The 57,671-nt window shown below is 70.0% G+C and carries 51 protein-coding genes and 1 tRNA gene (2 of these 52 only partly in view); 18 read left to right on the forward strand and 34 right to left on the reverse strand.

The window, feature by feature from the left end:
• On the reverse strand, positions 1-539 hold the 5' portion of the coding sequence (locus MIAR_RS07685) for an acyltransferase (protein WP_285633717.1). Its footprint begins 73 nt before the window's first position; the window shows 539 of its 612 coding nt (coding positions 1-539); it begins with the start codon at positions 537-539; its stop codon lies off the left edge, out of view.
• Between the two features lie 182 nt (positions 540-721).
• On the opposite strand from MIAR_RS07685, the gene MIAR_RS07690 reads away from it, so the two are divergent.
• Positions 722-1,393, forward strand: a complete 672-nt coding sequence (locus MIAR_RS07690; protein ID WP_285635684.1) for a glycosyltransferase family 2 protein — start codon at positions 722-724, stop codon at positions 1,391-1,393.
• A 2-nt stretch (positions 1,394-1,395) separates the two neighbouring features.
• Positions 1,396-1,755, forward strand: a complete 360-nt coding sequence (locus tag MIAR_RS07695) for a DUF2304 domain-containing protein (protein WP_285633720.1) — start codon at positions 1,396-1,398, stop codon at positions 1,753-1,755.
• 12 nt (positions 1,756-1,767) lie between these two features.
• Here MIAR_RS07695 and MIAR_RS07700 read toward each other — a convergent pair whose 3' ends face one another.
• From MIAR_RS07700 to MIAR_RS07750, 11 genes are all read right to left on the reverse strand, one after another.
• Positions 1,768-3,660, reverse strand: coding sequence for a DUF6541 family protein (locus MIAR_RS07700; protein ID WP_285633723.1), 1,893 nt, complete (start codon positions 3,658-3,660; stop codon positions 1,768-1,770).
• A complete protein-coding gene (locus MIAR_RS07705; protein ID WP_285633726.1) occupies positions 3,657-4,391 on the reverse strand; it encodes an ABC transporter ATP-binding protein in 735 nt (244 codons plus the stop codon). The genes MIAR_RS07700 and MIAR_RS07705 overlap by 4 nt, the downstream gene beginning before the upstream one ends.
• Positions 4,388-5,320, reverse strand: a complete 933-nt coding sequence (locus tag MIAR_RS07710; protein ID WP_285633729.1) for an ABC transporter permease — start codon at positions 5,318-5,320, stop codon at positions 4,388-4,390. Before MIAR_RS07710 ends, MIAR_RS07705 begins: the two co-directional genes overlap by 4 nt.
• Before the next feature lie 127 nt (positions 5,321-5,447).
• Entirely contained in the window at positions 5,448-7,439 is a 1,992-nt protein-coding gene (locus MIAR_RS07715) for a cell wall-binding repeat-containing protein (protein ID WP_285633732.1), read from the reverse strand.
• 143 nt (positions 7,440-7,582) lie between these two features.
• Positions 7,583-8,656, reverse strand: coding sequence for a glycosyltransferase (locus MIAR_RS07720; protein WP_285633735.1), 1,074 nt, complete (start codon positions 8,654-8,656; stop codon positions 7,583-7,585).
• A gap of 58 nt (positions 8,657-8,714) precedes the next feature.
• Positions 8,715-10,169, reverse strand: a complete 1,455-nt coding sequence (locus MIAR_RS07725; RefSeq protein ID WP_285633737.1) for an LCP family protein — start codon at positions 10,167-10,169, stop codon at positions 8,715-8,717.
• On the reverse strand, positions 10,166-10,633 hold the full coding sequence (gene purE, locus MIAR_RS07730; RefSeq protein ID WP_285635687.1) for a 5-(carboxyamino)imidazole ribonucleotide mutase: 468 nt from the start codon (positions 10,631-10,633) through the stop codon (positions 10,166-10,168). Before purE ends, MIAR_RS07725 begins: the two co-directional genes overlap by 4 nt.
• Positions 10,634-10,749: 116 nt before the next feature.
• Entirely contained in the window at positions 10,750-11,874 is a 1,125-nt protein-coding gene (locus MIAR_RS07735; protein WP_285633740.1) for a 5-(carboxyamino)imidazole ribonucleotide synthase, read from the reverse strand.
• A gap of 74 nt (positions 11,875-11,948) precedes the next feature.
• Positions 11,949-12,494, reverse strand: coding sequence for a PH domain-containing protein (locus MIAR_RS07740; RefSeq protein ID WP_425561562.1), 546 nt, complete (start codon positions 12,492-12,494; stop codon positions 11,949-11,951).
• 57 nt (positions 12,495-12,551) lie between these two features.
• Positions 12,552-13,316 (reverse strand): biotin--[acetyl-CoA-carboxylase] ligase, encoded by a 765-nt coding sequence (locus MIAR_RS07745; RefSeq protein WP_285633743.1) that lies wholly within the window; start codon positions 13,314-13,316, stop codon positions 12,552-12,554.
• Positions 13,317-14,600 carry a CDP-glycerol glycerophosphotransferase family protein gene (locus MIAR_RS07750; RefSeq protein ID WP_285633746.1) on the reverse strand — a complete coding sequence of 428 codons (1,284 nt, stop codon included), beginning with the start codon at positions 14,598-14,600 and terminating at the stop codon, positions 13,317-13,319.
• 147 nt (positions 14,601-14,747) lie between these two features.
• Between MIAR_RS07750 and MIAR_RS07755 the strand changes: the two genes are divergently transcribed.
• Complete coding sequence (locus MIAR_RS07755) at positions 14,748-15,785, forward strand: glycosyltransferase family 2 protein (RefSeq protein ID WP_285635693.1); 1,038 nt, start codon at positions 14,748-14,750, stop codon at positions 15,783-15,785.
• A gap of 25 nt (positions 15,786-15,810) precedes the next feature.
• Here the strand turns inward: MIAR_RS07755 and MIAR_RS07760 are convergent, their stop codons facing one another.
• The 3 genes from MIAR_RS07760 to MIAR_RS07770 are packed head-to-tail and all read right to left on the reverse strand — an operon-like array spanning position 15,811 to position 20,128.
• On the reverse strand, positions 15,811-17,247 hold the full coding sequence (locus MIAR_RS07760; RefSeq protein WP_285633749.1) for a CDP-glycerol glycerophosphotransferase family protein: 1,437 nt from the start codon (positions 17,245-17,247) through the stop codon (positions 15,811-15,813).
• Positions 17,244-18,497 carry a CDP-glycerol glycerophosphotransferase family protein gene (locus MIAR_RS07765; RefSeq protein ID WP_285633752.1) on the reverse strand — a complete coding sequence of 418 codons (1,254 nt, stop codon included), beginning with the start codon at positions 18,495-18,497 and terminating at the stop codon, positions 17,244-17,246. The genes MIAR_RS07760 and MIAR_RS07765 overlap by 4 nt, the downstream gene beginning before the upstream one ends.
• 53 nt (positions 18,498-18,550) lie before the next feature.
• Positions 18,551-20,128: a S1C family serine protease gene (locus MIAR_RS07770; protein ID WP_285633755.1), complete on the reverse strand. Its 1,578-nt coding sequence runs from the start codon at positions 20,126-20,128 to the stop codon at positions 18,551-18,553.
• A gap of 97 nt (positions 20,129-20,225) precedes the next feature.
• On the opposite strand from MIAR_RS07770, the gene MIAR_RS07775 reads away from it, so the two are divergent.
• Positions 20,226-21,425: an aminotransferase class I/II-fold pyridoxal phosphate-dependent enzyme gene (locus tag MIAR_RS07775; RefSeq protein ID WP_285633758.1), complete on the forward strand. Its 1,200-nt coding sequence runs from the start codon at positions 20,226-20,228 to the stop codon at positions 21,423-21,425.
• Positions 21,426-21,463: 38 nt separating this feature from the next.
• On the opposite strand, the gene MIAR_RS07780 is transcribed toward MIAR_RS07775, so the two are convergent.
• The 7 genes from MIAR_RS07780 to MIAR_RS07810 form a co-directional block, all read right to left on the reverse strand.
• Complete coding sequence (locus MIAR_RS07780) at positions 21,464-22,567, reverse strand: serine hydrolase domain-containing protein (RefSeq protein WP_285633762.1); 1,104 nt, start codon at positions 22,565-22,567, stop codon at positions 21,464-21,466.
• Positions 22,564-23,376: a carbon-nitrogen hydrolase family protein gene (locus MIAR_RS07785; RefSeq protein ID WP_285633765.1), complete on the reverse strand. Its 813-nt coding sequence runs from the start codon at positions 23,374-23,376 to the stop codon at positions 22,564-22,566. The genes MIAR_RS07780 and MIAR_RS07785 overlap by 4 nt, the downstream gene beginning before the upstream one ends.
• Before the next feature lie 20 nt (positions 23,377-23,396).
• On the reverse strand, positions 23,397-24,827 hold the full coding sequence (locus tag MIAR_RS07790) for an amino acid permease (protein WP_285635696.1): 1,431 nt from the start codon (positions 24,825-24,827) through the stop codon (positions 23,397-23,399).
• Between the two features lie 284 nt (positions 24,828-25,111).
• A tRNA-Met gene (locus MIAR_RS07795) sits at positions 25,112-25,185 on the reverse strand.
• 96 nt (positions 25,186-25,281) lie between these two features.
• Positions 25,282-25,482 (reverse strand): DUF1918 domain-containing protein, encoded by a 201-nt coding sequence (locus MIAR_RS07800; RefSeq protein ID WP_285633768.1) that lies wholly within the window; start codon positions 25,480-25,482, stop codon positions 25,282-25,284.
• A gap of 167 nt (positions 25,483-25,649) precedes the next feature.
• Positions 25,650-28,562, reverse strand: a complete 2,913-nt coding sequence (locus tag MIAR_RS07805) for a UPF0182 family membrane protein (RefSeq protein WP_285633771.1) — start codon at positions 28,560-28,562, stop codon at positions 25,650-25,652.
• A 60-nt stretch (positions 28,563-28,622) separates the two neighbouring features.
• Entirely contained in the window at positions 28,623-29,717 is a 1,095-nt protein-coding gene (locus MIAR_RS07810) for a YlbL family protein (protein WP_285633773.1), read from the reverse strand.
• Between the two features lie 118 nt (positions 29,718-29,835).
• Between MIAR_RS07810 and MIAR_RS07815 the strand changes: the two genes are divergently transcribed.
• Complete coding sequence (locus MIAR_RS07815) at positions 29,836-31,299, forward strand: zinc-dependent metalloprotease (protein ID WP_285633776.1); 1,464 nt, start codon at positions 29,836-29,838, stop codon at positions 31,297-31,299.
• A gap of 821 nt (positions 31,300-32,120) precedes the next feature.
• On the opposite strand, the gene MIAR_RS07820 is transcribed toward MIAR_RS07815, so the two are convergent.
• Together MIAR_RS07820 and nudC are read right to left on the reverse strand one after the other, a co-directional pair.
• A complete protein-coding gene (locus MIAR_RS07820) occupies positions 32,121-33,842 on the reverse strand; it encodes an ATP-dependent helicase (RefSeq protein ID WP_285633779.1) in 1,722 nt (573 codons plus the stop codon).
• Positions 33,839-34,771 (reverse strand): NAD(+) diphosphatase, encoded by a 933-nt coding sequence (gene nudC, locus MIAR_RS07825; RefSeq protein ID WP_285633782.1) that lies wholly within the window; start codon positions 34,769-34,771, stop codon positions 33,839-33,841. The genes MIAR_RS07820 and nudC overlap by 4 nt, the downstream gene beginning before the upstream one ends.
• A 100-nt stretch (positions 34,772-34,871) precedes the next feature.
• Between nudC and MIAR_RS07830 the strand changes: the two genes are divergently transcribed.
• Complete coding sequence (locus MIAR_RS07830) at positions 34,872-36,239, forward strand: phosphotransferase (protein ID WP_285633785.1); 1,368 nt, start codon at positions 34,872-34,874, stop codon at positions 36,237-36,239.
• Here the strand turns inward: MIAR_RS07830 and MIAR_RS07835 are convergent.
• Positions 36,185-39,676 (reverse strand): ATP-dependent DNA helicase, encoded by a 3,492-nt coding sequence (locus MIAR_RS07835; protein WP_285633788.1) that lies wholly within the window; start codon positions 39,674-39,676, stop codon positions 36,185-36,187. The two genes, MIAR_RS07830 and MIAR_RS07835, sit on opposite strands and share 55 nt — an antisense overlap.
• Positions 39,673-42,942 (reverse strand): ATP-dependent helicase, encoded by a 3,270-nt coding sequence (locus MIAR_RS07840; protein ID WP_285633791.1) that lies wholly within the window; start codon positions 42,940-42,942, stop codon positions 39,673-39,675. Before MIAR_RS07840 ends, MIAR_RS07835 begins: the two co-directional genes overlap by 4 nt.
• Positions 42,943-43,082: 140 nt before the next feature.
• Here MIAR_RS07840 and MIAR_RS07845 point away from each other — a divergent pair, with 140 nt between their 5' ends.
• Together MIAR_RS07845 and MIAR_RS07850 are read left to right on the forward strand one after the other, a co-directional pair.
• A complete protein-coding gene (locus MIAR_RS07845) occupies positions 43,083-43,307 on the forward strand; it encodes a DUF3107 domain-containing protein (protein WP_285633794.1) in 225 nt (74 codons plus the stop codon).
• A gap of 1 nt (position 43,308) precedes the next feature.
• On the forward strand, positions 43,309-43,596 hold the full coding sequence (locus MIAR_RS07850) for a hypothetical protein (RefSeq protein WP_285633797.1): 288 nt from the start codon (positions 43,309-43,311) through the stop codon (positions 43,594-43,596).
• A gap of 17 nt (positions 43,597-43,613) precedes the next feature.
• On the opposite strand, the gene MIAR_RS07855 is transcribed toward MIAR_RS07850, so the two are convergent.
• Positions 43,614-44,324 carry a ferritin-like fold-containing protein gene (locus tag MIAR_RS07855; RefSeq protein ID WP_285633800.1) on the reverse strand — a complete coding sequence of 237 codons (711 nt, stop codon included), beginning with the start codon at positions 44,322-44,324 and terminating at the stop codon, positions 43,614-43,616.
• 185 nt (positions 44,325-44,509) lie between these two features.
• Between MIAR_RS07855 and MIAR_RS07860 the strand changes: the two genes are divergently transcribed.
• Positions 44,510-46,030, forward strand: a complete 1,521-nt coding sequence (locus tag MIAR_RS07860; protein ID WP_285633803.1) for a DEAD/DEAH box helicase — start codon at positions 44,510-44,512, stop codon at positions 46,028-46,030.
• 87 nt (positions 46,031-46,117) lie between these two features.
• On the opposite strand, the gene MIAR_RS07865 is transcribed toward MIAR_RS07860, so the two are convergent.
• The gene (locus MIAR_RS07865) at positions 46,118-46,993 is read right to left on the reverse strand and encodes a PHP domain-containing protein (protein WP_285633806.1); all 876 of its coding nucleotides are present in this window, start codon (positions 46,991-46,993) and stop codon (positions 46,118-46,120) included.
• 55 nt (positions 46,994-47,048) lie between these two features.
• On the opposite strand from MIAR_RS07865, the gene MIAR_RS07870 reads away from it, so the two are divergent.
• From MIAR_RS07870 to MIAR_RS07890, 5 genes are all read left to right on the forward strand, one after another.
• Positions 47,049-48,074, forward strand: coding sequence for an endonuclease/exonuclease/phosphatase family protein (locus MIAR_RS07870; RefSeq protein ID WP_285633809.1), 1,026 nt, complete (start codon positions 47,049-47,051; stop codon positions 48,072-48,074).
• 75 nt (positions 48,075-48,149) lie between these two features.
• Positions 48,150-49,568, forward strand: coding sequence for an aminopeptidase P family protein (locus tag MIAR_RS07875; protein WP_285633812.1), 1,419 nt, complete (start codon positions 48,150-48,152; stop codon positions 49,566-49,568).
• Between the two features lie 25 nt (positions 49,569-49,593).
• Positions 49,594-50,481, forward strand: a complete 888-nt coding sequence (locus MIAR_RS07880; RefSeq protein ID WP_285633815.1) for a phosphotransferase — start codon at positions 49,594-49,596, stop codon at positions 50,479-50,481.
• Entirely contained in the window at positions 50,478-50,609 is a 132-nt protein-coding gene (locus MIAR_RS07885) for a hypothetical protein (protein WP_285633818.1), read from the forward strand. Before MIAR_RS07880 ends, MIAR_RS07885 begins: the two co-directional genes overlap by 4 nt.
• Before the next feature lie 22 nt (positions 50,610-50,631).
• Complete coding sequence (locus MIAR_RS07890) at positions 50,632-50,802, forward strand: HAD hydrolase-like protein (RefSeq protein ID WP_285633821.1); 171 nt, start codon at positions 50,632-50,634, stop codon at positions 50,800-50,802.
• On the opposite strand, the gene MIAR_RS07895 is transcribed toward MIAR_RS07890, so the two are convergent.
• Positions 50,792-51,388 (reverse strand): HAD family hydrolase, encoded by a 597-nt coding sequence (locus MIAR_RS07895; protein WP_285633824.1) that lies wholly within the window; start codon positions 51,386-51,388, stop codon positions 50,792-50,794. The genes MIAR_RS07890 and MIAR_RS07895 overlap by 11 nt on opposite strands.
• 80 nt (positions 51,389-51,468) lie before the next feature.
• Here MIAR_RS07895 and MIAR_RS07900 point away from each other — a divergent pair, with 80 nt between their 5' ends.
• Positions 51,469-52,356 carry an alpha/beta fold hydrolase gene (locus tag MIAR_RS07900; protein WP_285633827.1) on the forward strand — a complete coding sequence of 296 codons (888 nt, stop codon included), beginning with the start codon at positions 51,469-51,471 and terminating at the stop codon, positions 52,354-52,356.
• Between the two features lie 70 nt (positions 52,357-52,426).
• Here MIAR_RS07900 and MIAR_RS07905 read toward each other — a convergent pair whose 3' ends face one another.
• Positions 52,427-52,888: an NUDIX domain-containing protein gene (locus tag MIAR_RS07905; protein WP_285633830.1), complete on the reverse strand. Its 462-nt coding sequence runs from the start codon at positions 52,886-52,888 to the stop codon at positions 52,427-52,429.
• Between the two features lie 230 nt (positions 52,889-53,118).
• Here MIAR_RS07905 and MIAR_RS07910 point away from each other — a divergent pair, with 230 nt between their 5' ends.
• Complete coding sequence (locus MIAR_RS07910) at positions 53,119-54,291, forward strand: Cmx/CmrA family chloramphenicol efflux MFS transporter (RefSeq protein WP_285633833.1); 1,173 nt, start codon at positions 53,119-53,121, stop codon at positions 54,289-54,291.
• A 38-nt stretch (positions 54,292-54,329) separates the two neighbouring features.
• Positions 54,330-54,989 (forward strand): YdcF family protein, encoded by a 660-nt coding sequence (locus MIAR_RS07915; RefSeq protein ID WP_285633836.1) that lies wholly within the window; start codon positions 54,330-54,332, stop codon positions 54,987-54,989.
• Here MIAR_RS07915 and MIAR_RS07920 read toward each other — a convergent pair.
• The 4 genes from MIAR_RS07920 to MIAR_RS07935 are packed head-to-tail and all read right to left on the reverse strand — an operon-like array spanning position 54,958 to position 57,140.
• Complete coding sequence (locus MIAR_RS07920; protein ID WP_285633839.1) at positions 54,958-55,347, reverse strand: VOC family protein; 390 nt, start codon at positions 55,345-55,347, stop codon at positions 54,958-54,960. The two genes, MIAR_RS07915 and MIAR_RS07920, sit on opposite strands and share 32 nt — an antisense overlap.
• A gap of 7 nt (positions 55,348-55,354) precedes the next feature.
• Positions 55,355-56,023, reverse strand: a complete 669-nt coding sequence (locus MIAR_RS07925) for an alpha/beta hydrolase family protein (protein ID WP_285633842.1) — start codon at positions 56,021-56,023, stop codon at positions 55,355-55,357.
• A complete protein-coding gene (locus MIAR_RS07930) occupies positions 56,020-56,427 on the reverse strand; it encodes a magnetosome magnetite crystal formation protein family (protein WP_285633845.1) in 408 nt (135 codons plus the stop codon). Before MIAR_RS07930 ends, MIAR_RS07925 begins: the two co-directional genes overlap by 4 nt.
• Positions 56,424-57,140 carry a YflT domain-containing protein gene (locus MIAR_RS07935; protein ID WP_285633848.1) on the reverse strand — a complete coding sequence of 239 codons (717 nt, stop codon included), beginning with the start codon at positions 57,138-57,140 and terminating at the stop codon, positions 56,424-56,426. The genes MIAR_RS07930 and MIAR_RS07935 overlap by 4 nt, the downstream gene beginning before the upstream one ends.
• A 77-nt stretch (positions 57,141-57,217) precedes the next feature.
• Between MIAR_RS07935 and MIAR_RS07940 the strand changes: the two genes are divergently transcribed.
• On the forward strand, positions 57,218-57,671 hold the 5' end (the start) of the coding sequence (locus MIAR_RS07940; RefSeq protein WP_285633851.1) for a magnesium transporter. Its footprint extends 809 nt past the window's final position; only the first 454 of its 1,263 coding nucleotides appear in the window; it begins with the start codon at positions 57,218-57,220; its stop codon lies off the right edge, out of view.

A 57,671-nucleotide genomic window follows, 5' to 3' on the forward strand; every position in this document is an offset into this window, starting at 1 on the left:
GTCTCGTCGTCTCCCGCCACCAGCGGCACGCCGGACTCCCCTACCCAGCCGATGCGGCGGGCGGGGACCCCCGCGACGAGCGCATAGGCGGGCACGTCCTTGACGACGACGGCGCCGGCGGCGACGGTGGCCCAGGCGCCGATCGTCACGGGGGCCACACAGGTTGCACGTGCGCCGATCGCCGCGCCCCTCTCGATCGTGACGCCGACCGGCTCCCAGTCATGAGCGCTCTTGATCGTCCCGTCGGCGTTGATCGCACGCGGGTAGGTGTCGTTGGTCAGCACGACGGCAGGGCCGATGAACACGCCGTCGGCGAGCTTGGCGGGCTCATACACCAGCGCGTAGTTCTGCACCTTGCAGTTATCGCCCATCTCGACACCTGTACCGATATATGCGCCACGCCCGACGATGCAGTTCTCACCCATCTGAACTCCCTCGCGCACCTGCGCGAGGTGCCAGATCGAGGAGCCGTCGCCGATGGAGGCATCGGGCGAGACGTCGGCGGAATCGACGATGCGCGGGGAAGCAGATGTTGCCACGTTCAGCTTTCTGCGCCGACTCGGATGCTGCCGGATCGCCCTCACAGCTTACCGTGCCCGTATCGGCCTCCATCTCAGACACGGAAGGCACTCGAGTCGCTGATCAATACGAGGCCTGCGAGAATGTGGGGGTGACCCCATCATCCACGTCCCCCGACGGCGCCGGTGTGCACGCGCCCGCGATGATCGACGAGAGTGCCTGGGTGGTGATCCCGCTCTACAACGAGGGCACTGTCATCGGCGGCGTCATCCGCGATCTGCTTCAGCACTTCTCGCATGTAGTGTGCGTGGACGACGGCTCATCCGACGACTCCGCCGCAGCGGCCCGCGCGGCGGGCGCGCTGCTGGTCCAGCACCCGATCAATCTCGGCCAAGGTGCCGCGCTGCAGACCGGCTTCGAGTTCGCCCTTGGCCAACCGAGATGCGAGTATGTCGTGACTTTCGATGCAGACGGGCAGCATCGAATCGAAGACGCACTCCAGATGCTCGAGGTCGCACGTCGCGATGACATCGCCATCGTCTTCGGCTCGCGCTTCCTCGACAAGCGCACGAACCCGGGGTTGATCAAGCGAATCGTGCTGAAGACAGCCGTCTGGGTGACGAACATGACCACCGGGATGCACCTGACGGACGCCCACAACGGGCTACGCGTGATCCGGCGGGACGCGCTGTCTCAGGTCGATCTCAAGCAGGACCGGATGGCGCACGCCACGGAGATCGTGATAGCACTCGGCAGCACAGGCCTGCCATGGCGTGAGCATCCGGTCGAGCTCCTGTACACGGACTACTCGAAGGGCAAGGGGCAGAGCGTGCTCAACTCCATCAACATCCTCGTCGACCTGGTGGTGAGGTGACCATGTGGATCCAGTTCCTGCTGATCGTCGCCGTGGTCGTCCTCGGTGGCGTGGTGATGCGACGCACCGGTGCGGACAGCCACCTGGCAATCCGCCGCCTGCTGATGATGCTGTTCGTGATCGCGGCCGTACTGTCGATCCTGTTCCCCCAGTGGCTCACGTGGGTGGCGACCCTGATCGGCGTCGGGCGTGGCACCGACCTTCTGCTGTACGCCCTCGTGGTGATGTTCCTGGCGTTCGTGTACACGCAGTTCCGCCGCAACGCCCAGCTGGAGCGTCGTCTCACGCTTCTGTCGCGGAGGATCGCGCTGATGGATGCTGAGGCTCACGCAACAGACGATGAGACCGAGATCAGGTCCTGACCTCTGTGGGATCTAGCTGCAGCCGGTCACCTCGAACAGCGCAGCATCCCCTACTCTCGCGACCTCGGTCAGGATCTTGGAATCCTTGAGGTCGTGCAGCCCATCGAACGTCGTGTAGTAGTTCTCGAACAGCTCCTTGTCGCCGAAGTCGACGGCATAGGTGACGCCGAGGCGCCGAACCGCTTCGCACACCTCGGCTGAGCCGGTGTTCATCGATCGGGCCAGGAGCATCGCATCCGGGCCATAGCGACCTGACACGTGCGGGAAGACGACATCATGACCTGTATAGGCATACAGCAACGATGCTCCGGTCAAGGGGTCACCGATGACTCTGCTGTCCGATTCAAGAATTCGGTCCGCCTTCTCGAACAGCGCTGCCTCATCGGGCGTGAGTCCCTGTGATGCGGAGTCGAATCGGAAGCTGGTGTTGCGCATGAACGAGATGTCGTTCCACACGGCGACCAGGTGGGTGGCGCCCAGCAGGACCGCCGTGGTCAGAACGGCTGCGGCCCGACGACGACGACCAGTCGCGCGCAGGTTCCGGAGCCATTCGAGCACCACCGCAGCGCCGAGTCCGGCGAGCGGGAGGCCCAGCACGCCGAGCAACGATGCGACGCGCGTCGCATCGTCGTACCAGATGCCGACGATCGCAGTGCGGATGGACAAGATCGGAAGCCATACGGCGGCGAGGTAGAACCCGGCGGCCACGGCGTGACTCCAGAGAATCCACCATCGCTTCGAACGCGCAGTTCGCCAGATCCCGATCGCAGCAAGCGGGCCGATCAGTAGACCCGCCGTACGCCCGACCGGGCTCAGGAAGGCCACCTCGCCAATTCCCTGTGCCATGGTCATGTTCGGCAGCCATTCGCCCGTGCTGACGTTCAGCGATCGCCACACGCCGATGAGCGCGACCAGCACGAATACCGCGGCTGACGTGAAGAGCACACGACCACGTGCGCCGTGACCTCGTGCGACTCGCCAGCCCTGCCAGGCAGCCCATGGCACCAGGAGCACGAGCGCCCCCAGCATCGCCGACGGGTGCCCCATGGCCGTCGCCCCCGCCGAGGCCACCGCGAGCAGCACGAGCCCGATGCGCTGCGGCCACGGAACACGGGGACGCGCCGCCAGGAGCGCGAAGCCGAGCATCAAGGGGACCTGCAGCATCCCGATCAGGTTCGGGTAGAGCACACCCCAGTTCAGGAACCCGAGGGGAAACACGCTGAACCCGAACGCGGCGAGAGGCGCCCAGACAACGGCTCGGCGCATTGATGGGAAGAGCACGCTTGTCAGCACTGCGATTGCGACGGGCCATACGACGGCCACCATGACGACGGTGACCACATTGGTCGCAGGGACCACCGCCCCCGAGAAGGGCACGACGAGCGCGACGAGCGCGTGCCACAGGGTGGGGTACAGCGCGGACGCATCGCCGGGCACCACCATGGTCATGTGGAACGGCGACGCGTCACCGTGCTGGAGGATGAACTCGACGGCGTCCAGGTGGAATATGCCGTCGAACAGCTGCGACGGATGCGAGGCGCTGCTCACGCCCAGGATGACGATGAGCGCCCAGCCGAGCGCTGCGGCGCCGACGCCAGCCCATGCCCATCGATCGTCGGCGCCGCGAAGCTGGAGCGCCTTCTCGCGCTTCATCGCCCAGAGCACCGCAGCGATCACCGTGATCGTCAGCGCCACGATCAGGACCGGAAGCAGCGACCAGCGCATGCCGAGCAGAGGAGCGACCACAGAGCCGGCGCCGATGCTGGCAAGCGAGCCGACGATCGCCGCCCCGAACACCAGCACCCCTCGAAGACGCAGCAACAGCGCCATCGGCATCCCGGGCAGAATCAGCAGCGCCAAGGTTGCGAGGAATGCGGGCGTCTGTGCCAGCCAGTCCGCGCTCACGCGTCCACCAGCGCGATCGCGCCTTCGAGCTCCCCGTCATAGATGACCTCGCCCTTGCTGATCACCACTCCCCTGGTGCAGAGCTCGCGAACCATTTCCATATCGTGGCTCACGACGATCAGGGTCTTGCCCTGCGCGATCAGCTCCTCGAACTTCCGGCGGCACTTCTCACGGAACGGCACGTCGGCGACAGAGAGAATCTCGTCCATCAGGAGCACGTCCAGGTGGACGTGGATCGCAACGGCGAAGGCCAGGCGAAGGAACATCCCGGACGAGTAGTGCTTGACCTCTTGATCGATGAACTCCTCGATCTCGCTGAACGCGACGATCTCGTCGTAGAGCGCTTCGATCTCATGCTTCTTCATTCCCAGGATCGCGGCGTTGAGAAACACGTTCTCGCGACCGGAGAGCTCGGGGTGGAACCCTGCGCCCACCTCGATCAATCCGGCGACGCGGCCACGGGTGAGCACCTCGCCCGCGTCAGGCTCCATGACGCCCGAGATGAGCTTGAGGAGCGTGGATTTTCCCGAGCCGTTCATCCCGAGGATCGCGACGGACTCCCCCTCGCCGATCACGAGGTCGACGCCCTTGAGGGCTTCGAACGTCGAGGTGAGTTTGCGGCGACGCACCCACGAGACGACGGTGTCCTTCAACGAGAACGCGTGATTGAGCGTGAATGTCTTCCGCACACCGTTGATGATGATGCTCGGCCGGATTGCTTTGGCGCTCATAGGTCCTGGGCGAACTTTCCCTCAAGGCGGCGGAAGACGAACTGGCCGATCAGCAGGGTGCCGATGGCGATCAGCGCGGTCCAGAGAGTGTTGATCGCAAGATCCGGCGGGATGGCGGTGAGAGCGTCGCCGGCATAGCCGGCCGAGTTCACGATCTCCTGACTGGCTGGACGCCAGAAGGCGTAATGGAACAGCTCGACTCCCTGTGTGATCGGATTCAGCAGGTAGAGCTCGACGATCCAGTGCGGCCAGCCGAGCTTCTCCACGATTGCGGTCTCGACCATCGTCCAGGCGTACAGCACCGGAGATGCCCAGGTCGCCAGCAGCAGCATGAGCTCGACGATGTTCTCCGCATCGCGGAACCGCACGTTCACTGCGCCGAAGAACAGCCCCAGACCGAGCGAGAACACCATCACGATCGCCATGCCTGCCAGCACCGCGAGGATGCTCAACACGGAGATGTGCGCGGCCCAGCCCATCAGCAGGCAAACGAACAGCAGCAAGGCCACCTGCGGCAGGAAGTGCACGAACGACACGAGCACGGCCGAGACCGCGAACAGTTGACGAGGTAGGAACACCTTGCGCACCAGAGGCGCGTTGCCGACGATCGAGGTCGTGGCGTTCTTGAAGCCTTCGGAGAACAGGTTGATGACGACGATGCCCGAGAACAGATACACCGCGTAGTTGGGAACCCGATCGAGATTCATGAAGATCCCGAGGACGATCCAGAAGACCAGGAATTGCGCGGCCGGACGGACATACGACCATGCCCACCCCAACACGGAGTTGCGGTACCGGGTCGTCACTCCGGTACGCACGAGCAGGCGCAGCAGATAGCGCCAGCGCACCACGTCGATCAGCCCATGGCTCCGGCCGGGGATATCGAATTCAGTGCGCGGCACAAGAGCGAATTGATCATTGGTTGTCAAGGAGGGCTCCAGCCGAAAGGTCGCTGATCATGTTACCGCGATGCCTCGGGCAATTGCCTGAGCCCGGAAGTACCGGTGCAGCGGTTTCGATCCCTCTAAGGGCGCCACATCCAGGGACATGAAGCGATCAACAGCGTTGCAGCGCCACGACCCGATCATCGAGGACGCCGACTCCACCGATGACTGCGACCGACTCGGCTCCCGCCTTCTGCATGAAGTCGGCCGCGTTCACGACCACGCACGATCTCGTGGTGAGCAGCAGGGGCACTTTCCACCGTCCAGCCAGTACTGAGGCGGACAGCGCATCTGGGAAGTCCTGGCCGGAGGCCAGAAGCACCTTCAGCGCTGTCGTCGGGAAGAACTTCTGGGCGACTGCACTGTTGGTCGAGAATCGATCAGCACCGGACAGCCGTGACGTGGACAGACCGATCGACGCGAGTTGAGCGCTGATTCCGCGCGAGATGACGCCTTCCCCGCCGACGATGGTCGCCGTCTTGGCACCGATCTTCTTGATGGTGGCGATCGTCGCAGCATCAGCCTGCGACCGCACGCCGTCGACGAGCAGCACCGGAGCGCCGATGCTGTTGCCCGCGGCCGCCGCGCTGATCGCATCCGGGAAGTCGTTTCCTGTCGCGATCAGCAGCTGAGTGGATGCTCCGCTCGCCTCCGCAACAGCTCGGGACGTGGCATAGCGGTCGGCCCCAGAAAGCCGCTCGACCTTCGCACCGGGCGCGGCGGCGGCGGCCTGTGCGGCGACGTTGGACGAAAGGACCCCTTCTCCACCGACCAGCACGATACGACTCGGTCCCAGGCGCTTGATCTCGGCGATCACCTCAGCAGGGAGTGCACGCGAGGGGGTGAGCAGTAGTGAGCCCGCCGCTCTACCCGCAGCGGCAGCCGCACTGAGCGCGTCAGGAAAGTCATCGCCGGTGGCCAGCATGATCGTGCCGGTACCTGACGGCCACGCGGCTCGTGAGACGGCGATCGCCGTCTCGACGCGATTCGCCCCGGAGATCCTCTCCACGCTCACTGTGGCAATGTTCGCCGACGCCGAAGTCGCTGTCCCGTCCACATAGCCGGAGCTCTTGGCAGTCACGCTGACCTTGATCGCGGCGCCCCTGTCCGCGTTTGTCAGCGAGTATGCCGACGCGGTCGCACCCGACACCACGGTTCCGTTCCGATACCACTGGAATCCGAGGGAAGCCGGCTGCGGAGACACCGTGACCGATGCACGCAGCGTCTGCCCGACGATCGCCTTACCCTCGACAGCGACGGTTCCCATCGTGAAGGTCTTGGGAAGCTGCGCCTGCGTCGAGCCGAACCAGTCCGTGAAGTAGTTGTAGAAATTCCTGTTCCCGTAACTGGAGCAGGAATCACCCGTGCCGTAACCCGCCTTGATCGCCGCCGCGTTCGGCTGATACGGCGTGTAGTAGTAGAGCGCTGACGTCGCCTTGTTCGCAACGTAGACCGGCGAGCTCCCGCAGGCCCTGTTGGGGTTGTAGAGGATGTTCCATGTCTTGCCCGGCGCGTACCAGGTGAAGTAGCGGCCTTCCATGTACAGCTGCATCTGGCGCGCGGCCCCGTACACCTGGTGGAAGAAGCCGACGAACTTCGGGTCGCACGGCGCGGTGTCAGGGCACGCCTGCCCGAGCGCCTTGTCGTACCGCCACGCGCTCGGCCAAGTGTGCGTGACCAGGCTCTGCTCCTTCTGGAGCATGACGATGAGCACCTGCGGATTGATCCCGCACGACTGCGAGACCCGGTAGATGATGCGCGCGGCCGGCTCGTTGGCGGCGCCCGTATACCCCTTGCAGTACACGTCGGCGGGACGGTTGACGGTGGTCTGCTTGAAGTCCTTGAGGCAGACGATCGGCCGCCCGTCCTCGTCGATACCTCCGCGGCACGTCTTCACCTTGGAGTTGAAGAACGCCTGGATCTGAGCCTCAGTCATCGTGGATCTGTTCGTGAACACCGCGTCGCTGATGATGTTGCCGGCGGAGAAGCCGGCGAGCGAGGTCTTCACGGGGTGCCCTGCGAGGGCGCTGACGGGACCGGATGCGGCGTTCGCCGGCACCGCCATCCCGAGCACAAGGGCGAAGACGGCGACGAGAGTCGCCACCCATCGGGCACTTCGGAACGAGCGCGGACCGGGAAAACCGCTGGCATGCATGTGAATAGTGTGACTGAAGTTGACGGATGATGCCAGTGGGGCGGAATATCGGCGCATCCTCGCCGGCGTGTCGCCGACTTGGGAGGAGACTCTCAGAGCTCCGCGTGCAGCGCCCAGAGGCGCTCCGCGGAGCTCGCCCACGAGAAGGCTCTCGAGCGGTCCGCGGCGAGCACGCGCAGGCGCCGCTCCCCCGCGCCCAGCGCGTCGATGACGGCATCCGGGATCTCGTCCGTCGAGACGATCGCCGCGCCGTCGGCGAGCACGTCGCGATGCACGCCGGAATCGACCGCGACCAGCGGCACCGACAGCGCCATCGCCTCTACCGCCCGCCAGGGCCACGCCGAGGCAGCTGACGTCGCGACGAGCGCCGCAGCTCCCCCCAGCACCGCGGCCCGATCCTCGTCGCCCAGCGCACCGCGGATGTGTGCCCGCCGCTCGGGGAGGCCCGCGGCCGCTGCGACATCGGCCAGCACCGGCTCGGACCCCTCGGGCGCTTCCAGCACCACGGCATCCGCACCGGCCTGAGCGGCGGCGCGGAAGCCCTGCAGCAGCGAGTCCGCGTCGCCCACGAGCGCGATGTACCGCTCGGGGATCTGCAGGTCCTCGCGACGTCGCGAGGCGTCCGCAGGAACCGCGAAGCCCTCCGGCGCCGCGCCGGCGATCACGCGGACCCGGTCCCCGAAGCGCCCGAGCTCCCCCAGGCGCTCCGCCATCGAGTGCGACGGCACCACGACCGCATCAGCGTGCTTGGCCGCACGCTTGAGCATCGCCTTCTGCCAGACCAGCTGCGCCTTGCTCAGCCTCTCGGGCGCCTCCCACGCATCCAGGTCCCACAGGGTCACGGTGACCTGGTCGTTGTCGTTCGCCCGATCATGGCGCACCAGCGGCGCCATCAGGCTCGGGGCATGGATCAGCCCGCCTCCGACGCCCGGCACGATGCCCAGCTGCCACGTCGCGGCGAGCTCCTGCCGCCCCAGGGGCAGACCGCGCACGTCCTGCACGCCGCGCACGGGGACCTCGGCACCTCTCGGCACGAGCGCCGACACGACGCAGCCTCGGGGTGCGGTGGCGACCAGCCCGGCCGTCAGGGACAGCGCCGCGCGCGCCTGATCCGCGTCCACGATCTGCGACGCCTGATCCAGCACCACCCGCAGCTGCACACTCATAAGGTCAGCCTAAGCGAGCCGCTCCGATATACCGGGCGACCGGCCGCCCCCTCCCCGATCAGCCCTCGCTCGGCGCCTTCGTCGGCGGGTGCAGCGCGTCCTTCACCTTCTCGCGGATCAGGTCGTAGTCGGGGGTCTTCTCCTCGATGCCGTTCTCGGGCGTCAGCTCGATCTGCGTGACGGGCTGCTTCTTGGCCTTCATCATCAGATCGAAGAACTCCGGCAGCTTGTCCTGCGGCAGGTCTGTGGACGCGAGCGCCGTGCCGGCCTTCATCACCTCGGAGAAGTGCGTGAGCACGTTCTCCGGTGTGAACTGCGCGAGGATCGCCTCCTGCAGCTGACGCTGCCGCTTCATGCGGTCGTAGTCGCTCGTGGTGTACCGCGAGCGGGCGTACCACTGCGCGGTGTCGCCGTTCATGTGCTGCTGACCCGGCTCGATCCAGCCGATCGCCCACTTGTCCACGTCGTGCGCGCCGGACCCGGGCGGCGGGCCGCCCTTCGGCAGACGCTCGGTCACGTTGATGTCGACGCCGCCCAGCGCGTCCACGAGATCGGCGAAGCCGTTCATGTCGACGAACACGTAATACGGGATCTCGATCCCGAGCACGGCCTCGGCGGCATCCTTGGTCGCCTCGATGCCCGGCGCGGAGCCGTGGGCCTCGGCGTCGGGGTACAGCGCCTTGCCGCGGTCCTTGCGGCACACCTCGGCGGCGTTGCGGATCTGGTTCATCCAGGCGTTCCAGCCACACGTGCTGGAGCTGTGGGACCTGAATCCGTCCGGATACAGCTTGTGCATGGGGCTGTCCGCCGGGAACGGCGGGTCGGGCAGCTCACGCGGGATGCCCGTGATCGTCATCGCGCCGGTGGTGGCGTTGACGGACACCACCGAGATGCTGTCGAAGCGCATGGAGTCGCGGCCATCGCCGCTGTCGGCACCCAGCAGGAGCACGTTGTAGTAGCCGTCGCTGGGCGGCAGGCTGGGTCCGCTGTTGCCGAACAGCGCATTCAGCGCGCCCCGGCTGTCCGCGGCGATGTTCGAGGCGTAGACGGCTCCGGAGCCGACCAGCGCGAGCACGACGAGGGATGCGATGGGCGCAGCCCAGCGGGTGATCGTGGGCAGCTTCACGAGCCTGAGCAGCCGCAGCGTGTCGACCGTGAGCACGACCCACAGCAGTGCGTAGGCCAGGCAGAGCACCTGCGCCAGCGTGAGCACGAACCACGACAGGGGTCCGGTCGCCAGCCACACCAGAGTCTGCCGCGCGAACAGGGCGAAACCGACCGCGACGATCACCAGGAACCAGCCCAGGAGCGTCGCTCCGAGCCCGAACCTGCCGAGCCGTCGGTTGCCCGCGAGCACCTGCGCGGAGCCGGGGATCAGCACGTTCAGCACCACGAGCCACCAGGCGCGGCGCCCCATGCTGTGGGAGTCCTGCTGATCCGGGTTGCGGATCGGACGTGACTCGATGAGCGGCCGTGCGCCCGCCTCAGGGGCGCGCGGAGCCGCCAGGGTCACAGCGAGTCCTTCAGCCGCCGGTTCTTCTGCTCCACCTGGCCCTCGAGGTCGCGCGCGTACGCCTCGACCCGATCCGCCAGCTCGGTGTCGGAGGTGCCCAGGATGCGAGCGGCGAGGATGCCCGCGTTCCGCGCCCCGCCGATGGACACCGTCGCCACCGGGATGCCCGCCGGCATCTGCACGATCGACAGCAGGGAGTCCATGCCGTCGAGATAGGCGAGCGGCACCGGCACGCCGACCACGGGCAGCGCCGTCATGGAGGCGAGCATGCCCGGCAGGTGGGCTGCGCCCCCGGCGCCGGCGATGATCACGCGGATGCCCCGGCCGCGCGCCTCGCGCGCATAGCTCATCAGCTTGTCGGGCGTGCGGTGTGCCGAGACGACCTCGACCTCGTGCGGGATGCCGAAGTCGGTGAGCGCCTGCGATGCGTCGCTCATCACGCGCCAATCGGAGTCGGAACCCATCACGACGCCGACCAGGGGCGAACTCGAGGAATGCAGCGGCTCAGTCACCATGACAGGCTACGGGGCGCCCCTGTGAGAACGTCGCAACGGCACGCAGTCGCGCCGTGAGAGCCGGCTCAGAGGAACTGCGCGGCAGCGGCGCGTGCGATGTACACGACATCGTCCAGGTCGGAGCCCGCCACGTTGACGTGACCGACCTTGCGGCCGGGCCGCGGAGCCTTGCCGTAGGTGTGGATCTTCGCCTCGGGATGCTCGGTCATCGCCTGCGAGAACCTGTCCTCCAGGGTGCCGTCCTTCGGCCCGCCGAGGATGTTCACCATCACGGTCCACGCGGCGCGGGGCTCCGTGCGCCCTAGCGGCAGATCCGCGACGGCGCGCAGGTGCTGCTCGAACTGACCGGTGACCGCACCGTCCTGGCTCCAGTGACCGCTGTTGTGCGGGCGCATGGCGAGCTCGTTCACGAGGATCCGCTCGTCATCCGTCTCGAACAGCTCGACGGCCAGCATTCCCGTGACGCCCACGCCCTCGGCGATGGTGCGGCCGATCTGCTCGGCGACCTGCACCAGGCGGGCGCTGGTGCCCGGTGCCGGTGCGATGACCTCTGCGCACACGCCGTCGCGCTGCACGGTCTCCACGACCGGGTAGGCGACCATCTCGCCACCGGGACGACGAGCGATCTGCTGAGCGAGCTCGCGCGTGAACGAGACGAGCTCCTCGGCCAGCAGCGACTCGCCCTCGGTGAGCCCTGCGAACCAGTCTGATGCCTCGTCGCCTGCGCGCACGACGCGCACGCCCTTGCCGTCGTAGCCGCCTCTGGGCGTCTTCACGACGGCGCCCCCGCCGTGGTCGTCGATGAAGCGCTGCAGCTGCTCGGCATCCGACACCGCCGCCCAGTCCGGCTGCGGCACGCCGAGCTCGGCGAGGCGCGCGCGCATGACCAGCTTGTCCTGCGCGAACTGCAGGGCGTCGGGGCCGGGGTGCACCTCCACGCCGTCGGCGACGAGGGCGCGCAGCACGTCCTGAGGGACGTGCTCGTGGTCGAAGGTGACGACGTCGACGTCGCGCACGAACGCGCGAACGGTGTCCAGGTCGCGGTAGTCGCCGACCGCGGTCGCGGCGAGCTGCGCCGACATGCCGTGGTCCTCGGCCAGGACGCGCAGATCGATGCCGAGCTCCACCGCCGGGGCGATCATCATCCTCGCCAGCTGGCCTCCGCCGATCACACCCACGTGCACAGTCATCCGCCGTCCTTTCGTCAACGACCATTCTTCCGCATGCGGCAAGCGTGCGGATGCCGTTCGGACCACGCCCGGGCTCAGTCGCCCGCGGTGCCGGACTGCGCGTCGCGATGCGCGAGGATCTGGTTGACCTCGATCTGGTCGGCCAGCGCCTCGTGCACGAGGTTCACGCTCGGCACGTTGACCAGGCGCAGCGGAGCGTCCACGCCGTTGCTCAGCGTGATGGTCCCCGCCCCCCACATCCGCTGCAGGATGCCGCGCCGTACGGCGATCGAGTAGCCCCGCGTGTGCGAGAGCTCCCGCCTGCCGCGCGACCCCATCCCCTCGCGCACGATGACGCGGCGGGTGGTGATCGTGTAGGTGCGCGACAACCAGACGAGGAAGGGGACGATGACGAGCAGCACCACGGCGGCAGCCGCCGCGGCCAGCAGCATCCAGTCCTCGAACGGCGGCTCGAGGTTCCCGTAGAGGAAGGCCGTCGCGCCGCACACGCCGATCAGGACCAGGGCGGACCAGAACAGACGCCGCGCATGGCTGCGGAACCGCGCCACCAGCAGCTCCTCCACGGGCGCGCCCGGTGGCGGCATCATCGGCCGTCCGCCGAGCGTCACGGGCTGGGTCACCCCTCCATTGTGCCCGTACGGATCGCCGTCGAGCTCAGGGGGCCAGGTGTGTCCTGATCAGGCCGGGCGCACGTGCACGACATCGCCCGAGGCCACCTCGTGCTCTGTCCGCCCGTCGTCGACGACCAGTCGGCCGTCGGATGCGAGGCGCACGGCCCGGCCCGTCAGCACGCTCCCGTCGGGCAGGGACACGTCCACGTCCTGGCCGAGCGTGAGGCAGCGCGAGGACGCGGCGTCGTGAAGCCCGGAGGCCGCGGCATCCGCGTGCTGTGCGAGCGCGTCGACTGCGGCCGCCAAGCCGGTCAGGTAGTCGGAGAGGAGCCGGTCGACGTCGGCCTCGACGCCGAGTGCCGCGAAGGAGGTCGCGGTGGGGACCGGCAGCTGCTCGGCGGTCATGGCGGTGTTGATCCCCGTACCGAGGACGATCGCGCCCCCGGTGACCTCGGCGAGGATGCCGCAGATCTTGCGTCCGTCGACGAGCACGTCGTTCGGCCACTTCAGACCGACCTCGTGACCGGACAGCTGCGCGGCGACGGCATCCGTCATCGCCACGCCGGCCGCCAGCGGGATCCAGCCCCACAGATCGACGTCGACCGGCAGGTCGCGCAGCAGCACCGAGACGGCGAGCGCGGCTCCCGGCGGAGTGGTCCAGGTGCGGTCGAGGCGCCCGCGCCCCGAGGTCTGCGTGTCGGTCAGCAGCACCGAGAGGTGCGGCCAGTCGCCGGCGTCCGCAGCCCGGCCGCGCAGTTCGGCGTTGGTCGAACCGCATTCGGGCAGCACGAGCAGTCGCGAGGCGGCACTGGAGGTCCTGGTCAGGTCCATTCAGTCCTCGTCGTCCTCGTCGTCGTCGCTCACGTCGTCGTCATCCGGGCCGGACTCCACGGCGTCACGCGCGTGCCACTCGTCCCACTTCTGCATCAGCTGCTCGATGGCACCGTGGAACTTCGCGGTGGCCGCACCCGGTGTGGTGTCGCCGAAGTAGTGCTGCACCCAGGTGCGCAGGCGGGCGACGGCTTCCGCGTCCGCGCTCACCCGCTCGACCTCGGCGAGGATGTTCTCCGCGCCGGAGACCGTGAGCCATTCGCATGCCGACAGGTATCCCGTCGTGTCGATCGAGGCGCGCTCATCGGCGGGCCGCGTGATCATGAGGGGCTTGCCCGCCGCGAGCCGGTCGTAGACCATGGCCGAGATGTCGACCACGGCGACATCGGCGGCCGCGAGCTGCCAGCCGAGGTCCGGACCGTCGTCGTACACGTGATGGGCGGACGGATCGGCGGCGTTGGCCGCGGCGATCGCGTCGAGGATGCGCTGATGCGCCGCTCCGTACTCCTCGTTCACCACGCCGCTGCGCGGATGCGGACGGTAGATGACGCGGTGCCGGGGGCTGGCGAGGAGGCCGCGCATGAGCGCCTCACCATGCGTGGCGATCGAGCCGTAGTGCGCGGACGGGCGATCGCCCTCCCAGGTGGGCGCGTACAGCACCACGGTGCGCTCATCCGGCGTGTAGGGCAGCGTCCCCGAGTAGTGATCGGCCTGCGGACGGCCGATCTCGATGGTGCGACGGTCGAGATCGAAGTCCCACAGCGTGCGGCTGAGCCGGTCTCGCGCGGCCTGGCCTGCGATCAGCGCGTAGTCGTACGCCTTGTACTGATTCGTGGTCATGTACATCTTGTCGGACTCGCCGTGGTTGATGAACACGTGCCAGCGGCGTCCGTACCGGAACATCTGGAAGTTGCGGGTGTTCTGATTCACGTACAACACGATGCGGATGTCCTGCTTGGCGAGGAACTTCTCGAGGTTGCGCACCGTGGGCACGAACGCCACCGGAAGCCCGCTCTCGTCGATCAGCTTCTCCGCGCCCGTCGCGCTGCGGGAGAGCACGACCACCGGCCAGCGCTCTGCGAGCCCCTGCAGTGGGCGATACCACTGCCGCATCTGGTACATGTTCACAGCGCCGTCGGCGAAGTACACCGCAACCCGGTAGCGACCCGGCTCATGCGGCTCCTGAGCGGCGAGCGTGCGGCGGACCCGCTGCACGGCCGAGCGCGAGGTGAGCGCCTTCCGCAGCAGCCGGTACGCCTTCTTCCCGTCAGAGACCACACCCATCCGTCCAGAATACGGGGTGGGATGCCTCCCCTCCGAGCCGGTGACACGGCAACCTCCGAATCCTCCGAGTCGCGGAACCGCGCCGCATGACATGATCGACGGGTGCAGCACAACGACAGGACCGACCCCGACGGCGTCTCCTTCGTCATGCCCGTGCTGAACGAGATCGACTACCTGGAGCACGCGGTGCAGTCCGTGCTCGCGCAGGACGTGGGCGGGCCGACCGAGCTTGTCCTGGCGCTGGGGCCGTCCAGCGACGGGACGACCGCGCTCGCGCAGCGCCTCGCCGACGGCGACGCCCGCATCCGCCTGGTGCAGAACCCGCACGCGCACATCCCGGTCGGCCTGAACGCCGCGATCCGCGCGAGCCGGTACTCCACGATCATCCGCGTGGACGCGCACTCCGAGCTCTCCCCCGGCTACGCGCAGCGGGCGCTGGAGACACTGCGGCGCACCGGCGCCGCGAACGTCGGCGGTGTCATGCGCGCCGACGGCCGGACCCCGTTCCAGAGCGCGGTCGCGCGGTTGTACAACTCCCCCGTCGGACTCGGCGGCGGCGCGTACCACGGCGGCGCACCCGAGGGCGAGGCGGAGTCCGCGTACCTCGGCGTGATGCGGCGCGAGGTGCTGGACGAGGTCGGCCTCTTCGACGAGAGCATCCGCCGCGGCGAGGACTGGGAGCTGAACCTGCGGATCCGCCAGGCGGGTCACCTGGTCTGGTTCGATCCGGCGCTGTCGGTCACGTACTGGCCGCGGGAGAGCTGGTGGCGTCTGGCCCGCCAGTTCCGCGCGACGGGCGCCTGGCGCGGTGAGCTGGTGCGCCGCTACGGGCGCAGCAACAGCCTGCGCTTCTTCGCGCCGCCGGCGCTGGTGGTCCTCACCGCACTGGCGGTGATCGTCGGCATCCTGCAGCTGACCGGTGCGCTGCACGGGCTCGCTTCGCTCATCGCGAGCGCGATCTACCTGCCCCTGGTCGCGTACGTCCTGCTGGTGCTCGCCGTCGGCCTGGGCGGTCTCGGCATCGCGCGAGGGCCGCGCGGGCTGCACGAGCGGCTGTGGACCCTCGCCGTGCTGCCCACGATGCACTTCGCCTGGGGTCTCGGGTTCCTCGCCGGCGTGCTCCGCGGAGCCGGCGACACGGTGGACGCCTCGCGCCTCGGGTCGCAGAACACCCCGCTCCCCTGAGGACCTCCCTCAGCCGGTCGCGGGGTCAGGCGGTCAGCCAGCCCTGGTCGAGGATGCGGGAGACCACCCGATCCGCGGCTTCCCCGTCGTCGAGACGGTTGAACTGCGAGGTCCATGCCGCGTAGTGCTCGCGATAGGCGTCGGGACCCTCGGCGTCCGCCAGCGCGCGGACCAGCTCGTCCTGCGAGCGCACGAGCGGCCCGGGGGCGCGCTCGGCGAGGTCGAAGTAGAAGCCGCGCAGCTCGCCCCGGTAGTGCTCCAGGTCGGGCACCAGGAAGTACATCGGCCGCCCGGTCACGCTGAAGTCGAACATCACCGAGGAGTAGTCGGTGATCAGGGCATCCGCGATGAGCAGCAGTCGCGAGGTCTCGGGGTAGCCGGTCACGTCGATGACACGGGAACCCGCCCTGTCGCGACCGGGCTTGAGCGTGCGGGAGTGCCCGCGCACGAGCACCACCGAGTCGGTCTTGGCCGCCAGCTTCTCCGGATCGATGAAGTCCACCATCTCGGAGCGGTCGTCGCGCCAGGTGGGCGCGTACAGCAGCACGCGCTCGTCCGGTCCGATGCCGAGCGCCTCGCGCACGGGAGCGGGATCCCCGGTGACGAGCAGGTCGTTGCGCGGGTAGCCGTCCGTCCAGATCGGCTTGCCGAAGAACGCGTAGGCCTTCTTCAGCACGCGCGCGGCGTAGACGTTCTGCGCCAGCAGGGCGTCCCAGCGGCGGGACTCCTTCACCACGGCCGCCATCCGCCGGGGGTCGAAGCCCGGCCGGTGCAGAGCGAGCCGCTTGAGCGGCGTGCCATGCCAGGTCTGCAGCACCCGCTGGCCGGGCTTGCGCACGAAGCGCCGCCGCAGCCAGTCGTTGACGATCAGCATCCGTGCATCAGCCCGGGCCCGCCACCACTCCGGGCTGCCCTCGACGACGGCGACGGCGCCCTCGGGCACCTCCACCGACAGGTCGGTGACGGCCCAGTACCGCGTCACCGACGGTGCGCGCTCGGCGAGCACCCGATCGATGGCCCGCGGGTTGCAGCCGGAGGTCTGCCCATAGAAGCTCTCGAAGAACACCGCGTTCTCGCCGGCGCCGATCTGCGACACGTACCGCTCCTCGAGGGTGCGCTGCCCCTCGGCGGTCTCGTACACCGGGTCCAGCGGCGCAGCGATCGTCACGACGGGGCCCCGCGCCTCCACGCGCAGGATCGACAGCAGCGTGGGCTCGATGTCGACCTCGGAGAGGTCCTCCCCCTCGACGGACAGCCGGTACTCGCCCGCAGGAAGGGGCAGCTCCGCGCCGCCCCAGCGCGAGGCGCGCAGCGGGAACGTCGCCTTCCAGGTCCTGCCCCCGCCGGTCACCTTCGCCGTGACCTGCGCCCGCGACCCGGTCAGTGACGCGGACGCCGGGCGCGGTCCGGTCCCCGCGACGATCAGCGTCTGGGTCTGCTCATCGATGCGAGCGGTGGTCATCGTGCTCCCTTCGGCGCGGGGATCCCTCGCGCGCGGATGGACCTGTAGACGCGGTGGGCGTTGCGCCCGTCGCGGTAGGCGTGCATGTCCTCGCTGAGCGCCGCCGACCGCTCCACACGATCCGCACGCACGTCGTCGTCGCTCAGCACGGCGTCGAGCTGCTCGATCGCGCCGTCCCAGTCGCGAGCGTAGTCGTCGCCTGCGACATCCTCGTAGCGGCCGTAGAAGCCGCGCTCGCGCGCATAGTCCTCGACATCCGGCGCCAGGTACACCACAGGGAGGGCCAGCAGCCCCACGTCATAGGCCATCGAGGAGTAGTCCGTCACCAGCAGGTCCACCCGTGGCAGCGCCGGGGTGACGTCGGGGAGCAGCTCCGAGTTCAGCATCCGGACCCTGCCGCTCGACCACGGCGGCGAATACGATCCCTCGCCCAGCGGATGCGAGCGGATGAACAGGATGGCGTCGTGCTGCTCCAGCGTCCGCACGATCCGCACCCACTGCGCGGCGTCCGGCACGGCAGGGTCGGCTGCGCCGTCGCGCCAGGTGGGCGCGTACAGCAGCACGCGCTGCTGCGGAAGCAGCGGACCGGTGCGGGTGAGCAAGGCGGTCGCCGCGGCACGGCGGCCCTCCGGCGTTCCCGCGGAGAGCACGTCCACGCGCGGCTCCCCCGTGACGACCACCCGATCGTCCCCGAGACCGAACGCGGATTCGAGGCGACCGCGGGATCGGTGCGAGGCCGCCGGGAGCACGCGGATCCGCTGCGCCGCTCCACGGTAGGCGACGGTCAGCAGCCGGCGCAGCAGGGCCGCGCCGGGGAGGCGCGCAGGCACCTGTGCGGTGACCGGCGAGTCCAGGCCGATGCGCTTCAGCGGGATTCCGTGCCAGAGCTGCACGACGAAGCCGTCCGTGCTGCCGTACCGGTTGACATCCCCTAGGCCGTGGGTGACCACGATCACCTCGGCGCGGGCGGTCGCCCACCATCCGCGGATGCCGTCGCGGCGACGCGTGCGGATGCCCAGGGCCCTGGCATCCGCCTGCTCTCGCGGTGAGCGCACCAGCCAGAGCGTGCTGTGCCCCTGGGTCTGAGCCTCGCGCAGCAGCGCGAGGGCGCCGTCGCCGATTCCTGCCCCGCACCCGAACACCCAGGTGCGTCCGCGCGGGACGATCAGGGTTCCTATGCGTCCCGCGGCATACAACGGCAGGCGGAGCAGTTTGGCCGCGTTGCCGGTTCCGAACGAGAAGGACGCCACCCCGCGAGCCTATCGCGGGGTGGCGTCCTGAACTGACCGTGGACTGAGGGTGCTCAGAGCTTGAGCGTGCCCAGTGTGGCCTCGGTGGTGTAGGTCTTGCCGTCGCGGACGTACGTGATCTGCACGGTGGATCCGGCGGCCTCGGCGCGCACCTGGGCGGTGAGGTCGGTGGCGCTGCCGATGGGCAGTCCGTCGAACTCCGTGATGATGTCGCCGGACTGCAGCCCGGCCTTCTCGGCCGCCCCGCCCGCGGTGGGCTTGGCGATCACGGCGCCGGCGATGGTCGCGTCCTTCAGCGACGCGGCATCCTGCACCTGAGCACCGAGCAGGCCGTGCGTGGCGGAGCCGTTCTCGATGATCTCGGTCGAGACCCGCTTGGCGATGTTCGCCGGGATGGCGAAACCGACGCCGATGGAGCCGGGCTCACTGGACGACGACGAGGACTGGCCCGCGGTCGCGATGGCGACGTTGACGCCGATCAGGCGGCCCTGGCTGTCGACGAGGGCGCCACCGGAGTTTCCGGGGTTGATCGCCGCGTCGGTCTGGATGACCGCGATCGAGATCGACTGCTGCGGCTGCTGGCTCTGGCTCTGGCCGGGCAGATCGAACTGGAACGGGTTGCCGTTGCCGCTGCCGCCGTCACCGTTCTGCTGCGAGTCGGAGTTCTTCGGCACTGCCGAGGACGCGACCTGGATGCTGCGGTTCAGGGCGCTGACGATGCCGTCGGTGACAGAGTTCGACAGCCCGAGCGGGGCGCCGACCGCGACGGCCGCGTCGCCCACGTTGAGCTTGGCGGAGTTGCCGAACTCGATGGGCTTGAGGCCGGTCGCATCCTTCAGCTTGATGACCGCGAGGTCGTAGATCGGGTCGGTGCCGACGACCGTGGCCGAGTAGATGTGGCCGTCGGAGGTGGTCACCGTGATCGTGGGGTCCGCGACGGCGCCGCCGAGGGTGACGACGTGCGTGTTGGTCATGACGTAGCCGTCCTTGGACAGGATGACCCCGGATCCGCTGCCCGACTCCTGGGAGCCGGCGACGTTGATCGTCACGACCGAGGGAAGCACGTCGGCCGCGATCGCGGTGGTCTGGTTCACGGAACCGGGGTTGTTCACCGTGACGGTCTGCGGGCCGGTCGCGGTCTGCGAGACCGGCGTGCCGTTCAGGGAACCGCCGAGGGCGCTGCCGCCGAAGCCCGCCACGCCGCCCACCAGGGCCGCGGCGAGCAGGAGGCCGGCGACCTTGAGCGTCGCGCCGCCCTTGCCCGGCGACGCAGCACCGGAGGCCTCGGCCGGCGCGGCGAGCAGCGTCGGGTCGAGCGGCAGGGTCGGCTCCGTCGGGTGCGACGGCGCGCTCTGCGCGGCGCCGCCGAACGCGGAGCCCGTCGGGTGCGGTGCGAGGTGCGCGGGGCCGCTGTAGTGGGCCTGCGGCGCGGTCGGCTGCTGCGCACCGTACGGTGCCTGCCAGCCCGGGGACTGCGGGGCGCCGTACGCGCCGGTGGCGGGCTGACCGGGCTGAGGCTGGTCGGCCGCGGCGGGCGCACCCGGTGCGGAGAACGGAGGGTTCACCGGCGTCGAGCCGGCGTTCGGCATCCCGGGGCCCGGGACCTCACCGTTGGTGTTGTTGTCGTTCATGATCTGCTCCTTCCAGGCGCACCATCAGACTGACAAGCGTCCCTGTGGTTTTCATATGGCGAAGTTGGATTTCTCCTATGGTCTTAGCCTGTTCTGCATGGATGTCATTCCCGGCGCCTGGCGGCGCACCGCAGCAGGAGCAGGTCTGCTCTCCCCACAGGGCGAAGTCGCGCCCACCATCTTCGCAGAGATGTCTGCGGCGGCGGTCCGATTCGACGCGATCAACCTCGGCCAGGGCTTTCCGGACGAGGACGGTCCGTCGGCGGTCCTGGAGGCGGCGAAGGATGCCATCGCGCACGGCGCGAACCAGTACCCGCCGGGGCGCGGCATCCCGGACCTGCGGCTCGCGATCAGCGAGCACCAGCGCCGCTTCTACGGCCTGGAGACCGATCCCGACACCGAGGTGCTGGTGACCGCCGGCGCCACCGAGGCTCTCACGGCGACCCTGCTCGCGCTGATCGACTCGCCCGAGGACGAGGTGGTCGTCTTCGAGCCGTACTACGACTCCTACGCTGCGGTCGTGGCACTGGCCGGAGCGCGCCTGCGCACGGTTCCGCTGCGGCTCCCCGACTTCCAGCCGGATCTGGATCAGCTCGCCGCCGTCGTGAACGACCGCACCCGCATCATCCTCGTGAACGACCCGCACAACCCGACCGGCGCGGTGTTCGGCCCCGAGGTGCAGGCGGAGGTCGTGCGACTGGCGAATCGGCACGACGCGGTCATCGTGACCGACGAGGTCTACGAGCATCTGTCGTTCTCGGCGCCGCACGTGCCGATCGCGACGCTGCCCGGCGCCGCCGAGCGGACGCTGACCATCTCGTCGGGCGGCAAGACGTTCTCGGCGACCGGCTGGAAGATCGGCTGGGTGCACGGTCCCGCCGAGCTGATCACCGCGGTGCTCACCGTGAAGCAGTTCCTGACCTATGTGAACGGCTCGGCCTTCCAGCCCGCGATCGCCGTGGGTCTGCGACTGCCGGACTCCTACTTCGACGACGCCCGGGCGACGCTGCTGCACAAGCACGGCATCCTGGGCGATGCGCTGCGCACGGCAGGGTTCGACGTGCATCCACCGCAGGGCGGGTACTTCACCGTCGCCGACGCGACGGCGCTGGGCGGGGCGGATGCCATGGCCTTCTGCCGCGCGCTTCCGGAGCGCGCCGGCGTGGTGGCGATCCCGATCACCGCGTTCGTGGCTCCCGAGCACCACGGCGACTATTCGGGGCTGGTGCGCTTCGCCGCCTGCAAGAGGGTCGAGGTGCTCGAGGAGGCCGCCCGCCGGCTCGCGGCGCTCGGCTGAGGCTGCGGCATCCGGCATCCGGCATCCGGTCGACGAGGTCAGGCGCCCGCGGCGATGGCGGCCTCGACCGCATCTGCGAGCGCGTCCACACGGTCGAACGTTCCCAGACCCCGCGTGACGTAGGCGAACGAGTAGCCTCGCCCGGGATGGTGCCAGGCGCAGCTGCCGCCGATTCCGCCCATCCCCCACTCCCCGTCGTCGACGCGCAGCCCGAGGCCCCACTCGGCATGCGCGTCCAGGAAGCGGTCGGTGCCGATCGCCTGCGCGGTCGTGAACTCGCGGAGCAGTCCGGATCCCAGCATCCTGCTGAGGGGGCCGTCCTCGCGGGCGAGATCGTCGTAGAACCGTGCGAGGCTGGTGGCGTTCGTGAACAGACCGATCGCCGGGAAGGATGCCGTGCGCACACTGTCGCTGTTCGTCACGGCCGGATCGAGCATGCCGGCAGGGATCGTGCGAGCGCGGTGGGCGAGCTCGTGATCCTGGGTGCCCGCCCACGTCGCGTCGATGATCTCGAGATCGGCGACGCGCGGCAGGTCGGACTCGTCGACGCCGAAGCGGAGGTCGGCGCCGAGGCGTGAGCCCAGCTCGGCGGCGGAGGAGCGGATGTCAGCCGCGCCGAGCGCCGTCAGGGCGCCGTCGATGAGGTGCCCGTACGTGAGAGCGTGCTCGGCCGGAACGGTGCCGGGTTCCCAGAGCGGACGCTGCCCGACCAGATCAGCGACCAGCGCGCCCCGATCCAGGGGGTCGATGCTCGCATCGGAGAAGGCCGGGACGCCGGCCGTGTGGCTGAGCATGTGCCGGAGAGTGGTGCGCCGCTTGCCTTGCCGGGCGTACTCCGGCCACCACGCGCTGACCGGGTCGTCCAGTCCGACCCGACCCTCGGCCACGGCACGGAGCGCGGCGACCGCCGCCAGCGGTTTGCCGACGGAGTACGTCATCGCCAGAGTGCCTGCCGTCCAGGGTCGGGTGCGCGCCCCGTCCTGCCATCCGCCGTGCATCTCCAGCACGGGCGCGCCGTCCCGCCGCACCGCCACGGAAGCGCCGATCTCCTGACCGGCGTGCAGCAGGCCGGTGAAGACGTCGCGCGCGTTCTCGTACCCGGGTGCGACGACGACCGACTCGAAGGGGACCCCGCCTCTCACGACGTCTTCCGCGGGACCACAGCATAGCGTCGCAGCCGCAGGACGGGATTGGCCTCACGGGTGCGCGCGATCAGCTGCGGGTCGACCGATGCCAGGGCGATGCCCTCCCCCGCGCTGACGCCGGCGACCGCGACCCCCTGCGGGTCGATCACCTGCGACAGGCCTACGCCGATCGGTGCGGGATGGTCGGCGGCGATCACGTACGCCGTGCTCTCGATGGCGCGCGCGGTGAGCAGCGTGCTCCAGTGGTGCTCCTTGAGCGGGCCGCGCACCCACTCGGCGGGCACGATCAGGGCATCCGCCCCGGCATCGACGAGGGTGCGCGCGATCTCCGGGAAGCGCAGGTCGTAGCAGGTCATCATCCCGAACCGGATGCCGTCGACGTCGAACACCGACGCCTGTCCGAGCTCTCCGGGCTCGATCCAGTCGGACTCGGTCTGCCCGAACGCATCGTAGAGGTGCTGCTTGCGGTAGACCGCCTGCATCCCGGCGTCCGACACCGCGACCAGCGTGTTGTGCACACGGCCGGCATCCGCTGTCTCGACCATGCCCGCGACGATGACGGCGCCGTGCTCACCCGCGAGCGCCTGCAGGGCCTGCACGAACTCCCCGTCGACCGGCTCCGCGTTCGCAGCGAGCGAGTCGTCCATCGGGTCGACGAAGAAGCTGCTGTACTCCGGGAGCACGATCACCCGGGCGCCGCGCGCCGCGGCATCCGCGACGAGCCCCGCGATGCGCGCGCGATTGGACTCCCGCGATGCGGTGGGCGCGAACTGGCAGACGGCGACGAGCGGGGCGGATGCGGTCATCTGCCCATCCTCGCGCATCATCAGCGTGTGCGCTCGGGCTCGCCCTCCTCGTCGACGGCGTCGTCCTCGTGCTCAGACCCGGATTCCTCCTGCTCGACGCGGATGACGGGGATCGCCGCCGTCTCGTCCACGAGCTCCTTGCGGACACGGCCGGTGCCGCGGACGAATCCGAAGTATGCCGCGGCGAGCAGGGCGATCCAGATCGCTCCGACCACGAGCGCCGGGCGACTGTCGGGGATGATGCCGATCAGCACGATGACGAGCGCGATGACGGCCATCGCCACGTAGTTCCCGACCGGCCAGAGCGGTGCCGGGAACTCGGAGGGCAGCTTCTTCTCGCGGGTGATCTCTGCCTTCATCCGGGCGTGCGAGACGAGGATCATCAGCCAGACGACGACGGTCGCGAAGGTCGCCAGCGCCGCGATGAGGAAGAAGATCTGGTCGTGGAACCAGACGTTCAGCAGCACCCCGACCAGGAGGGCCGCGACCATGGTGAGCACGGTCATGAACGGCACGCCCGCCTTTGTGGTGCGCGCGAACGCGCGGGGAGCCTGGCCCTGCTCCGCCAGCCCGTGCAGCATGCGTCCGGCGGCGAAGATGTCGGCGTTGATGGCCGACAGGGCCGCCGTGATGACGACGAGGTTCAGGATGTTCGCCGCGCCGGCGAGACCCAGGCTGCTGAAGATCGACACGAACGGACTCGCCTCGCCGTCGATCGTGTCCCACGGCTGGATCATCATGATCACGCCCAGCGCCAGCACGTAGAACAGCAGGATGCGGACCGGAACCGAGTTGATGGCGCGCGGCAGCACCTTCTTCGGGTTCTCCGCCTCGCCCGCGGTGATGCCGATGACCTCGGTGCCGCCGAACGCGAACATCACGATCGTCAGCGACGCGAGCACGCCCCAGAGCCCGTTCGGCGCGAAGCCTCCCTCGCCCACCAGGTTGTGGAACCCGGCCTCATGTCCGCCCGCGTTCGCGAAGCCGAAGAGGATGATCGCGATGCCGCCGGCGATCATCGCGACGATCGCGACGATCTTGATCAGAGCGAACCAGAACTCCAGCTCGCCGAAAACCTTCACGCTGACGAGGTTCACCGCCGCGATGATGAACACCACCGCGAGGATCCACACCCAGCGCTCGACCTGCGGGAACCAGAACCCCATGTACACGCCGAAGGCGGTCACGTCGGCGAGGGCGACGACGAACATCTCGAAGGTGTAGGTCCAGCCCGTCAGGAAGCCGGCGAAGGGGCCGACATACCGCGAGGCGTACTGCCCGAAGGATCCGGCCACGGGATGGCGCACGGCCATCTCGCCGAGGGCGCGCATCACCAGGAAGATGACCGCGCCGCCGATCATGTAGGCGAGCAGCACCGCCGGGCCCGCGGTCTGGATCGCGGCCGACGAGCCGTAGAACAGGCCGGTGCCGATCGCGGATCCCAGAGCCATGAACTGGATGTGGCGGGCGGTCAGGCCACGACGCAGCGTCTGCGAGGTCTCGGTGGTGTGCACGATTCTCCTTCGAACGGACCGGCCGATCGCGTGATCCGGGCTTCATCACGAGGCCCGGACCGTGCGGATCCCTACGATGAAATCCCATCGGCGGGTCGCTCCCCGACCAGATGCGGGAATCTGCGTCTGGGATCACAGACGATCGCGGCGGTCCCTGCGCGATCGGGTGCCGCAGACGCGAAGAAGGCCCGGTCCTTGTGGACCGAGCCTTCTTCTCTTTGTTGCGGGGACAGGATTTGAACCTGCGACCTCCGGGTTATGAGCCCGGCGAGCTACCGAACTGCTCCACCCCGCGGCACGTCTTAAAGCCTAACACGCAGGTGAACAGGAGGCGAATCGAGCGGCCTCCCGCGCGACGGGCGGGCGTGTCGCGCGCTCGTCGACCGTGCGTTCAGGCGTCGGCGGCATCCCCCTGATGCTCCAGCTCGCAGTCCGGACCGGGGAAGATCAGCGACTCCCCGCCGTCGTCGAACCGCACCAGATAGGGCGGTCCGCCGTCCTCCCCGCGCGTCTCCAGCACCTCGCCGTGCCGCTCCGAGTTCCCGACTCGTGCGCCATGGATCCTGATGCGCGATCCCACTTCCGCTCGCATCGCGACCACCTCCCGCAGCCTGATGCTCTCATTGTCCGCGCGTGCGAGCTGGACTGCCAGTGGCAGTTCGGCTCCCGGCATCCGAATCGGCACAGACTCGCACAAATGCACAACGTCGCAGAGATCCCGAGGGATCCTGCGACGTTGTGCGGAACTGCGAGCGAGGGCTACTCCCCCGCGGTCTGACCCTCCAGCTCGAGGATCTTCTGGACCGCCGCGGTGAGCTTCTCGTCCTGGACGGCGAACTCGGAGAGGTCGCCGTCGCGCAGCGCCGCGTTCCGAGCGGCGAGCGCCGCTCCGGCATCCGCCAGCGCCTGCTTCATGGCGTCCGACGAGGTGGGAGGCGTGGTGCCGCCCTGATCCGGCGGCGTGGTGCCGCCGTCCCCGGGATTCGGGGTCACGCCCTCGTCGCCGCCCGGCGCGCCGGCGTCGCCGCCGAACAGTGCATCCAGCGCCTCGGTCAGGGTGTCCTCGAAGGCGACCCGGTCACCGAAGGCGACGAGGATCTTGCGCAGCGTGGGCAGCTTGGTGCCCTCGGACGACTGCACGAACACCGGCTGCACGTACAGCAGACCGCCGCCGACCGGCAGAGTCAGCAGGTTGCCGTACTTCACCTCCGACTTTCCGATCGTGAGCACGTTGAGCTTCTCGGCCACGCTGGCGTTCGAGTCGAATGTGTTCTGCACCTGACCGGGGCCCGGCACGGTGGTGGAGGTGTCGATCTCCAGCATCCGCAGCTTGCCGTAGTCCTTCGCCTTCACGCCGGCCTTGTCGCCGGCGTCCGAGTCGACCGCGAGGTAGCCCATCAGCACCTGCCGGCTGTCGCCGGCGCCGTCGGCGGGGATGAACGTCGAGAACATCGAGAACCGCGGCTCGTCCTGACCCGGCATCTTCATCGACAGGTAATACGGGGGCTGCAGCTGGCCCTTCTCGCGCGGGTCCTCCGGCGTCTGCCAGCGGTTGTCCTCCTGGGCGAAGGAGCCCGCGTCGTCGATGTGGTAGACGCCGAGGATGTCGCGCTGCACCTTGAACAGGTCGGTGGGGTATCGCACGTGGCTGATCAGGTCGGCCGACATGTCGCTGATCGGCTTGACCGTGGTCGGGTAGATCTTCTCCCAGGCCTTCAGGACCGGGTCCTGGTCGTCCCAGGCGTACAGCTTGACCGAGCCGTCGTAGGCGTCCACGGTGGCCTTGACCGAGTTGCGGATGTAGTTGATGTTGTCGAACGCGACCGCGGAGGCCGGCGTCTGCGAATCCGCGATGGCGTCCTGCATGCTGACCGTCTTGGAGTACGGGTACGACGCGCTGGTGGTGAAGCCGTCGACGATCCACACGATGTGGCCGTCCACGACGCTCGGGTACGGGTCGCGGTCCAGCGTCAGGTACGGGGCGACCTTCTTCACGCGCGTGAGCGGGTCGCGGTCGTACAGGATCTGCGAGTCGGAGTTGACCAGGTTCGAGAACAGGATCTGCTCGGACTGGAACTTCAGCGCGTACAGCAGTTTGGTGAACGTGTTGCCGATCCGCGGTCCGCCGTTGCCGGTGAACGTGGTCTTGGTGTCGCTGCTCTCGCTGTCCTGACCACGCGGGTAGTCGATCTCGACGGGCTTGGTGCCCTCCGGGGCGCCCACGATGGAGTACTCCGGCGAGGTCTCGCCGAAGTACACGCGCGGCTCGAAGTGCTCGCTGTCGGTCAGGAAGCCCGAGGTGGGGATGCCCTGCTCCAGGAAGACCGGGTCGCCGTCCGAGGTGCGCTCGTTGCCCGCCATGGCGACCAGGCCGTAGCCGTGCGTGTACACCGCGGCGCGGTTGTTCCAGCTGTCACCGCCGCCGAGCTTGTTCATGTCGAGGTCGCGGACCGAGACGACGGTGTCCTGCTTCTTTCCGTCGATCGTGTAGCGGTCGACGTCCATGTCCGTGGCGAACTGGTAGTACGAGCGGTACTGCTCGAGCTGGCGGACGGTCGGACCGATGACGGCCGGGTCCATGATGCGGATGGATGCCGTGGTGTCGGCATCCGCGCGCAGCTGACCGGCCGTGGTGTCGGTGGTCGCCTTGAACGGAGTGACCTCCATGTCCGCGACGCCGAACGCCTCCTTGGTGGCGTTGATGTTCCGCTCGTAGTACTGCGCCTGATAGCTGTTCTCGTTCGGCTTCACCTGGAAGGTGGTGACCACCCACGGGTAGCCCATGCCCACCACCAGCGAGGCGACGATCAGCAGCGCGGTGGCGGCCAGCGGGAAGCGCCAGCGGCCGATCACGGCGGTGATCAGGAACAGCACGGCGACGACCGCGGCGATGATCGACAGGATCGCCAGTCCCGGGATCGTGGCGTTCACTCCGGTGTATCCCGCACCGGTGATGCGACCCTCCGGCTGCACCAGCGTGAGGTAGCGGTCCAGCCACAGGCTCACGGCCTGCACGGCCAGGTAGAGGCCGGCGAGCACCGCGAGCTGGATGCGCGCGGGCTTGGAGATGCGCAGCTCACGCTGACCGATGCGCACCGAGCCGTACAGATAGGACACCAGCGCGGTGATCACCAGGCACAGCAGCAGCACGGCCGAGACGAACGCCAGCAGCATCGAGTAGAACGGCATCGCGAAGAGGTAGAAGCCCGTGTCCAGGTGGAACTCGGGATCGAGCGTCTTGGTGCTCACGCCGTTGGCCCACAGCCACACGGTCTTCCAGTTGCCCGCGGCGGCGAAGCCCGCGAAGATGCCGAAGAACACCGGCATCCCCCACATCGCCAGCCGGCGCAGCGGCTCGATGACCTCCTGGTAGCGGTCCAGCTGCGAACTCAGCCGCACGTAGACCGGGCGGAGCCGGTACGCGAGCTGGATGCACAGGAAGATCGGCAGCGCCATGCCGAGGAAGCCGAGCGCGAACATCGAGACCGTGGCGATCCACTGCGTGGTCAGGACGTTCGTGAACTTCAGCTGGTCGAACCAGAGGTACTCGGTGTACAGCGACGCGAAGATGAAGAACGCGGCGATCAGGGCGACGATGATCGCCACCGAGACGGCGAGGATCCGGCGCGAGGCGCTGCGTGTGGCCGGCGGGTGGGATGAGGAGGTGGTCACCCTCCCATCCTATGCAGGGCACCTATGACGGCACCCCGGGTTCCGCTCAGCGCGAAGAGGTCACTTCGATGATGCGGTGCACACCGGCAGCTTCGAGGTGTCACCGTGGTCGGCGATGACCTCGAGGATGTCGAGGGAGTCCTGCAGCGTGGCCGTCTTGAACACCTTCAGCCCGTCCGGGATGTGGCCGACGACCTCGTCGCAGTTGCTCTCCGGGGCGAGGAAGACCGTCGCGCCGGCATCGCGCGCGCCGAACAGCTTCTGACGGATGCCGCCGATCGGCCCGACATCCCCCGCGGCGTCGATCGTGCCGGTGCCGGCCACGTTCACTCCGCCGTTGAGCTCGCCCGGCGTGAGCGTGTCGATGATCCCGAGCGCGAACATCATGCCGGCGCTCGGGCCGCCCACGTTGTCGAGCTGCAGCTTGACGTCGACGGGGAAGGTGTAGTCGGTCGTGAGAGTGATCCCGATCAGCCAGGTGGTGGCACCACTGGCATCCTTCGTCTTCTCCGGGGTGATCGCGACGGTGTCGGTCTCGCTCCCCCGCTTCACGCTGAGCGTGACCTCGGAGCCCTTCGCCTTCTGGATCGTGTCGCGCAGCAGGGTGGCCGAGTTCACGTCGACCCCGTCGATCGCGAGGATCCGGTCGCCGTCCTTCAGCAGGCCCTCCGCGGGCGAGTCCTTGAGCACGCTGACGACCTCGACCTGCGCGCCGACGTCGTAGCCCAGCTCGGTGAGGGCCGCCGCGGTCGCCTCGTGCTGGGAGTCGACCATCAGCGCGGCGTTCTGCTGATCGCGCTGCTCGCTGGTCACGCCCTCCGGGAAGACGGCGTCGATCGGCACGACAGCACGCGAGGGGTCGAACCAGGCCAGCGCCAGCTCGAACCAGGTGGGCGTCCGCTGCCTGTTGCCGATGACCTGCACCGTGGTGAGGTCGAGCGTGCCGCCGGTCGGGTACGTCTTGGCGTCCTTCACCTCGATGAGCGGGACCGAGGCGCCGTCGGTGCCCTTGGCCGTGCCGAGCGTGTCGAACACCGGGCCGGGCCGCTGGATCACGTACTGGGTCGGGATGAAGGTCAGTCCGACCAGCGCGACCAGCGAGATGCTCAGTGCGACGACGCCGACGATCGTGCCATTGCTGCGGCGTGATGACACGTGACCTCCGGGCGTTCGCGAGCGGCGTACAGATATCCCCGCTGCCAGGGCTGGAGCACAGGATCGTGTGACTAGCGTAGAGCGCACACGCTACGGGCATGCTGAGAGGGCCATTCGCATGACAGACGACGACCGCGATCCGTCCGACTTCGAGGAGATGCTGCGCCGCATGATGTCCGGCAGGCAGATCGACCCGGAGGAGCTCCGCGAGGCGCTCTCGAACATGCAGGGCATGCCGATCGATCCCGCTCAGATGCAGGGCTTCATGTCGCAGATGCAGGGCATGTTCGCCGGCGACCCGTGGCAGAACGCCGAGCGGGCCGCGCTGCACATCGCCAACCAGGACGGCCTCGGCATCACCGCAGGCTCGCAGTCGTCGCTGGCGGATGCCTTCGGCCTGGCGAACCTGTGGCTCAGCGAGGCCACCACGATCTCGGAGCTGTCCACGACCCCGCAGGCGATGACCCGCGGCGACTGGGTGCAGAAGACCCTGCCGGTGTGGAAGGAGATCGCCACGCCGGTGTCGACGTCGATCGCCGACGCCCTCATGGACGCCCTGCAGACGCAGGTGCCCGAGGAGATGCAGGGCATGGTGCAGGGTGCGGGGCAGCTGATGCGGGGCCTGGGCGGCTCGCTGTTCGCCACCCAGTTCGGGCAGGTGCTGGGCCGGCTGTCGCTCGAGGTCGTCTCCGGCGGAGACGTGGGCATCCCGGTGCTGCCCGCCGGAACAGCGGCGGTCATCCCGCAGAACATCGCCGCGTTCGGCGAGGGGCTGGAGATCCCCGAGGACCAGATCGCCCTCTACCTCGCGGCGCGCGAGCTGGCCTACGCCCGGCTGTACCGGCACGCCAAGTGGCTGCACCTGCACGTGCTCTCGCAGATCACCGACTTCGCACGCGGTGTGACGGTCGACATCGATGCCCTGGAGGACCTCGCCTCGCGACTGGACCCCTCGAACCCGGAGGAGCTGCGCGCGGCGATCGAGGGCGGCGCCCTGCTGCCGGCTCAGACGGATGCTCAGCGCGAGGCGCTCACGCGCCTGGAGAACCTCATCGCCACGATCGACGGCTGGGTCGACGTCGTCACCGGCCAGGCCATCGCACGGCTCCCCGACGGCGCCCGTCTCGCCGAGGCGGCTCGCCGTCGTCGCGCGGTCGGCGGCCCCGCCGAGGATGCCCTGGGTGCACTGGTCGGCCTCAAGCTGCGTCCACGGCGACTGCGCGAGGCGTCCGCGATGTGGAAGGCCGTGACGGATGCCGTGGGCGTCGCCGCCCGCGACTCCCTGTGGGACTACCCCGACCTCATGCCGTCCTCGGAGGACATCGACGATCCGACGGCGCTGATCGAGCGGCTGCAGGCGCTGCAGCGTGGCGAGGCGCCCGCGGCCGACGAGTTCGACGAGGCGCTTGCGCGACTGCTGGACGGCGACGATTTCGGTCGGGCGCCCGGCGAGAACGGTGAGGATCCCGGCGCCGACGGCGATGCCCCCGGCAACGGCCGCGAGACCTCGGACGGCGACACGGGAGCGGACGGCTCCGACCCGGCATCCGACGACCGCCCGGAGGGCGACCGCCCGGTCTGAGTCTCCGCCCCTCCGTACCCGAGCCACTCTCCCTCCACAGGCGTCTGATCCCGTGGATCCGTCCACAGATGGTCCGGACACGGCCCGCGGATGCCGCGGAGTGCCCACAATCGGGGGTATGAGCCCGCGACCGACTCCCGCGACCACCCGACTCGATGCGCGCTACCCGGTGCTGTGGCGGGACGAGCGCACCGTGCAGTTCGGGCTGGAGGGCGTGGTCGCGATCGACGTCGAGGAGCCGTGGGTGGAACCGCTGCTGCTGCGGCTCCAGGCGGGCATCCGACCGGCGTCCTTCGATGTCGTGGCGCACGGAGTCGGGGCGCCCCGCGTCGCCGCGCGCGAGCTGCTCTCCCGGCTCCGCCCTGTGCTGGTGAGCGACCCGGCACCCGCACCGCCGGTGAGCATCGAGGGCGTCAACCTGTCGGACGACCGCGCACTGGAGCGGATGCGGCAGGCGATCGAGGACGAGGGCATCGCCGTGACGGATCCCGACGCCTCCGATGCCGTCGCCCTCGTCCTGATCGAGGGCGCCGCGGCGGCGCTGCAGCTCGCGCCCTACCTGCGCGAGGACCGAGCGCATCTGCCGGTCGCGTTCGAGCGGGAGGCCGCCGTGATCGGTCCGCTCGTCGTCCCCGGTCGCACGCCGTGCCTGTCCTGCCGTGATGAGCACGAGTCCCGGCGCGACCCGGCCTGGCCGATGCTGCACGCGCAGCTGGTCGGCCGCTCGGTGTCGATCTCCGCCGCACGCATCGCCGTTGCGGCGAGGCTGGCAGCGCGCGTGCTGCGCACACCGGTGGAGCAGGCCGGGCTGACGGTGCGGGTCAGTCCCGACGGGCGGCTCGCCTGGCGCCCGCTGCGCCATCACGAAGGATGCCCGTGCCTCGAGACGCCGTCCCGATCTCCGCGAGGAACCGCGACGGCGCCCGCTCCCCTCGTCCCGCGCTGCGAGACCACGAGATCGCGAGGGTACGCGCGGCCCGCGTGATACCGACGTAGGCCAGGCGGCGCTCCTCGTCGACCGCCTCGAACGTCGATGCGTAGGAGATCGGCAGAGCACCCTCGGCCCAGCCCGCCAGCAGCACGTGCGGCCACTCCAGGCCCTTCGCGGCGTGCAGGGTCGACAGCGTCACGGTGTGCAGGGTCGGCTCGTGCTGGTCCTTCGCCCGCGCCATCAGCTCATCGGCGAACACCCGCAGCGTGGTGCCCTTCGGTGCCTCCTCGGCGAGACGGAGGATCGCCCGGCGCGCCTCCCACCCGTCTCGCTGCGCACCGCCGGCTGCCGGCGGCTCGTCGGTGAGTCCCAGGCCGCGCAGCACGTCGCGCACGGTGGGCAGGAACCCGGCGTCCGTGGGCGCGACGGCCGCGCCTCGCAGACCGAGCACCGCCTGACGCACCTCGGGCATGTCGAAGAAGCGCGTTCCTCCGAGCACGCTCGTGGCGATGCCGCGGGCGGCGAGCGCCTGCTGCAGCACGGCGGACTGCACGTGCGCGCGGTAGAGCACGGCGATGTCGGACGGCGAGACGCCGGAGGCGATGCGGTCGGCGATGGCCGCGGCGATGCCGTCGGCCTCCTCGCGCTCGCTGTCGTAGGCCGTCACGGTGGGCGTCTCCGCACGCGCGTCCTCTCGTGCGGGCACGAGGGCGAGCGCTCCGGGGCGCCCGTGCATGAGGGCGTTCGCCGCCGCGAGGATGGGCGCCTGGGAGCGGTAGTTGGTCTCCAGGCGCACGACGGTGGCATCCGGATGGCGCTTCTCGAACTCCAGCAGGTAGCGCTGCTGCGCTCCGGCGAACGAGTAGATGGTCTGGCTCGCATCGCCGACGACGCAGATGTCCCGACGATCGCCGAGCCACAGCTCCAGCAGCCGGTTCTGCAGCGGCGAGACGTCCTGGTACTCGTCGACCGTGAAGTGCCGGTACTGCTCATGCACGGCCGCCGCGACGCGGGACTCGGTCTCGAGCATGCCCGCGCACGCGAGCAGCACGTCCTCGAAGTCGAGCTGGCGGCGGTCGTCCTTGAGCTGCTCGTAGGCGGCCTGCAGCTCGAGCAGCTGCTCCGGGCGGATGCCGGTGATGAGCCGTCCCTGCTGGGCGTACTGCTCGATGGAGAGCATCGACACCTTGCGCCACTCGATCTCGGAGGCGATGTCGCGCAGGGTCGCGGTGCTCGGCCGAAGGCGCATGGCATCGGCGGCCTGGCCCAGCATCCGCACCTTGTTGTCGATGATCGAGGGCGCGGTGTCGCCGGTGAGCGTCGGCCAGAAGAAGTTCAGCTGCGCGAGCGCTGCACTGTGGAACGTGCGGGCCGAGACGCCCCCGACGCCGAGCGCGCGGAGTCGTCCGCGCAGCTCTCCTGCGGCCTTCGCGGTGAAGGTCACGGCCATGACGCGCGACGGCGAGTACGCCCCCGTGTCGACGCCATGCGCGATGCGGTGCGTGATCACCCGGGTCTTCCCGGTGCCGGCGCCGGCGAGCACGGCGACGGGTCCGCGCAGCACGGATGCCGCCTCCCGCTGCCTTTCGTCGAGGGCGTCGAGCGCGCTCACGCGGGTGACCCCTGGGCGGGCGGAGCGCTGCGCCCGCCCCGCACGGCGGTTCCCGATGGCTCCTGATACCAGTGCTCGATGAGCCTGCGCGCGATCGAGGCCGGACCCGGGAGCCCGACCGGACCGTCGCCGGCCAGGGCGCTGCCGATCTCGTCGCGGGTCAGCCAGCGCACCTCGGTGATCTCCTCGCCGTCCGGCGCCGTGCGCTCGTCGACGGCGACCGCGCGGAAGCCCAGCATCAGGGATCGCGGGTACGGCCACGCCTGCGAGGAGACGTACCGGATGTCGCGGACGCGCACGCCGGCCTCCTCGAAGAGCTCGCGGTGCACGGTGTCCTCCAGCGACTCCCCCGCCTCGACGAAGCCGGCGAAGCAGGAGTGCATGCGGCCGCGCCAGTTCGCGTTGGCGCCCAGCAGCAGTCGCTCGCCGTCCTGGCTCTCGACCGCGACGATCACCGCCGGGTCGGTGCGCGGGAAGTGCTCGATGTCGCAGGTGGCGCACCGCCGGGACCAGCCGGCGCTCTGCAGGTCGAGGGCCTCGCCGCACCGGGCGCAGAACCGCGCGTCGTTCAGCCAGCCGGCGAGCGCGATCGCCGTCACGAACAGGTCCGTCTCATGCGGGTCGAGCCTGCCGCCGGCGTCCCGCAGGCCCAGCCAAGTCTCCTCGGGTGCGCTGTCGATGCTGTCGGTCTCTGCCGGCGCGGATGCCAGCAGCAGGGGCGTCCCGTCGCGGTCGCGGCCGAGCAGAGCCCAGTCCGCGTCACCGACCGCACCCGCGTCGACGCGGAGCACGGCATCCGAGGCCACCCGCAGGCGACCCTCGCGCACGACGACGACCCGCGTACCGGCGGTGGCGCGCAGCCGCGCGACGACGTCCGGCTCGGTGCGCAGTTCGGCCGCCCGGTCGAGGATGTCCCGTTCCGCAGTCATCCGCTCCTCCTGCTCTCGTGCCATGCGCTCGCCCACCGTAAACCGGGGCAAGGGCGTGGCGTGGGCGCACCGGCTGGGGTGCGCACCTACCCTGGAGGACATGGCACGCTCTCCTTTCACTCTAGTGGCGGCGGTCACGGCCGCTCTGCCGGGGGCGGAGGTCACCGGCGCACGCGCCCTGACCTCGAACGGGGACGGGAGGTTCGACTCCGCGGTCGCCACTCTCGCCGACGGGCGCGAGCTCGTCATCCGCGCAGCATCCGACGATGCCGCCGCGCGCGAGCTCGCCGAGGAGTCCCTGGCGCTGCGTGCGCTGACTGCCGGCGCCCGCGAGATGCTGCCGTTCCAGGTGCCGACGCACATCGGCGAGACGACCGTCGGCGAAGCCCGGGCGCTGGTGACCGACCTGATGCCGGGATTCCAGATCGAAGCCGGCGACATCCCCGCCGGACGCGGTGCGGCCGTGTCGATCGGCGAGGCGATCGCCGCCGTGCATTCGCTGCCCGCGTCGGTGGTGCGGGCCGCAGGGCTCACGGTCCGCGACGCCGCGACCGTGCGCACCGAGATCCAGCAGCTGATCGACCGCGCGGCCGGAACCGGACGCGTGCCCGCCCGTCTCACGGCACGGTGGCGAGACGCGGCCGCCGATGACGAGCTGTGGCGCTTCGAGACCGCCGTCACGATGGCGGGTCTGCAGGCGCAGTCGTTCCTGTTCGAGGACGACCCGAACGATGGACCGCAGGTGACCGGGGTGATCGGCTGGCGCGGGCTGACCGTGAGCGATCCCGCCGAGGACCTGGGCTGGCTCTCCGGCGCCAGGGACGCCGCCGACGACGTGTTCGCGGCGTACGTGTCCGCGTCGTCCCGCGCGGCCGACGATGCACTGCGCGTGCGCGCCCGGCTGCACGCCGAACTGGAGTTCGCCCGCTGGCTGGTGCACGGCGACGAGCTGCGCCGCCCCGACATCGTCGACGACGCGGCGGGCTTGCTGGAGTCCCTCGCCGACGGCCTGCGCAGCGACGACCTGCGCGTTGTCGCCGCGTACACCGGCGGGGTCGACTCGGCGCTCGACGTGCTCGAGCAGACGCCCGAGACCGCTGCCAACGCGATCGACACCTCGATGCAGACCGACGCGTACCGGCCGGAGGATCTCTGGCTGGACGAGGCCGAGACGGATGAGGACGACCCTGCCGCGTCCGACGCTGAGGAGGAAGGCGGTGCCGCGGGCTCCGAGCCGTCAGACGCGGAGGGCGAGGACAGCACCTCCACCGAGCAGCACGGCTCGTGGGAGCAGGACACGCAGGACCTCGGCGAGATCAGCGGCGTGCGCGGGTCGACGCATCGCGACGGGGAGACCGGTCCGGTCCCCTCCGAGCCGGATGCGCCGAGTGACATCGACTCGGCCGAGGAGGCTCAGCGGGCCGCGCGCGCGGCGCTCCAGCGCTGGACCAACTCCGCCTCGGAGTAGATCCGGTCGCCGCGGATGACCAGGTCGTCCGCCACGTAGAACAGCGCCACGTCGATCTGATCCAGCGGCACGCCGAACCGGCGGTGGTACGCGACCCGGTAGAGGGCGAGCTGCAGCATCCGCTCCTCCTTCTCCTGCGCGGTGCGCGGCGCACGGCCTGTCTTCCAGTCGACGATCTCGATGCGACCGCCGCGATCCTCGCGGCGGTAGACGGCGTCGAGCTTGCAGATCACGATGTGGCCCGTCCCCGCGCCCTGCGGCGCGGAGCCGCTCGAGGCGTCGGCGCCGAAGGCGAAGTCGATCTCGATCTCCACCGCGATCGGCTGCAGCGCCGCCCACTCGCTGCGCTCGAAGATCTCACGGAGGGCGGTCAGCGCCTGCTCGTCATCGCCGCTCACCGCGACCATGCCCGAGGTCTCAGGCGCATCCTCGTCGAGCTCCCACAGCGCGCTCTCGGCGGACCCCGCGCCGACGAGGCCGGAGCGGTGCTCCACCCAGGCGTGGAAGAGCGTGCCGATCCTGGTCTGCGTGTAGGGACGCTCAGGCATCGGACGCCCGAGATCGCGCAGGGTGCCGCGGTAATCAGTGACCCAGTCCTTGAACCGCGAGGCGGGCACGCGGGTGGGCGCGTCACCCCCGGTACCGCTCAGGCGCTCCGCGCGCTCGGCGAGCAGACGCTCGAGCTGCGGGGTGGGCTCGGGAGCCTCGCCATCCATCGCCGCGCGCACCAGACCCGCCGCCTCGGTGACGCGGGCGCGTCTGCCCCCGAGGGGATCGAGGGGCCACGCCGCGGTCATGCCCGGTCCCTCATACGGGTTGTCCTCGGGATCCACGTCGCCGATCGGGTCGAGGCCGAGCACGTCGATCGCGTCCCGCAGATAGGGGCTGGCCTTGCGGGGCCTGGTCTGGCCGGCCCAGTGCGCTCCCGAGAGCAGCAGGTCCTGCCGAGCCCTGGTCACGGCGACATAGGCGAGCCGGCGCTCCTCCTGCTGCTGGTAGTCGCGGTACTCGTTCTTGAACCGGCGCAGCGCACCACCGTGCGGGAACGCCTTGGTGACGCCCGCCGCCAGCGCGTCCAGCGCGGCCTTGTGCCGCTTCGCGGGAACGTCGCCGGCAGCATCCATCTCCGCCTGCGGATCCCAGCGGAACATGGGAAGGGCGTCGCGATCGCCACGCAGTGCGAACGGGACCACGCCGAACCCGAACCAGCCGGACGTGTCGCTCACCCGGCCGGGCAGCTCGTCCTCGACCAGGCGCACCACGGCGACGGCATCCCACTCCAGGCCCTTGGAGCCGTGGATCGTGAGCAGCTGCACGACCCCGGGCTCGGGCGGCTCGGGCCTGGGCATGAGCTCGTCGGTGCTCTCGGCCTTGTCCAGCCAGGCGAGCAGGCTGCCGATCGTGCCGCGGTCATCGGCGCTGAGGAACGCGCGCACCTCGTCGGTGAACGCGCGCAGCTGAGTCGCGGCGACGCGGGCAGGACCTCTCGTCTCGTTCGCGGCGAGCTCGATGTCCAGCCGCAGCTCCAGTTCGATGAGACGGAGCAGCTCGGGGATCGGCAGCCCCGCCGACCGGCGCAGCCGCTCCAGGATCTCCCCCGCGGCGCGCAGCCTCGACCTCCCCTCCGGCGTGATCCCGGCGATGAGGCGGTAGTCGTCGGGGGCGGCACGGAGGAAGTCGACCGCGTCGACGATCGAGACCGCCTCGTCCGCGCCGCGCGAGGAGCGCAGCCGCTGCTGCACCTCGTCGGAGAGGGGGCTGAGGTCGGCGTCCCGTCCGGCGAGCGCGGATGCCAGATCGTACAGCGCCGCCATGTCGGCGACGCCGATCGCGAAGCGCGGTCCCACCAGCATCCGGATCAGCGCAGAGCCGGCCGTGGGGTCGTGGATGACCCGCAGCATGGAGACGACGTCGACCACCTCAGGGGTGGAGAGCAGTCCGCCGAGGCCCAGGATGCGGTGCGGGATGCCGCGGCGCGCGAGCGCGCCGGCGAAGGTCTGCATGTGCCGCTTGGAGCGGAACAGGATCGCCCCGGTGTGCGCGCGATCGGCCCCGGATGCCGCATGCTCCGCCCTGCGCTGCTCGAACCACGCGCTCACCTGCTCGGCCTCGTCGTCGACCGTGTGCGGGAAGAGCACCTCGACCCGGCCTGCACCGGCACCCGGCCGCGGCTCGAGTGCGGGCACGTCGAGTCCGGGGCGCTTGAGCGGCTCCAGGATCCGGTTGGCGACGTCGAGGATGGTGCTGTCGTTGCGCCAGCTGGTCATCAGGCTGTAGGTGGTCGCAGACCGCTCCTCGGCGAACGCCCGACCGAAGGCGTACAGGTTGTCGGCGCTCGCGCCCCGCCAGCCGTAGATGGACTGATGCGGATCGCCGACAGCCATCACCGCGCTGTCGCGGAACAGCGCCGCGAGGAAGCGGGTCTGGATGACCGAGGTGTCCTGGTACTCGTCGAGCAGCACGATGCGGTGCTGCTCGCGCAGCTCCGCGCGCACATCGGGGGCGGTCTCGACGATGTCGAAGGCGCCGCCGACCTGATCGGCGAAGTCGAGCACGCCACGGCGCTCCTTCTCGGCGATGTACTCCCGCACCAGGCGCACCAGCACCGGCATGCTCAGCAGATTGAGCGCCGCCGTGTCCACGTCGCGATTGCTGCGGTACGGCTCGAAGGCCGCGGCCCGCTCCACGGCGATGCGCTCGACGGCATCCAGGTCGACACGATGGTCGAGCACCTCCGCGGCGAGCTTCTGCACGGCGTCGATCACCGTGCCGAGCGCGCGGTCGATGTCCTCCAGCCCTGGAAGGTCGGCCCGGAGCACGACGGCGCGGGCGATCAGCCAGGATGCCGACTGGCTGAGCATCGCGGCCTCGGGGTCGCGCCCGATGCGGGCGGCGTGCTCGCGGACGATGCCGTCGGCGAAGGCGTTGTAGGTGGAGACCCGCGGGCGGATCAGCAGATCCTCCGCCGAGCGGGGCGTGCGCGGATCCCAGCCGGTGTCGTGCCGCGCGGCCAGCTCGTCGAGCACCTGGATGCGCACCGCGTCGCGCTGCGCGCCGGGCACGGCGTCGTGCACGCGGCGCAGCGCGTCCGTCGCGACGATCTCCGGCAGGTGCGGGAGCAGGCCGCGCCGGCCGAAGTGGTCGATGGTCTCCAGACGGGCGCCGATGCGCTCGGCGAGCTCGCCGGCCGCCTTGCGCGTGAACGTGAGGCCGAGCACCTCGTCCGGGCGCACGTGCCCGTTGGCGACGAGCCAGACGACCCGGCCTGACATGGTCTCGGTCTTGCCGCTGCCGGCCCCCGCCACGACCAGCGCCGGCGTCGGCGGGGCCTGGATGACGAGCTGCTGCGCCTCGGTGGGGACGGGCAGTCCGAGGGCGAGCGCGATGACCTCGGCGGAGATGGCGGACGGAGCCGTCCAGTCGGCGGCCGCGCTCACGCGCTCACCGCCGGGACCGTGTGGATGTGGCACGGAGTCACCCGGACGAGCGTGTCGGCGCAGTGCGCCTCCACCTGGGCGGTGAAGCTGCTGGCGGCCATGCCGCGCCCCGCCTCGGAGACGCGGTGCAGGAACGCGGCCCTGGCCTCGTCGTCGAGGGTGTGCTGGTGGGCCACCCGATAGTCCGCCTTCCCCACGGTCTTGGACACGATCACCAGGCGCGCTCCGGTGAGGGCCGCGGGCGGGGCGCCCTCGATCAGTCCCTGCTGCACGGCGATCTGATAGGCGGCGAGCTGGGCGTGCTCGCGCACGTTCGCCTCGGTGTCGGGCTCGTACTTCCCTGTCTTCAGGTCGACCACGACCACCCGCTCACCGTCCTGGCCATCGCTCATCCGATCCCACTTCTGCCCCCGTGCGGCATCGTGCTCACCGGCACCGGACGGGTACACCTCGACGCGGTCGATGACGCCGCTCACCACCGCGCGCGGCGGGATGCCGCCCTCCGGCGCCGCTGTCGGCCGCGGCGCGCCCGCGTCGTCGCCATCCTCGAGCCGGGAGCCGGACACGTCCGGACCCTCGGCATCCGGCAGCACCTGCTCGGTGTCCAGATCCACGGCGAACCGGAATTTCGCCTCAGCGCCCACGACCCGTCCACCGTCGCGAGCGGTCTCGCCCAGGTACGAGTGCAGCCGCTGCACGTACAGATCCGCGCGGCGGCGCTCCTTCCGGCCGATCCACTCGGTCTCGAAGTCCAGCTCCGGCCAGTGCTCGTCGACGATCGCCGTCATCGCGGCCAGGTCGCCGTCCGGCGCCTTCTCCATCGCCTCGTGGACGATCGTGCCGATCCCGGCCGAGGGCGGGGCGACCGTGTCTCCGCCGAGCGCGGAGACGACCCAGTTCAGGCCGCACTCCTCGAAGGCCTCGAGCCTCGACGGAGACACCTTCACCGGCGCCGCCGCGAGGTCGCGCAGCGGCGCCGCACTCGACACGGAGGTCACGCCGTACCAGTCATCGGGAGACGCCCCGGGCACGCCCGCATCGGCGAGCAGGCGCAGCTGCCCGGCGGCCGCGGCGCGCTCGGCTGGATCGGAAGCGGTCGTCAGCGTGCGCCGATGCCGTGCCACCAGCCCGCGCAACGTGAGCGGGTGCGCGAACCGCTGCTCCTCGGCCTCCGCCGGCGGCGGTGCGGGAAGGAACGAGAAGAACGGACTGGGCGTCATGTCGTCGTCGTCCACTCCGGAGACCACGAGCCGTGTGCGCGCCCGCGACAGCGCACGCACGAACAGGCGCAGCTCGTCATGCAGCGCGGCACGCCGGCGGTCCAGCACGCCGGGCACCACCTCGGGGTGGCCCTCCCGCGTGGCGGCGAGCCACTCCCCCAGACGCCAGGTCTCCAGCATCCCGCCGCGCAGGCGCACGTTCGGCCAGATGCCGTCCTGCACGCCGGCGACCACCACCGCCTCGAACTCCGCACCGAGGGCCGACGCCGGGGTCATGAGCGTGACCAGGCCGGGCCGGTCGGGAGTGGAGAGCGTGTCCTCGGGCACCTCGCTGTCGAGGATGTCGCGGATGAACAGCGCGGGCTTCTCCTGCGGCGAGCGCTCCACGAACCGCTTGGCCGCGTCGAACAGCGCCACCAGGCTGTCCAACGCGCGCGCGATCTCGGCCCCGCCGGGCTGATCGGCGGCCGCACGCCAGGCGGTCTGCAGCGACGTGCCGCCGATGGAGCGGGCGCGATCCCACACCCGCCAGAGCAGCTCGTGGATGGTCTCGCCCGCGACGCCTGCAGCCTCCAGCTGGGCGAGCGTCTCGGCGAAGCGCTGCGCGACGCGGGCCTCGGGCGCGTCGACGCGATCGAACAGGTGCGGGAACTGCAGCGCCTCTCGCAGCAGCTCCCGCGCGGGCGTGGATCCGCCGCCGGCGAGCTCCACGTGCCGGAGCCGCGCACGAAGGCGCCGCAGCCCCACGGCATCCAGCCCGCCGAACGGCGAGACGAGGGCCTCGGCGAGCAGGTCCGACGGGCGATCGGCAGCGGGTGTCAGCCCCAGCCGCACGATCTCGACGATCTCGCGCACCGTGCCGTCGCTGCCCAGCGGACGCGGCACGCCTGCGGCCCGAGTGGGCACCTCGCGCGCCGCGAGCTCGGCTTCGAGCATGACGATCTGCCTGGTGTCGTGGGCGATGACGGCCATGTCCGTCCACGCGATGCCGTCGCTGAGATGCCAGTCGCGCAGCGTGGCGGCGATCCGGTCGATCTCCTCGTGCGGCGACGGGGCGATGAGGGTGCGGACGCCGTCACCCGCCACCTCTCCGGGTGCGCGACGGTGATCCACGCGGCCGGCGACGCCGATCGCCTGCGTGACGGTTCTGGTCAGCGCGGTCAGCGCCGGGCTCTGCCGATGCGCGGTGTCGAGCACGTGCACGTCACCGAGCACCTGCGCCAGCTCGGCGAACAGCTGGGGGCTCGCGCCGCGGAACGCGCCGGACGAGATGTCGGGGTCGCCGAACGCGAAAACGGCCACGCCGCGCTCGCGCAACGCCCGCACCAGGCGGATGCCACCGCGGGTGAGCTCCTGCGCGTCGTCGATGAGCACGGTGCGCAGGGCGGCGAGGGGGCCCAGGGACGCCGGATCCGCCGTGCCCAGGATGCCCGTCGCCTCGGACAGCAGCTCGGGGATGTCGCGATGGGCGACACGCATGCCGTCCATCACCTCGCGGTACTCGGCGAGGAAGTCCGCCGCCGCCTGCCACACCTCGCGGCCGGAGTCCTCCAGCTCGCCCGGCCGCACGCCCAGTTCGGTGCACTCGGCCAGGAACGCGCGCAGCTCGGAGCGGAAGCCCTTCGACGCACGGACGGCCGGGCTGAGGGTCTCGGGCCAGCGGCGCGCGTCGTCCTCGGCGTCGCCCGCGAGGAGGTCGGCGAGGATGCGGTCCTGGTCTGCGCCGGTGAGCAGCGCGGGTGGATCCTGCCCCTCGCGCACCATGGCGCCGCGGACGAGCTGGAAGGCGAATGACCCCAGCGAGCGCACCAGCGGCCCAGGCGTCGCCTGGTCGATCCGCACGCCCACCCGGTCGCGCAGTGCGGTGGCCGCCTGGCGGCTCGGCGTGATCACGAGCAGCTCCTCGGGGAGCAGCGCACCGTCGAGCAGGCGCACGACGCGGTCCACGAGCGCGGCGGTCTTACCCGTGCCCGGTGCGCCGATCACGACGCCGGATGCCGTGGGGTCGGCATGCACGACGACGTGCTGAGCGGCATCCGGGATCATGTCCTCCACGCTAGCGGCGGGTGCCGACAGCGTCGGTCCATCGCGCTGTGCGCCCAGGGCGAAATCGGCGCTGCCGCCGGGCTCGGCGCCCGGGCCAGCGGGTAGAGTCGACCGTGTTCGCAGACATCTGAGGAGATCGCGTGGAAATCCGCATCGGCATCGTCAACACCGGTCGTGAGCTGAGCTTCGAGACCAGCACCAGCGCCGACGAGATTCGCTCGCAGGTGGCCGGAGCGCTCGAGCAGAACGCCAGCCACCTGAGCTTCACGGATGCGAAGGGCAGCTCGTACATCGTCCCCACCGCGAACCTCGCCTACATCGAGCTGGGCACCGAGGAGTCGCGCCGCGTCGGCTTCGTCGCCTGACATGTACATCCTGCTCGCGCTGATCGCCGCCTGCTCGCTGGGCATCGGGCTGCACTTCGTGCTGCCGAAGCGCGATCTGCGCGGGGTCGCGGTGACACCCGGCATCGCGACCGCCGCCGCCGTGGCGATCTACACGATCCTGCAGTGGTCGGGCGTCGCCGAGACCAGCGCGTGGCTGTGGTTCGCGAGCCTGGGCGGCGGGCTGCTGCTGGCCGCCCTTCTGACCGTCGCGATCAGCGCGGTGCGCTCACGCCGAGATGCAGAGGCGAAGCAGGCGCTCGGCATCTGACGCCACGAGGGCGGACGCTACGAGGCGAGTCCCATCGCATCCATGCGGCGCGCGTGCGCACCCATCAGCTCGGTGTAGACCGGCTCGATGCGGCTGTCGTCGGCCTCCAGGCGACCGGGGCGCAGCGCGTCCCTGCACACCAGCAGCGTGTCGCCGACCAGGCGGCGTCCCCACATCGACAGCAGTGAGCGCCACTCGTGGTCGCTCTCGATGGTCTCGCGGATGATCGCGACGATCTCGTCGCCGGCATCCGGCTGACGCAGGATCTCCGCGACCTGCTCCCCGGTGCGGCCGTAGCTGGAGGCCAGCGCCAGGTAGAAGTCGTCCAGCATTCCGGCGGTGAGGTGGACCGCGAGCAGCGTCTCCTCCTGGCGGACGCCGATGGTCTTGCGGCGGAAGGCGTCGAGGTTCTCCCGGAACGGCAGCATCACCTCGGTGGGGTCCTCGCCCTGCTCGGCGATGACCTTCACGATCCCGCGGTGCTTGTCGAGCGCCGCTCCCGCGGCGCGGGACAGCGCCTCCTTGCGGGCGAGGGACTGCGTGCCGCGGATGCTGCGGCTGAGCGTCTCGAAGTAGCCCAGCTGCAGATAGGCGGCCTGTCCGAGGAAGCGATTCAGCTCGGGCGCCAGCTCGGCGAAGTCCACGCGCTGCGCGCCGCCGTCGTCGCCCCTGCTGCGCAGGGTGAGCGTGCGTCGCTGCGGCTTGCGCTTCCAGAACCAGTTGACCACCCGCCCAGACTACCGGCCGCGGTGCCGGAGCCTGCGGAGGAACGGACACGCCTCCGGTAGGCTGTTCCTGTCCTGCCATCGGAGCAGGACCCCGCGCCTGTGGCAGCAGTTGACGGCGTGGATCACAACGAGGCGCCGCTCGCACGGCAGACCGCCGCGCACGCGCCGGACAGGCAAAGACAGACGTGACATCATTCGCTGATCTCGGAATCGATCAGGACATCCTCGACGCACTCGCCGCGAAGGGCATCGTCGACGCGTTCCCGATCCAGGAGCAGACCATCCCCCTCGGCCTCCCCGGCCAGGACATCATCGGCCAGGCCAAGACCGGCACCGGCAAGACCTTCGGCTTCGGCATCCCGGTGGTGCAGCGCCTGGGTCAGGACCCGGAGCCCGGCGTCAAGGCGCTGATCGTCGTCCCCACCCGCGAGCTCGCGGTGCAGGTGTACGAGGACATCGACATGCTGACCTCGAACCGCTCCACCAGCGTGGTCGCCATCTACGGCGGCAAGGCCTACGAGGGTCAGATCGACCAGCTCAAGGCCGGGGCGCAGATCGTCGTCGGCACGCCGGGTCGTCTGATCGACCTGGCCAACCAGCGTCTGCTCGACCTGTCGCACGCGACCGAGGTCGTGCTCGACGAGGCCGACAAGATGCTCGACCTCGGCTTCCTGGCCGACATCGAGAAGATCTTCTCCAAGGTGCCGGCCGTGCGACACACCCAGCTGTTCTCGGCGACCATGCCCGGCCCGATCGTGGCACTGGCCCGCCGGTTCATGACGAACCCCATCCACATCCGCGCGAACGACCCCGACGAGGGTCTCACGCAGGCGAACATCAAGCACATCGTCTACCGCGCCCACTCACTGGACAAGGACGAGGTCATCGCCCGCATCCTGCAGGCCGAGGGTCGCGGCAAGACCGTGATCTTCACGCGCACCAAGCGCGCCGCGCAGAAGCTGGTCGACGAGCTCGGCGACCGCGGCTTCAACGTCGGCGGCGTGCACGGCGACATGGGCCAGGAGCAGCGCGAGCGCTCGATGGCGGCGTTCAAGGCGGGCAAGCGCGACGTGCTGGTCGCCACCGACGTCGCCGCCCGCGGCATCGACGTCGACGACGTGACGCACGTCATCAACCACACCATCCCGGACGAGGAGAAGACGTACCTGCACCGCGCCGGCCGCACCGGCCGCGCAGGCAAGACCGGCATCGCGGTCACGTTCGTCGACTGGGAGGACCTGCACAAGTGGGCCCTGATCAACCGTGCGCTGGACTTCGGTCAGCCCGAGCCGGTCGAGACCTACTCGTCGAGCCCGCACCTCTACACCGACCTGAACATCCCCGAGGGCACCAAGGGCCGCCTGCGCACCGCGCCGAAGGCCGAGAAGGCTCCGTCGGAGCGTCGCCAGCGCCAGCCGCAGAAGGCTGCGGAGGTTGCTGCCGAGGGCACCGATGACGGCACCACCCGTCGCCGCCGTCGCCGCCGTCGCGGCTCGGGCGGCGACCAGGTCGGAGCGACCTTCGCCGAAGGCGCCGAGACCACGGCATCCGCTCCTGCGGAGAGCACCCCCGCCACAGGCCGCGACGCGGACGGCGCCGGCACTCACGACGGCGATGCCACCAACGAGCACCGGGACGGCAAGTCCGCCCCGCAGCGCCGTCGCCGTCGCCGCCGCTCCGGCGGTGCCGCGCCCACCGGCGCCTGACGATCACTCACGCAGCAGCCGCGCGTCCCGATCCGGGGCGCGCGGCTGCTCCGCTTCCAGGGTGCAGCGCGCTGACGTGCTTCCCTGTCAGGAGCGCCGCGGCGGTGTGCCCGTGCCGCGGGCGATGATCCGGGCGACCATCTCGTCGGAGGTCGTGTTCTCTCCGGGGAGGTTCGGCTTGCCCGCGCCGTGGTAGTCGCTGGAGCCGGTGATGATGAGGTCGTGCCGCGCCGCGATCTCACGTAGCGCTCGCTTGCCGTCCTCGGTGTTCTCGCGGTGGTCGATCTCGAGTCCGCCGAGCCCCTCCGCGACGAGCCGGTCGAAGAACGAGACCGGCATCATCCGATCCCGGCCGGAGGTCGCCGGGTGCGCGATCACCGGCACTCCCCCGGCGCGGGTGATCAGCCGCACCACGGTGAGCGGGTCCGGCGCGTAGTGCGGTTCGTAGTAACCGGCACGCGGATGCAGGATGCCGTCGAACGCCTCCGTGCGATCGCGGACGATCCCGCGCGCCACCAGGGCGTCGGCGATGTGCGGGCGGCCGACCGTGGCATCCGGCGTGGTCTGCAGCAGCACATCGTCCCAGCTCAGCTCGTAGTCGCGGGCGATGCTGCGGACGATCCTCTCGGCGCGACCGACGCGGTCCTCGCGGATCCGCTCGGTCTCGGCGACCAGCGCCGGATCGGTCGGATCGAACAGGTAGCCCAGCACGTGCACGCTGCGCCATTCGTGCCGGGAGGAGAACTCGATGCCGGGGATGAACGTCATCCCCAGCGCGACCGCGGCGTCGCCCGCCTCCTGCCAGCCCGTGGTGCGATCGTGGTCGGTCAGGGCGACGGTGCGGATGCCATGGGCGTGGGCCGCCCGCACGACGTCAGCCGGGGATTCCGTGCCGTCGGAGTGGTTCGAATGCAGGTGCAGGTCACTCGGACCGGAGACGGTGGAGTGGGCGCCCTGGGTCATCCTCCGAGCGTACCGCCAGGGGTGTCACAGCAAGATTCGCCTAGGCTTTCGGACGATGCTACGTCTGGTCGGAATCCTCATCACCGTGCTGTTCGCGATCGCGACGGCGGTGCTCGTGTGGCCGCAGTTCTTCCACCTGGAGGACACGTTCCCGATCGCCCAGATCATCGCCTCCCGCGCTCTGGTCATCGGTGCGTTCCTGGTCGTCGCGGTGCTCGCGCTCCTTCTGCTCATCGCGAGGCCGCTGCGCGGCTTCGCGGCGTCGATCCTCATCGTCGCGCTGCTCGGCGCCGGGGCGACCGGGCTGGTCGGGGCGATGCGCGGCGTCGGCACCGGCATACTGCCGGCGAAGACGGATGCCGCGCTGCGCGTGCTCACCTGGAACACCAACGGCGCGGCCGTGTCCGCCGAGCAGATCGCGAAGGTCATCGAGGAGCAGCAGGTCGATGTCGTGGCGCTGCCGGAGACCTCGGAGAAGGTCGGCGAGCGCATCGCTCTGATGATGCGTCAGGCGGGGAACCCGATGTGGGTGCACAACGTGAACATCCGCCCCGACGTGTCCAATGGGCCGCAGGCGTGGCAGACCACGATCCTCATCTCCGCGAAGCTCGGGAACTACTCGGTGATCGAGTCCTCCCGTGACGGTTCCAGCAACACCGGCTCGGTGCCGAGCGTCGTGGCGATGCCGGTGGACGGCAAGGGTCCGACGATCGTGGCCGTGCACGCGGTCGCCCCGCGCGAGAAGGCCATGAGCCGCTGGAAGTCGGATCTGGCGTGGATCGCCGATCAGTGCCCCGCCGGGGATTTCATCCTCGCGGGCGACTTCAACTCGACCCTCGACCACATGGCGTCCTTCGGTGACGACGGCGGGACCATGGGGCGCTGCCGCGATGTCGCCAGCAGCACCGGGAACGGGATGCTGGGCACCTGGCCCGCGAGCGTGCCGGCACTGCTCGGTGCGCCGATCGACCACATCATGGCGAGCGAGAACTGGCGAGCCACCGGATCCGAGGTGCTCGAGGACGCCGGCGGCAGCGACCACCGCGCGCTGGTCGCCCAGCTGGAGCCGGTCTCGCCGTGACCTCGGACCGCGCGTGACCTCCGGCGGCGCCGGAGCACGAAGCGGGCTCCCTGCGTCGATGAGACAATGGAGCACATGACCAGCGCTGAGAACGACACCGTCGTCGAGACCCCGACCGACGCTCCCAAGGACGCCAACAGCTCCCGCAAGCAGCCCTTCCCGCAGGGCTTCCTCGACACCATCTCGACCGGGTGGGCAGACCGCCCCGAGTCGCTGCCCGCCGCGCGCGCCCAGGCGCCCTACGCAACCGCCCGCCGCGACGCCGTGTCGAAGGCCTTCCCCGGCAAGCGCCTGGTCGTCCCGGCCGGCTCGCTCAAGCAGCGCAGCAACGACACCGACTACCCGTTCCGCGCGCACTCGGCGTTCCTGCACCTGACCGGCTGGGAGAACGAGGCCGAGCCCGACTCCATGCTGGTGTTCGAGCCGACGGACGACGGACACGAGGTGACGCTGTACTTCCGTGAGCGCGCCGACCGCACCACCAGCGAGTTCTACTCGGATGCCACGATCGGCGAGTTCTGGATCGGCCCGCGGCCCTCGCTCGCCGGCGTCGCCGCCGACCTGGCCGTGGCCACCGCGCACATCGACGCCTTCAGTGCCGGCGACGACGACCTGGTCGTGGACGCGGACGACGAGCTGACGCGCTTCGTCTCCGAGCTCCGCCTGGTGAAGGACGAGTTCGAGATCGCCGAGATGCGTCGCGCGGTGGCCGTCACGGCATCCGGGTTCGAGGACGTCATCCGCGACTTCGACCGCGCCGTCGCGCACCCGCGCGGCGAGCGCATCGTCGAGGGCGTCTTCCACCAGCGCGCCCGCAGCGACGGCAACTGGGAGGGCTACGACACGATCGCGGCCTCCGGCCCGCACGCCTGCTATCTGCACTGGACGCGCAACGACGGCACCGTCGTGCCCGGTGACCTGATCCTGCTCGACGCGGGCGTCGAGGTCGACAGCCAGTACACCGCCGACATCACCCGCACACTGCCCGTGAACGGCACCTTCTCCGACGTGCAGCGCCGTGTCTACGAGGTCGTGCTGGAGGCCGCGGACGCCGCCTTCGCCGCCGCGAAGCCCGGTGTGCGCTTCCGCAGCGTGCACGAGGCCGCGATGAAGGTCATCGCCGAGCGCACGGCCGAGTGGGGTCTGCTGCCCGTGACCGCCGAGGAGGCGCTGGACGCCGACAGGGGCGGCCAGCAGCGCCGGTATATGGTGCACGGCACCTCGCACCACCTCGGGATCGATGTGCACGACTGCGCGCAGGCGCGCCGCGAGATGTACTACGACGGCATCCTCGAGGCCGGCATGGTCTTCACGATCGAGCCGGGACTGTACTTCCAGATCGACGATCTCACGGTTCCCGAGGAGCTGCGCGGCATCGGCGTGCGCATCGAGGACGACATCCTGATGACCGAGGACGGTCCCGTCAACCTCTCCGCCGACATCCCGCGCACCGTCGCCGATGTCGAGGCGTGGATCGCGCGGCTGAAGCGCTGAACCGACACGCAGCGTGACGGGACGGATGCACGACGGACAGCTGGCCGTCGACGAGGAGATCGCGGCCGAGCTGATCGCCCGTGATCTCCCGTCGTTCGCCGGGCCGGCCGTCGTGGCCGTTCCCGGCGCCGGGACGGTGAACGCGATCTTCCGCGTCGGCGACGAGGTCGCCGCACGGTTCCCGCTGGCGCCGGCCTCCGCGGAGGAGCTGTCCCGCGAGGCATCCGGTCTCGCCGCCTTCGCCGCGGCGTCGCCGGTCCCCGCGCCGGTGCCGCTCGGCATCGGCGCCGGCGCCGAGCGGTACCCGTCGGCGTGGTCGCTGCAGAGCTGGCTTCCCGGCGATGTGGCGGACCCGTTCGGCAGTGCGGATTCGGAGGCGTTCGCCGAGGATCTCGGCGCGCTGATCCTCGCGCTGCGGGCGGTGCCTGTCGGCGCCCGGGTCTTCGACGGCCGCGGACGCGGCGGCTCGACGCAGGATCATGACGAGTGGATCGCGCACTGCATCGCGCAGAGCGCGGGGCTCGTCGACGTGACCGGCGTCTCACGGGCGTGGGCGGAGCTGCGGGAGGTTCCTCAGGCCGGCGAGCATGTCATGAGCCACCGCGACCTGACGCCGCTGAACCTGCTCGTGTCGCACGGCAGGCTCACCGGGGTGCTGGACGGCGGCGACTTCGGCCCGGCGGACCGTTCTCTGGATCTGGTGTGCGCCTGGCATCTGCTCTCCGAGGGGCCGCGCCGGCGTCTGCGCGAGGTCGTCGGGGCGTCGGACGCCGAGTGGCGGCGGGGTGCCGCATGGGCGCTGCAGCAGGCCATGGGGCTGGTCTGGTACTACGAGGCCTCCAACCCCGTGATGGCGGAGCTGGGACGCAGCACCGCCTCGCGGGTGCTGAGCGATCAGGACGTTCTCGGGTGAGCGGTGCCGGGCTGATCATCTTCGACCTCGACGGCACGCTCGTCGATCAGGAGGCGGCAGTCGGGCGCTGGGCGGACGAGTTCATCCGGACATACTCGGCATCCGCAAGCCCGACCCCGGTCTGCTGATCGTGCGGCGGAGCGCATCGGCGTGCCGCTGCGCGGCTGGATGGTGGGTGACGGGCTCGAGACGGACGTCGAAGCGGGTCGCAGGGCGGGGTTGCGCACGGCGTGGATCACCGATCACCCCCGTGCGGACGCGGCAGCCGACCTCGTGGTCGGCGATGTGCCTGGCTTCGCCGCCGCGGTGCTCAGCGACTGACGGGGATGCCCGCGTCGCAGAGCGCGGCGCGAAGGCCGACCTCGCCGGTGAAGTGGTGCGTGCGGATGCCGAGTGCCTCCGCGCCGGCGAGCTTGGACGACGAGTCGTCGGTGAACAAGACCTCGGAGGCGGGCAGGTCGAGCGCGTCCAGCACATGCTGGAACGCGCGAGGGTCGGGTTTGGCGACGCCGATCTCGGCCGAGTTGAAGACCGCGTCGACGTGGGCGTCGATGCCCGAAGCACGAAGTTCGGCGCGGATCGTGTCTGTGCCGTTCGTGAGGATGGCGGTGCGGATGCCGCGTGAACGCAGTTCGTCGCCGAGCGCGAGCATTCCGGCATCCGGAACAGACGGATGACGGCCCCATTCCTCCGCCGCCTGCGGATGCGCCAGCCGCTCCCCCACGATCCGCACCCAGGCTGCCCGGCTGATGCGCCCCGTGATGACCGGATCGAGCATCTCCCGAGCGAACGCGGCGGCATGGATGCTGCCGTCGAGCAGTCCATGGCGGGCTTCGATCGCCGCCACGTGAGCCGGATCGAAACGGCGCAGCACGCCGTCCAGATCGAAGACGACGGCGCGGATCATGGATCCATCGTGCCAGTGCCGGGGCGCGCAGATGTACAAGGCCCCTTTCCGAAGCGACGGCGGCACCGTAGCTTGCTGGAGTGGAGTCCCTTCTCGAGATCGACAGCACCCGTCTCTTCGTCGACCAGCGCGGTCCCGAGGACGGGCATCCGCTGCTGTTCATCCATGGCGGACCGGGCAACCCGTGCTGGGACTTCATGGCATCGGTCGGCGATCTGTTCGCCGCCCGGGGCATCCGCATCATCGGCGTCGATCAGCGCGGCGTGCTGAGATCCGATGACCTGCCGGAGGCCGAACCGCTGACGATCGCCCTGCTGGTGCAGGACTTCGAGGGGATCCGCCGTCGGCTCGGCATCGACCGCTGGACGATCATCGGCCACTCCTCCGCCGGCGGCTATGCGCTCGAATACGCGCTGACGCACCCCGAGCACGTCAGCGGTCTGATCCTGGACTGCCCGGCGCTGGACGCCGACGCCACCGATCGGCACCGCCTCCCGAGGGCGGCAACGATGCTGGACGAGGACGGCAACGCCGATGCCGCAGAGGTGTGCCGCACGCTCGCAGGTCTGGAACGTCGCCTGACCGCGGACGACCGCACCTGGGAGGCGATGCTGCCGCTGGGCCCGCGCTACCTGGACCTCTTCTTCCACGACGCGGCCACGCGCGCACGGTACGAAGACGTGATGGAGGCGGCTCCGAAGGGCCTCGACTGGGCGAAGGGGATGTCTCACCTGGCGCTGATGGCAGAGATGTACCGCGATCGCCGGCCGTCGCTCGCGTCGCTGACCGTGCCGTCGGTGCTGATCCACGGCGAGGATGACATGGTCGCGCCGCCGGTCGTGCGCGACGCCTACCGCACGGCGACCGGAGGGGACATCGTCACGATCCCCGACGCCGGCCATTTCGCGTTCGTGGAGCAGCCGGAGGCTTACGTGGACGTCGTCACGCGATTCCTCGGGACGTTGTGACGCGCGGCCGTCGTCGGCCTCAGCAGCATGCCCGGGCGAGCCGGCGCCTTCCGACCCGACCGGGTGGTGGTCAGGCGCGCGCCTCCTCCGGGGTTGCGGCGAGCAGGCGGAGAGCTCCGTCGGGATAGACAGGAAGCTGCTCGTCGTCGTCGGCGAGGGGCCGCCAGACGACGGGAACCACACTTCCATCGCTCTCGGTCAGCGTTGCGCCGCGGAGCGCCGGCTCCGGATCGAGGCGTCCGGTGTAGACGAAGACCACCTCGTGGCCGATCACGCCGTCTACCTGGAAGATGTTCTCGATCGATCCCAGAAAACGAAGGTCGCGGATCGCGGCGGACAGCTCCTCGTCCACTTCTCGTCGAATGGCGGCTTCGTGCGTCTCGCCGAATTCGACGCCGCCGCCGATCAGCCGATGATATCCCGCGGGATTCTCAGTCGTCGGGGCGTTGAGGCTGACGGCGTGCGCAGTGCCCTCCGCATTCGGCGCGATGAGCATGGCCTTCACGCGGATGACGCTTCGATCGATCGGCATCCGATCAGGCTATCGGCAGCGCCGCCGCGACCCGATGCAGTCGAGCACTGTACTGTTCAAGGTATGTCGAGTCCCGAGTCAGACAGGTCAGGGGTTGTCGGTCCCGCCGTCAGCCCCTTGAAGCACTAGTCGTCTCGCCCACAGTCCGTGTGGGCGCGTGTCCGGCTCGCGGGGCACTGACCGCGGTGACAAGAAGAACCGTTTCTTGATCTCTCACCTCGGAGTACTCGATGCCTCTTGCTCTCTATGCCCTTGCCCTGGCCCTCTTCGTCATGGGCACTTCCGAATTCATCCTCGCCGGCCTGCTGCCCGCCATCGCGATGGATCTCGACGTCTCGATCGGCACGGCAGGCCTGCTGACCTCTGCTTTCGCGGGCGCCATGGTCATCGGTGCGCCCCTGATGGCGGCGGTCTCTCACCGCTGGCCGCCGCGCTTCACGTTGGTCGTCTGCCTTCTCCTGTTCGCGGGCTGCCACATCGTCGGGGCGTTGACGCCGGATTTCTCGCTCCTCCTCGCCACACGTGCACTCAGCGCTCTTGCGAACGCCGGCTTCCTGGCCGTCGCACTGAGCAGGGCGACGACTCTCGTCCCGGCGGATCGGAAGGGACGGGCATTGTCGATCCTGCTCTCCGGCACGACGATCGCGACGGTCGTGGGAGTGCCGGCCGGAACCCTGATCGGCACGACGCTGGGGTGGCGAGCCATGTTCTGGCTGCCCGCCGCCCTCTGCGTTCCTGCGCTGATCGGGGTCCTTCGAGGCATCACGAGCGCCGCCACAGGAGCCGGTCACGCGGTGTCACCGGGCCTCCGAGCCGAGTTCAGTCAACTGAGGCGACCGAGAGTCGTCCTCGCGATGTCGTTGGGGGCGTTGGTCAACGGGGGAACTTTCGCGGCGTTCACATTCCTCGCACCGGTCGTGACGGAGGTCGCAGGCCTGTCCGAGGGCTGGATCTCGGCCGCACTGGTGATGTTCGGCGTCGGATCATTCCTCGGCGTCGCGACCGCGGGGCGGCTGTCGGATCGACACCCCGGCGTCGTGCTCGGGCTGGGCGGACCTCTCCTGTTGGTGGGCTGGATCGCATCGGTACTGATCGCGCCCTTCCCGGTCGCACTCATCGTGCTCGTCTTCGTTCAGGGATTTCTGTCCTTCGGCGTCGGCAGCACCCTGATCGCTCAGGTGCTGCACGCAGCGTCCGGTGCGCCGACGATGGGTGGCTCCTATGCGACCGCGGCGTTGAACATCGGAGCTGCCGCCGGGCCGGTGCTCGGTGCATTCGGGTTGACGACCAGGGCGGGGCTGCTCGCCCCGTTCTGGGTCGCTGCGGTCCTGACGGGAATCGCTCTCGTCTTCCTGCTCGTCGCCGCCCGCACGCGCAAGGATGAGACGGCGGCAGCCCGGTGATCCGTTTCTCGACACCGACCGGCGACTATGGTGGCCACGTGCCCTTCAGCCGGATGAACTCGTTGGTCCTGCTGTCGGCGGCAGCCGGCCTCGGCGCCCTCTGGCTCTGGGCCGAGCTCGTCGACCGCCGTGCCAGCATGCGCTGGCTCGGCGGCGGAAGACCCGCGGTCGGAACGCCTGAACGCACGCATGCCGTCGTCGTACTCGGCTACGGCAACCGCGGCGAGCGCGCCAACCTCGTGAACCGCTTCCGCATACGAGCCGGCGTCCGATCGCTCGATCCCCGGTCCGAGAACCTGCTGGTGCTCTGCGGCGGGCCCGTGCACAGCAGCACGTCCGAGGCCGTCATCATGCAGCGCTACGCTCGCGAGCACCTCGGCTACGGCGGCCCGACGGCGCTGGACACGACCAGCCGCTCCACGCGCGAGAACATCGCGCACGCGATCCCGCTCATCGAGCACGCCGACACGATCGCCATCGTGTCGAACGCCCCGCACGCCGAGATGGGCAGGGAGATCCTCTGGAACGAGCGCCCCGATCTCGCAGTTCGGCTCGTCCGGGGCGCCGAGCACCGTCTCGGCGAGGCCCCCGTCCTGAAGATCCTCGGGGCGCTGCGCGCGACCTACGCCAAGCGCACAGCGCTGTGGCGTCGAAGCTCCCGGAGCATCACGCCGGATCTGCAACCACCTCGACCTTGAACCCGTCCTCGTTCTCGAGCCAGCCGGCGTAGTGATCGGGGCCGCCGGCATGCGGGTACCGCTCTGCGTAGAGCGGGGTCCATCCGTACCCGGCCGCCGCGCGCATGAGCGCGTCCACCGCGTCGCGATTACCGCCGTGGAACGCCAGGTGGTTCAGCCCGGGCCTGCGCCGGTCGTGCTCCGTCCCCATCAGGTTCGGCGACGTGGTGAGCGTGAGGTAGGCGTCTCCGGCCCTCCAGGAGCGTCCCTCCGCCCACTCCTGGGCGAGCGTGAAACCGAGCCGGTCCAGAAGCCATGCCCAGGCATCGGACCCGGTGAGGTCCGCGACCCACAGCTCGACATGATGGAACCCGGCCACGCTCACTTCATCCCTCGGTCACGACCGATGTCAGGAAGTCCACGACCGCGGGCGCGATCGATGCGCCGACCTCGTCGGCTGGGCGTTTGCGCCCCTTCACCTCGAAGGAGTGGCCGCCACCCTCGAACCAGGCGATCCGGGCGTCCTGGCATGACGCCACCGCCTGCTCCAGCTGCGACAGCGGCTGCACGAACGGATCGTTCGTCCCCTCCACGAACAGCTGCGGAGGGCGCACATCGGGCAGGTGCTCCACCCGCGGCTTCTCCGGCCTGCCGGGCGGATGCAGTGGGTAGCCGACGTACACGAGCCCGTCGACCTCCAGCCCCTCTGCGACTGCCATCGACGCCATCCTGCCGCCGTACGACTTGCCGCAGGCGAAGACGGGCACGCCGGGCGCCTCGGCGCCCGCGGCAGCGACCATCGCCCGCCAGGTCAGGATCGCGTGCGACGCCGGGCCGGGCATCCGCCTGCCCGCCTCGGAGTAGGGGAAGTTGAATCGCACGGTCGTGAACCCGGCATCCCGCAGCGCGCCGGCGAAGCCGACCAGGAACGGGTGCTCCATCCGCGCGCCCGCACCGTGCGCGATCGCGACGACCCCGCGTGACGGCCCCGCCGGCCTCTCCCAGGCGGTGCTCACCTGCACCTCTCCGGACGGCAGCTCGACCGAAAGGCTCATGCCGTGTCCCGCATGAACGGCAACCGCACGAGCTCACCGCGACGAGCGCGCAGCGTGCCGGCGATCACCACCACCAGATGCACCAGGCAGACAACCGCATACAGGGTGATCGGGATGCCCTGCGGGAAGAACCCGGATGCCTCGCCCGTGTGCGCTGCGAGCCGGATCAGGCCGAGCACGAGCTGCAGGAGCAGCAGCCCGGTCGAGACCACCAGGAAGATCGCGCCCCATCGCCGCGCCGCCGCCGCGTTCGCCTTGGCCAGCGGCCCCTGCCGCGACAGCGTGCCGTACGCGGCCACCATCGCACCACCGGATGCCAAGGATCCCAGCATCGGCACCGGGAGCAGGATCAGCAGTCCCAGCGCCCACGCGGAGACGCCGGTCGCCTCCCGCCCGTAGGTCATCGCGGCTCGGACGACGCGCCGTCGGCGCCCTTGGCCGCATCCGGCGACGCGTGCTCGGCGGTGTCCGTGGCATCCGCCGGAGGCGCGGCATCGGCGGGCGGCGCCGCGGGAGCAGGAGGCGCGGCGGGAGCCGGAGGCGCCGGCGGATAGGCGGGCGCCTGCGGAGCAGCATCCGCACCCGGCGCCGGCAGCCGCTCGCCGAACTGCGGCGGCTTGCTCAGGTCGACGGTCGGGCGCGGGGTCTCCTGGCGCTCCGACCCCAGCACCTGACGCGCCTTCGCCAGCGACGCCGCCTGCACGCGCACCTCGTAGTGGTCGGCGAGCATCTGCGTCATGCTCGCGAAATCCCGGCGCCGCCGGATGATCGAGTAGGTCACCAGGCTCATCACCATGCCCAGCGCGACCCCGATCAGGATGAAGCCCAGGAAGAGAGAGACGGGAGCGTTCGAATTGCCGAAGAGCATGACCGCCGAGAGCACGAGGCCGATCAGCACGCCGTTGATCGCGCCCGACCGGGCTGCTGCCGCATAGCCGAGCCTGCCCGTCACGCGCTCGACGGTGCGCACGCCCTGCCCCACGATCGCGATGTCGCGGGCGGGCACCTCGCCGGCGATCAGCTTCGAGACGGTCTTCTGCGCGACCTCGTAGTCGCGTGACGACGCGACCATCTCGCCGAGGTCGGTGCCGTTCCCGGGCCGATTCATCATGCTCATCGTCCCATTGTTCCAGACTGCCCGGTGAGAGGTCATCCGACGGCGCTCCCGGCGATGCGCCGACTACGCTGGAAGCCGTGAGCACACAACGGGTTTTCGCCGCGCGCCTGGCCGGCTGCGCCGTCTTCGATCCCGTGGGCGACCGGCTCGGCAAGGTCCGGGACGTCGTCATCGTGTACCGAAAAACGGCTGCTCCGCGTGTGATCGGCCTGGTCGTCGAGATCCCCGGGCGTCGTCATGTGTTCCTCTCCATCGGGCGCGTCACCTCCATCCGTGCCGGACAGGTGATCAGCACCGGGCTCATCAACGTGCGCCGCTTCCAGCCGCGTCCCGGCGAGGTTCGCGTGCTCGCCGAGTTCCTGGGCCGTCGCGTCAGCCTCGCCGACGGGAGCGGCACGGCCGTGATCGAGGACGCCGCGATCGAGCAGGACCGGCACGGCGAGTGGGCCATCACGCAGCTGTTCCTGCGCAAGCCGAAGACCAGCGCCTCGCCGTTCGCGAAGGGCCCGACGACGTTCGCCTCGTGGAACG

The sequence above is a fragment of the Microbacterium arabinogalactanolyticum genome, from assembly GCF_030268005.1.
GTDB lineage: Bacteria > Actinomycetota > Actinomycetes > Actinomycetales > Microbacteriaceae > Microbacterium > Microbacterium arabinogalactanolyticum.

What these genes read in the sequence shown, in the direction of transcription:
- MIAR_RS07690 (WP_285635684.1), top strand. Translation starts at nt 722, where the DNA reads ATGATCGACGAGAGTGCCTGGGTGGTGATCCCGCTCTACAACGAGGGC.
- MIAR_RS07785 (WP_285633765.1), bottom strand. Translation starts at nt 23,376, where the DNA reads ATGACCGCATCCGCCCCGCTCGTCGCCGTCTGCCAGTTCGCGCCCACC.
- MIAR_RS07930 (WP_285633845.1), bottom strand. Translation starts at nt 56,427, where the DNA reads ATGACCTACGGGCGGGAGGCGACCGGCGTCTCCGCGTGGGCGCTGGGA.
- MIAR_RS07875 (WP_285633812.1), top strand. Translation starts at nt 48,150, where the DNA reads ATGACCAGCGCTGAGAACGACACCGTCGTCGAGACCCCGACCGACGCT.
- MIAR_RS07760 (WP_285633749.1), bottom strand. Translation starts at nt 17,247, where the DNA reads ATGACCACCGCTCGCATCGATGAGCAGACCCAGACGCTGATCGTCGCG.
- MIAR_RS07695 (WP_285633720.1), top strand. Translation starts at nt 1,396, where the DNA reads ATGTGGATCCAGTTCCTGCTGATCGTCGCCGTGGTCGTCCTCGGTGGC.
- MIAR_RS07800 (WP_285633768.1), bottom strand. Translation starts at nt 25,482, where the DNA reads ATGCGAGCGGAAGTGGGATCGCGCATCAGGATCCATGGCGCACGAGTC.
- MIAR_RS07935 (WP_285633848.1), bottom strand. Translation starts at nt 57,140, where the DNA reads ATGAGCATGATGAATCGGCCCGGGAACGGCACCGACCTCGGCGAGATG.
- MIAR_RS07750 (WP_285633746.1), bottom strand. Translation starts at nt 14,600, where the DNA reads ATGGGTGTGGTCTCTGACGGGAAGAAGGCGTACCGGCTGCTGCGGAAG.
- MIAR_RS07815 (WP_285633776.1), top strand. Translation starts at nt 29,836, where the DNA reads ATGACAGACGACGACCGCGATCCGTCCGACTTCGAGGAGATGCTGCGC.
- MIAR_RS07895 (WP_285633824.1), bottom strand. Translation starts at nt 51,388, where the DNA reads ATGATCCGCGCCGTCGTCTTCGATCTGGACGGCGTGCTGCGCCGTTTC.
- purE (WP_285635687.1), bottom strand. Translation starts at nt 10,633, where the DNA reads ATGGGTTCCGACTCCGATTGGCGCGTGATGAGCGACGCATCGCAGGCG.
- MIAR_RS07905 (WP_285633830.1), bottom strand. Translation starts at nt 52,888, where the DNA reads ATGCCGATCGATCGAAGCGTCATCCGCGTGAAGGCCATGCTCATCGCG.
- MIAR_RS07830 (WP_285633785.1), top strand. Translation starts at nt 34,872, where the DNA reads ATGGCACGCTCTCCTTTCACTCTAGTGGCGGCGGTCACGGCCGCTCTG.
- MIAR_RS07770 (WP_285633755.1), bottom strand. Translation starts at nt 20,128, where the DNA reads ATGAACGACAACAACACCAACGGTGAGGTCCCGGGCCCCGGGATGCCG.
- MIAR_RS07870 (WP_285633809.1), top strand. Translation starts at nt 47,049, where the DNA reads ATGCTACGTCTGGTCGGAATCCTCATCACCGTGCTGTTCGCGATCGCG.
- MIAR_RS07745 (WP_285633743.1), bottom strand. Translation starts at nt 13,316, where the DNA reads ATGGACCTGACCAGGACCTCCAGTGCCGCCTCGCGACTGCTCGTGCTG.
- MIAR_RS07865 (WP_285633806.1), bottom strand. Translation starts at nt 46,993, where the DNA reads ATGACCCAGGGCGCCCACTCCACCGTCTCCGGTCCGAGTGACCTGCAC.
- MIAR_RS07910 (WP_285633833.1), top strand. Translation starts at nt 53,119, where the DNA reads ATGCCTCTTGCTCTCTATGCCCTTGCCCTGGCCCTCTTCGTCATGGGC.
- MIAR_RS07925 (WP_285633842.1), bottom strand. Translation starts at nt 56,023, where the DNA reads ATGAGCCTTTCGGTCGAGCTGCCGTCCGGAGAGGTGCAGGTGAGCACC.
- MIAR_RS07720 (WP_285633735.1), bottom strand. Translation starts at nt 8,656, where the DNA reads ATGAGTGTGCAGCTGCGGGTGGTGCTGGATCAGGCGTCGCAGATCGTG.
- MIAR_RS07880 (WP_285633815.1), top strand. Translation starts at nt 49,594, where the DNA reads ATGCACGACGGACAGCTGGCCGTCGACGAGGAGATCGCGGCCGAGCTG.
- MIAR_RS07705 (WP_285633726.1), bottom strand. Translation starts at nt 4,391, where the DNA reads ATGAGCGCCAAAGCAATCCGGCCGAGCATCATCATCAACGGTGTGCGG.
- MIAR_RS07755 (WP_285635693.1), top strand. Translation starts at nt 14,748, where the DNA reads ATGCCCGTGCTGAACGAGATCGACTACCTGGAGCACGCGGTGCAGTCC.
- MIAR_RS07775 (WP_285633758.1), top strand. Translation starts at nt 20,226, where the DNA reads ATGGATGTCATTCCCGGCGCCTGGCGGCGCACCGCAGCAGGAGCAGGT.
- MIAR_RS07850 (WP_285633797.1), top strand. Translation starts at nt 43,309, where the DNA reads ATGTACATCCTGCTCGCGCTGATCGCCGCCTGCTCGCTGGGCATCGGG.
- MIAR_RS07840 (WP_285633791.1), bottom strand. Translation starts at nt 42,942, where the DNA reads ATGATCCCGGATGCCGCTCAGCACGTCGTCGTGCATGCCGACCCCACG.
- nudC (WP_285633782.1), bottom strand. Translation starts at nt 34,771, where the DNA reads ATGACTGCGGAACGGGACATCCTCGACCGGGCGGCCGAACTGCGCACC.
- MIAR_RS07735 (WP_285633740.1), bottom strand. Translation starts at nt 11,874, where the DNA reads ATGACTGTGCACGTGGGTGTGATCGGCGGAGGCCAGCTGGCGAGGATG.
- MIAR_RS07790 (WP_285635696.1), bottom strand. Translation starts at nt 24,827, where the DNA reads ATGGCTCTGGGATCCGCGATCGGCACCGGCCTGTTCTACGGCTCGTCG.